The 55,848-nt window shown below is 36.2% G+C and carries 65 protein-coding genes and 1 pseudogene (2 of these 66 running past the window's edge); 36 read left to right on the forward strand and 30 right to left on the reverse strand.

All coding sequences use genetic code 11. The annotated features are described in order from the left end of the window. Both NG809_RS09745 and NG809_RS09750 read right to left on the reverse strand, forming a co-directional pair. Positions 1-799, reverse strand: the 5' end (the start) of a protein-coding gene (locus tag NG809_RS09745) for a bifunctional UDP-N-acetylmuramoyl-tripeptide:D-alanyl-D-alanine ligase/alanine racemase (RefSeq protein ID WP_262150166.1). It extends 1,649 nt beyond the left edge of the window; only the first 799 of its 2,448 coding nucleotides appear in the window; the start codon lies at positions 797-799; its stop codon lies off the left edge, out of view. A gap of 200 nt (positions 800-999) precedes the next feature. Further along, positions 1,000-1,584 carry a thymidine kinase gene (locus tag NG809_RS09750; protein ID WP_262150167.1) on the reverse strand — a complete coding sequence of 195 codons (585 nt, stop codon included), beginning with the start codon at positions 1,582-1,584 and terminating at the stop codon, positions 1,000-1,002. A gap of 60 nt (positions 1,585-1,644) precedes the next feature. Here NG809_RS09750 and NG809_RS09755 point away from each other — a divergent pair, with 60 nt between their 5' ends. The 4 genes from NG809_RS09755 to NG809_RS09770 all read left to right on the forward strand — a co-directional run bounded on the left by NG809_RS09755 (position 1,645) and on the right by NG809_RS09770 (position 4,814). Continuing rightward, on the forward strand, positions 1,645-3,087 hold the full coding sequence (locus tag NG809_RS09755; protein ID WP_262150169.1) for a hypothetical protein: 1,443 nt from the start codon (positions 1,645-1,647) through the stop codon (positions 3,085-3,087). Positions 3,088-3,089: 2 nt separating this feature from the next. Then, positions 3,090-3,767, forward strand: a complete 678-nt coding sequence (gene rsmI, locus NG809_RS09760) for a 16S rRNA (cytidine(1402)-2'-O)-methyltransferase (protein WP_262150171.1) — start codon at positions 3,090-3,092, stop codon at positions 3,765-3,767. A gap of 108 nt (positions 3,768-3,875) precedes the next feature. Beyond that, positions 3,876-4,619, forward strand: a complete 744-nt coding sequence (fabG, locus tag NG809_RS09765) for a 3-oxoacyl-[acyl-carrier-protein] reductase (protein ID WP_262150173.1) — start codon at positions 3,876-3,878, stop codon at positions 4,617-4,619. Between the two features lie 21 nt (positions 4,620-4,640). Beyond that, the gene (locus tag NG809_RS09770; protein WP_262150175.1) at positions 4,641-4,814 is read left to right on the forward strand and encodes a hypothetical protein; all 174 of its coding nucleotides are present in this window, start codon (positions 4,641-4,643) and stop codon (positions 4,812-4,814) included. A 72-nt stretch (positions 4,815-4,886) separates the two neighbouring features. Here NG809_RS09770 and NG809_RS09775 read toward each other — a convergent pair whose 3' ends face one another. Then, positions 4,887-5,927: a GMP reductase gene (locus tag NG809_RS09775; RefSeq protein WP_262150177.1), complete on the reverse strand. Its 1,041-nt coding sequence runs from the start codon at positions 5,925-5,927 to the stop codon at positions 4,887-4,889. Positions 5,928-5,996: 69 nt separating this feature from the next. Between NG809_RS09775 and NG809_RS09780 the strand changes: the two genes are divergently transcribed. Genes NG809_RS09780 through NG809_RS09795 form a run of 4 tightly spaced genes read left to right on the forward strand, consistent with a single transcriptional unit; the run spans position 5,997 to position 8,621 of the window. Continuing rightward, on the forward strand, positions 5,997-6,761 hold the full coding sequence (locus tag NG809_RS09780; protein WP_262150179.1) for a prolipoprotein diacylglyceryl transferase: 765 nt from the start codon (positions 5,997-5,999) through the stop codon (positions 6,759-6,761). Next, positions 6,758-6,991 carry a hypothetical protein gene (locus NG809_RS09785; protein ID WP_262150181.1) on the forward strand — a complete coding sequence of 78 codons (234 nt, stop codon included), beginning with the start codon at positions 6,758-6,760 and terminating at the stop codon, positions 6,989-6,991. Before NG809_RS09780 ends, NG809_RS09785 begins: the two co-directional genes overlap by 4 nt. A gap of 9 nt (positions 6,992-7,000) precedes the next feature. Next, positions 7,001-7,207 carry a hypothetical protein gene (locus NG809_RS09790; protein ID WP_262150183.1) on the forward strand — a complete coding sequence of 69 codons (207 nt, stop codon included), beginning with the start codon at positions 7,001-7,003 and terminating at the stop codon, positions 7,205-7,207. Between the two features lie 10 nt (positions 7,208-7,217). Next, positions 7,218-8,621 carry a radical SAM protein gene (locus NG809_RS09795; RefSeq protein WP_262150186.1) on the forward strand — a complete coding sequence of 468 codons (1,404 nt, stop codon included), beginning with the start codon at positions 7,218-7,220 and terminating at the stop codon, positions 8,619-8,621. A 282-nt stretch (positions 8,622-8,903) separates the two neighbouring features. Here NG809_RS09795 and surE read toward each other — a convergent pair whose 3' ends face one another. The 5 genes from surE to NG809_RS09820 all read right to left on the reverse strand — a co-directional run bounded on the left by surE (position 8,904) and on the right by NG809_RS09820 (position 15,237). Further along, on the reverse strand, positions 8,904-9,674 hold the full coding sequence (surE, locus tag NG809_RS09800) for a 5'/3'-nucleotidase SurE (RefSeq protein WP_262150189.1): 771 nt from the start codon (positions 9,672-9,674) through the stop codon (positions 8,904-8,906). Between the two features lie 235 nt (positions 9,675-9,909). Then, positions 9,910-10,866: a hypothetical protein gene (locus tag NG809_RS09805; protein ID WP_262150190.1), complete on the reverse strand. Its 957-nt coding sequence runs from the start codon at positions 10,864-10,866 to the stop codon at positions 9,910-9,912. After that, entirely contained in the window at positions 10,863-13,697 is a 2,835-nt protein-coding gene (locus tag NG809_RS09810; protein WP_262150192.1) for a hypothetical protein, read from the reverse strand. Before NG809_RS09810 ends, NG809_RS09805 begins: the two co-directional genes overlap by 4 nt. Continuing rightward, on the reverse strand, positions 13,697-14,146 hold the full coding sequence (locus tag NG809_RS09815) for a DUF4280 domain-containing protein (RefSeq protein WP_262150194.1): 450 nt from the start codon (positions 14,144-14,146) through the stop codon (positions 13,697-13,699). Before NG809_RS09815 ends, NG809_RS09810 begins: the two co-directional genes overlap by 1 nt. 101 nt (positions 14,147-14,247) lie before the next feature. Beyond that, positions 14,248-15,237, reverse strand: coding sequence for a hypothetical protein (locus NG809_RS09820; RefSeq protein WP_262150196.1), 990 nt, complete (start codon positions 15,235-15,237; stop codon positions 14,248-14,250). Positions 15,238-15,451: 214 nt separating this feature from the next. Between NG809_RS09820 and NG809_RS09825 the strand changes: the two genes are divergently transcribed. Further along, positions 15,452-17,581, forward strand: a complete 2,130-nt coding sequence (locus tag NG809_RS09825; RefSeq protein ID WP_262150199.1) for a carboxy terminal-processing peptidase — start codon at positions 15,452-15,454, stop codon at positions 17,579-17,581. A gap of 33 nt (positions 17,582-17,614) precedes the next feature. On the opposite strand, the pseudogene NG809_RS09830 reads toward NG809_RS09825, so the two are convergent. From NG809_RS09830 to NG809_RS09850, 5 genes and pseudogenes are all read right to left on the reverse strand, one after another. Next, a pseudogene (locus NG809_RS09830) lies at positions 17,615-17,719 on the reverse strand (Txe/YoeB family addiction module toxin); the annotation flags it as partial. A gap of 20 nt (positions 17,720-17,739) precedes the next feature. Beyond that, a complete protein-coding gene (locus NG809_RS09835) occupies positions 17,740-17,895 on the reverse strand; it encodes a hypothetical protein (RefSeq protein ID WP_262150201.1) in 156 nt (51 codons plus the stop codon). Further along, positions 17,880-18,092, reverse strand: a complete 213-nt coding sequence (locus NG809_RS09840) for a DUF2683 family protein (protein ID WP_262150203.1) — start codon at positions 18,090-18,092, stop codon at positions 17,880-17,882. The genes NG809_RS09835 and NG809_RS09840 overlap by 16 nt, the downstream gene beginning before the upstream one ends. 115 nt (positions 18,093-18,207) lie before the next feature. Beyond that, positions 18,208-19,272, reverse strand: a complete 1,065-nt coding sequence (gene thiL, locus NG809_RS09845; protein ID WP_262150205.1) for a thiamine-phosphate kinase — start codon at positions 19,270-19,272, stop codon at positions 18,208-18,210. A gap of 85 nt (positions 19,273-19,357) precedes the next feature. Continuing rightward, entirely contained in the window at positions 19,358-19,852 is a 495-nt protein-coding gene (locus NG809_RS09850) for an acyl-CoA thioesterase (RefSeq protein ID WP_262150207.1), read from the reverse strand. 280 nt (positions 19,853-20,132) lie between these two features. On the opposite strand from NG809_RS09850, the gene NG809_RS09855 reads away from it, so the two are divergent. The 5 genes from NG809_RS09855 to NG809_RS09875 are packed head-to-tail and all read left to right on the forward strand — an operon-like array spanning position 20,133 to position 23,599. Continuing rightward, positions 20,133-21,338: a BaiN/RdsA family NAD(P)/FAD-dependent oxidoreductase gene (locus NG809_RS09855; RefSeq protein WP_262150208.1), complete on the forward strand. Its 1,206-nt coding sequence runs from the start codon at positions 20,133-20,135 to the stop codon at positions 21,336-21,338. 6 nt (positions 21,339-21,344) lie between these two features. Then, complete coding sequence (locus NG809_RS09860; RefSeq protein WP_262150209.1) at positions 21,345-21,758, forward strand: energy transducer TonB; 414 nt, start codon at positions 21,345-21,347, stop codon at positions 21,756-21,758. Positions 21,759-21,767: 9 nt separating this feature from the next. After that, positions 21,768-22,406 carry a DUF2306 domain-containing protein gene (locus tag NG809_RS09865; protein ID WP_262150210.1) on the forward strand — a complete coding sequence of 213 codons (639 nt, stop codon included), beginning with the start codon at positions 21,768-21,770 and terminating at the stop codon, positions 22,404-22,406. Next, entirely contained in the window at positions 22,403-23,320 is a 918-nt protein-coding gene (locus NG809_RS09870) for a YARHG domain-containing protein (protein ID WP_262150211.1), read from the forward strand. Before NG809_RS09865 ends, NG809_RS09870 begins: the two co-directional genes overlap by 4 nt. A gap of 42 nt (positions 23,321-23,362) precedes the next feature. Next, positions 23,363-23,599 (forward strand): hypothetical protein, encoded by a 237-nt coding sequence (locus NG809_RS09875; protein WP_262150213.1) that lies wholly within the window; start codon positions 23,363-23,365, stop codon positions 23,597-23,599. Here the strand turns inward: NG809_RS09875 and NG809_RS09880 are convergent. Next, positions 23,569-23,955 carry a ribosomal maturation YjgA family protein gene (locus tag NG809_RS09880; protein WP_262150215.1) on the reverse strand — a complete coding sequence of 129 codons (387 nt, stop codon included), beginning with the start codon at positions 23,953-23,955 and terminating at the stop codon, positions 23,569-23,571. The genes NG809_RS09875 and NG809_RS09880 overlap by 31 nt on opposite strands. Positions 23,956-24,102: 147 nt before the next feature. Here NG809_RS09880 and NG809_RS09885 point away from each other — a divergent pair, with 147 nt between their 5' ends. The 3 genes from NG809_RS09885 (at position 24,103) to NG809_RS09895 (ending at position 25,546) form a co-directional block, all read left to right on the forward strand. Further along, positions 24,103-24,570: an energy transducer TonB gene (locus tag NG809_RS09885; RefSeq protein WP_262150217.1), complete on the forward strand. Its 468-nt coding sequence runs from the start codon at positions 24,103-24,105 to the stop codon at positions 24,568-24,570. An 80-nt stretch (positions 24,571-24,650) separates the two neighbouring features. Beyond that, a complete protein-coding gene (locus tag NG809_RS09890; RefSeq protein ID WP_262150219.1) occupies positions 24,651-25,088 on the forward strand; it encodes an energy transducer TonB in 438 nt (145 codons plus the stop codon). A 17-nt stretch (positions 25,089-25,105) separates the two neighbouring features. Further along, entirely contained in the window at positions 25,106-25,546 is a 441-nt protein-coding gene (locus NG809_RS09895; protein ID WP_262150221.1) for an energy transducer TonB, read from the forward strand. A gap of 40 nt (positions 25,547-25,586) precedes the next feature. Here the strand turns inward: NG809_RS09895 and mutS are convergent, their stop codons facing one another. The 3 genes from mutS to NG809_RS09910 all read right to left on the reverse strand — a co-directional run bounded on the left by mutS (position 25,587) and on the right by NG809_RS09910 (position 29,754). Next, on the reverse strand, positions 25,587-28,175 hold the full coding sequence (gene mutS, locus NG809_RS09900; protein WP_262150224.1) for a DNA mismatch repair protein MutS: 2,589 nt from the start codon (positions 28,173-28,175) through the stop codon (positions 25,587-25,589). 196 nt (positions 28,176-28,371) lie between these two features. After that, a complete protein-coding gene (locus NG809_RS09905; protein ID WP_262150226.1) occupies positions 28,372-28,800 on the reverse strand; it encodes a hypothetical protein in 429 nt (142 codons plus the stop codon). Between the two features lie 69 nt (positions 28,801-28,869). Continuing rightward, on the reverse strand, positions 28,870-29,754 hold the full coding sequence (locus NG809_RS09910) for a cupin-like domain-containing protein (protein ID WP_262150228.1): 885 nt from the start codon (positions 29,752-29,754) through the stop codon (positions 28,870-28,872). 526 nt (positions 29,755-30,280) lie between these two features. On the opposite strand from NG809_RS09910, the gene NG809_RS09915 reads away from it, so the two are divergent. From NG809_RS09915 to NG809_RS09965, 11 genes are all read left to right on the forward strand, one after another. Next, positions 30,281-31,162 (forward strand): bestrophin family protein, encoded by an 882-nt coding sequence (locus NG809_RS09915; protein WP_262150230.1) that lies wholly within the window; start codon positions 30,281-30,283, stop codon positions 31,160-31,162. Between the two features lie 201 nt (positions 31,163-31,363). Next, positions 31,364-31,891 (forward strand): RNA methyltransferase, encoded by a 528-nt coding sequence (locus NG809_RS09920; protein WP_262150231.1) that lies wholly within the window; start codon positions 31,364-31,366, stop codon positions 31,889-31,891. Positions 31,892-31,937: 46 nt separating this feature from the next. Then, positions 31,938-32,372 (forward strand): hypothetical protein, encoded by a 435-nt coding sequence (locus NG809_RS09925; RefSeq protein WP_262150232.1) that lies wholly within the window; start codon positions 31,938-31,940, stop codon positions 32,370-32,372. A 251-nt stretch (positions 32,373-32,623) separates the two neighbouring features. Next, a complete protein-coding gene (locus NG809_RS09930; protein ID WP_262150234.1) occupies positions 32,624-33,274 on the forward strand; it encodes a CBS domain-containing protein in 651 nt (216 codons plus the stop codon). Between the two features lies 1 nt (position 33,275). Beyond that, positions 33,276-34,142, forward strand: a complete 867-nt coding sequence (locus NG809_RS09935; protein ID WP_262150236.1) for an NAD kinase — start codon at positions 33,276-33,278, stop codon at positions 34,140-34,142. Between the two features lie 70 nt (positions 34,143-34,212). After that, a complete protein-coding gene (gene fbaA / locus NG809_RS09940; RefSeq protein WP_262150238.1) occupies positions 34,213-35,283 on the forward strand; it encodes a class II fructose-bisphosphate aldolase in 1,071 nt (356 codons plus the stop codon). Positions 35,284-35,386: 103 nt separating this feature from the next. Next, positions 35,387-36,241, forward strand: coding sequence for an acetyl-CoA carboxylase, carboxyltransferase subunit beta (gene accD / locus NG809_RS09945; RefSeq protein WP_262150239.1), 855 nt, complete (start codon positions 35,387-35,389; stop codon positions 36,239-36,241). Positions 36,242-36,385: 144 nt separating this feature from the next. Next, complete coding sequence (locus NG809_RS09950; RefSeq protein WP_262150241.1) at positions 36,386-36,898, forward strand: DUF6973 domain-containing protein; 513 nt, start codon at positions 36,386-36,388, stop codon at positions 36,896-36,898. A gap of 120 nt (positions 36,899-37,018) precedes the next feature. Continuing rightward, complete coding sequence (locus NG809_RS09955; RefSeq protein WP_262150243.1) at positions 37,019-38,422, forward strand: nucleoside recognition domain-containing protein; 1,404 nt, start codon at positions 37,019-37,021, stop codon at positions 38,420-38,422. Between the two features lie 9 nt (positions 38,423-38,431). Continuing rightward, the gene (locus NG809_RS09960) at positions 38,432-39,166 is read left to right on the forward strand and encodes an ATP-grasp domain-containing protein (RefSeq protein ID WP_262150245.1); all 735 of its coding nucleotides are present in this window, start codon (positions 38,432-38,434) and stop codon (positions 39,164-39,166) included. A gap of 19 nt (positions 39,167-39,185) precedes the next feature. Then, entirely contained in the window at positions 39,186-39,572 is a 387-nt protein-coding gene (locus tag NG809_RS09965) for a hypothetical protein (RefSeq protein WP_262150246.1), read from the forward strand. A gap of 89 nt (positions 39,573-39,661) precedes the next feature. Here the strand turns inward: NG809_RS09965 and NG809_RS09970 are convergent, their stop codons facing one another. The 4 genes from NG809_RS09970 to NG809_RS09985 form a co-directional block, all read right to left on the reverse strand. Beyond that, complete coding sequence (locus tag NG809_RS09970) at positions 39,662-40,534, reverse strand: ferric siderophore ABC transporter substrate-binding protein (RefSeq protein ID WP_262150248.1); 873 nt, start codon at positions 40,532-40,534, stop codon at positions 39,662-39,664. Positions 40,535-40,675: 141 nt separating this feature from the next. After that, positions 40,676-41,074 carry an ExbD/TolR family protein gene (locus NG809_RS09975; protein WP_056083282.1) on the reverse strand — a complete coding sequence of 133 codons (399 nt, stop codon included), beginning with the start codon at positions 41,072-41,074 and terminating at the stop codon, positions 40,676-40,678. A gap of 9 nt (positions 41,075-41,083) precedes the next feature. Beyond that, positions 41,084-41,788 carry a MotA/TolQ/ExbB proton channel family protein gene (locus NG809_RS09980; RefSeq protein WP_262150252.1) on the reverse strand — a complete coding sequence of 235 codons (705 nt, stop codon included), beginning with the start codon at positions 41,786-41,788 and terminating at the stop codon, positions 41,084-41,086. Between the two features lie 161 nt (positions 41,789-41,949). Beyond that, a complete protein-coding gene (locus NG809_RS09985) occupies positions 41,950-42,411 on the reverse strand; it encodes a hypothetical protein (RefSeq protein WP_262150254.1) in 462 nt (153 codons plus the stop codon). Positions 42,412-42,575: 164 nt separating this feature from the next. Here NG809_RS09985 and NG809_RS09990 point away from each other — a divergent pair, with 164 nt between their 5' ends. The 3 genes from NG809_RS09990 to NG809_RS10000 all read left to right on the forward strand — a co-directional run bounded on the left by NG809_RS09990 (position 42,576) and on the right by NG809_RS10000 (position 45,510). Then, on the forward strand, positions 42,576-44,372 hold the full coding sequence (locus NG809_RS09990) for a DUF885 domain-containing protein (RefSeq protein WP_262150256.1): 1,797 nt from the start codon (positions 42,576-42,578) through the stop codon (positions 44,370-44,372). Between the two features lie 175 nt (positions 44,373-44,547). Further along, positions 44,548-44,937 carry a DUF1398 domain-containing protein gene (locus NG809_RS09995; RefSeq protein ID WP_262150258.1) on the forward strand — a complete coding sequence of 130 codons (390 nt, stop codon included), beginning with the start codon at positions 44,548-44,550 and terminating at the stop codon, positions 44,935-44,937. A gap of 9 nt (positions 44,938-44,946) precedes the next feature. Continuing rightward, entirely contained in the window at positions 44,947-45,510 is a 564-nt protein-coding gene (locus NG809_RS10000; RefSeq protein ID WP_262150260.1) for a hypothetical protein, read from the forward strand. Between the two features lie 54 nt (positions 45,511-45,564). Here the strand turns inward: NG809_RS10000 and pepT are convergent, their stop codons facing one another. Together pepT and NG809_RS10010 are read right to left on the reverse strand one after the other, a co-directional pair. Next, a complete protein-coding gene (gene pepT, locus NG809_RS10005; protein WP_262150263.1) occupies positions 45,565-46,812 on the reverse strand; it encodes a peptidase T in 1,248 nt (415 codons plus the stop codon). A 133-nt stretch (positions 46,813-46,945) separates the two neighbouring features. Continuing rightward, positions 46,946-47,164, reverse strand: a complete 219-nt coding sequence (locus tag NG809_RS10010; protein WP_056027577.1) for a hypothetical protein — start codon at positions 47,162-47,164, stop codon at positions 46,946-46,948. A gap of 320 nt (positions 47,165-47,484) precedes the next feature. On the opposite strand from NG809_RS10010, the gene NG809_RS10015 reads away from it, so the two are divergent. Together NG809_RS10015 and NG809_RS10020 are read left to right on the forward strand one after the other, a co-directional pair. Next, positions 47,485-48,333, forward strand: coding sequence for a hydroxymethylglutaryl-CoA lyase (locus tag NG809_RS10015; protein ID WP_262150264.1), 849 nt, complete (start codon positions 47,485-47,487; stop codon positions 48,331-48,333). 30 nt (positions 48,334-48,363) lie between these two features. After that, a complete protein-coding gene (locus tag NG809_RS10020) occupies positions 48,364-48,765 on the forward strand; it encodes an OsmC family protein (protein WP_262150265.1) in 402 nt (133 codons plus the stop codon). A 218-nt stretch (positions 48,766-48,983) separates the two neighbouring features. Here the strand turns inward: NG809_RS10020 and bcp are convergent, their stop codons facing one another. Further along, entirely contained in the window at positions 48,984-49,436 is a 453-nt protein-coding gene (bcp, locus tag NG809_RS10025) for a thioredoxin-dependent thiol peroxidase (protein ID WP_262150267.1), read from the reverse strand. Between the two features lie 32 nt (positions 49,437-49,468). On the opposite strand from bcp, the gene NG809_RS10030 reads away from it, so the two are divergent. Together NG809_RS10030 and mnmA are read left to right on the forward strand one after the other, a co-directional pair. Next, positions 49,469-50,089: an endonuclease III domain-containing protein gene (locus NG809_RS10030; RefSeq protein WP_262150269.1), complete on the forward strand. Its 621-nt coding sequence runs from the start codon at positions 49,469-49,471 to the stop codon at positions 50,087-50,089. 220 nt (positions 50,090-50,309) lie between these two features. Further along, complete coding sequence (mnmA, locus tag NG809_RS10035) at positions 50,310-51,497, forward strand: tRNA 2-thiouridine(34) synthase MnmA (protein ID WP_262150271.1); 1,188 nt, start codon at positions 50,310-50,312, stop codon at positions 51,495-51,497. Between the two features lie 271 nt (positions 51,498-51,768). Here mnmA and NG809_RS10040 read toward each other — a convergent pair whose 3' ends face one another. Then, a complete protein-coding gene (locus NG809_RS10040) occupies positions 51,769-52,119 on the reverse strand; it encodes a hypothetical protein (RefSeq protein WP_262150273.1) in 351 nt (116 codons plus the stop codon). Between the two features lie 18 nt (positions 52,120-52,137). Next, positions 52,138-52,890, reverse strand: coding sequence for a glycine-rich domain-containing protein (locus NG809_RS10045; RefSeq protein ID WP_262150275.1), 753 nt, complete (start codon positions 52,888-52,890; stop codon positions 52,138-52,140). Between the two features lie 114 nt (positions 52,891-53,004). Between NG809_RS10045 and NG809_RS10050 the strand changes: the two genes are divergently transcribed. Continuing rightward, on the forward strand, positions 53,005-53,901 hold the full coding sequence (locus NG809_RS10050) for a hypothetical protein (RefSeq protein WP_262150277.1): 897 nt from the start codon (positions 53,005-53,007) through the stop codon (positions 53,899-53,901). 78 nt (positions 53,902-53,979) lie between these two features. Here NG809_RS10050 and NG809_RS10055 read toward each other — a convergent pair whose 3' ends face one another. The 4 genes from NG809_RS10055 to NG809_RS10070 all read right to left on the reverse strand — a co-directional run. Then, positions 53,980-54,723, reverse strand: coding sequence for a LytR/AlgR family response regulator transcription factor (locus NG809_RS10055; protein WP_262150278.1), 744 nt, complete (start codon positions 54,721-54,723; stop codon positions 53,980-53,982). A gap of 54 nt (positions 54,724-54,777) precedes the next feature. Further along, positions 54,778-55,053, reverse strand: a complete 276-nt coding sequence (locus tag NG809_RS10060; protein ID WP_262150280.1) for a 2TM domain-containing protein — start codon at positions 55,051-55,053, stop codon at positions 54,778-54,780. A 33-nt stretch (positions 55,054-55,086) separates the two neighbouring features. Then, positions 55,087-55,383: a 2TM domain-containing protein gene (locus NG809_RS10065; RefSeq protein WP_262150282.1), complete on the reverse strand. Its 297-nt coding sequence runs from the start codon at positions 55,381-55,383 to the stop codon at positions 55,087-55,089. 169 nt (positions 55,384-55,552) lie between these two features. Beyond that, a protein-coding gene (locus NG809_RS10070) for a methyltransferase family protein (RefSeq protein ID WP_262150284.1) crosses the window boundary here: on the reverse strand, positions 55,553-55,848 show its 3' portion. 271 nt of this gene lie beyond the right edge of the window; the window shows 296 of its 567 coding nt (coding positions 272-567); its start codon lies beyond the right edge, outside the window; it ends in the stop codon at positions 55,553-55,555.

Raw genomic sequence — 55,848 nt, forward strand, 5'->3', positions numbered from 1 at the left:
CGAAATATTGTACAACAACATTTTCATCTCTGGAAATATTGCTTTTAAAATAAACCTGATTGCTGTTTTTAAATCCGTAAGAAATTAATTTTTTACTTGAATATAAGTTGTTTATTTTATTTAAAACCAATTCATTATCTCCGTTAAAAATAATGACCTCAGAATTTTTAAAAAGTTTAATTTTTTCAGCAATCAGTTCTTCTTCGGAAGTGAAATTGGCAAGATGCGCAGTTCCAATATGAGTCAATAAACCAATTTGTGGCTGGAAAATCTGCTCCAGTTTCTCCATCTCGTGAGGTTTGGATATTCCGACTTCAAAAATTCCTAATTCGTGAGAATCGTTGATCTGAAGAAGAGAAAGTGGCAAACCAATCTGGGAATTGAAACTTTTCGGACTTTTTACCGTAGGAAATTCATTCCAAAGGCATTGGTACAGCCATTCTTTTAAAATCGTTTTGCCGTTGCTTCCCGTGATTCCGATCGATTTTAAATGCGAATTCTGGAAATGAAACTGAGCTAATTTCTGAAGAAACTCTACTGAGTTTTCAACAATAATCCAATTGATATTGTCAAACTGAGGATATTGATGCTCGGAAATAATCACGTTAATTCCTCTGTCAATCACAGATTCGATAAACTTTTCTCCCGAATTTTTATTGGTATTGATGGCTATGAACGCAGTATTTTTAACAGAATAAATAATTCTGCTGTCAAAAGCTATGTTTTTTATAATTAAATCCTGATCCCCAATAACTTTTGCATTGGTAATATCTGCGATTTGTTTGACGGTGTAATTCATTGGTGCCCTTTCTGCTTATTTTTTGGTGTTATTGTTTAATCGCAAAGGCGCAATTTTTTATTTATTTAATTTATTCATTAAAAACAATTAGTTAAAATCAGTGAGACAAAAGTTTTCAAAAAAAATTAAGGTTTAAATATAATTTCAAACAAATTAAATTTGCCTTAACCTTAACCTTAACCTTAACCTTAACCTTAACCTCACTTCCTGTTCAAAACTTCCTCTACAAAAACCCTTCTGCTCACGGCATCATAAGCTTCTGTTTCACCAAGCTCTACAAGGTCTTTTCCTGAAGATGTTCTCATGGAATAATTGGCTAAATTTCCTGTTCGCCGGCAGATGGCGTGAACTTTTGTCACATATTCCGCCGTTGCCATCAAATTAGGCATTGGTCCGAAAGGTCTTCCGAGAAAATCCATATCCAAACCGGCGATCACCACACGGATTCCGCTGTTTGCCAGCTGATTGGCTACTTCCACAATGCTTTCGTCAAAAAACTGAGCTTCATCAATTCCCACCACGTCGCAATTTGAACCCAACAAGATTATTTCGTCAGGATTCTGTACTGCCGTGCTGCGGATTTTATTTTTGTTGTGCGAAACAACATCTTCATCAGAATATCTCGTATCGGTCTTTGGTTTAAAAATTTCCACATTTTGCCCCGCCATTTCTGCTCTTCTCAGCCTTCGGATCAACTCTTCGGTTTTTCCGGAAAACATTGAGCCACAAATAACTTCCATCCAACCGCTCTGTTTGGAATGATTAATTGTATTTTCTAAAAACATTTGTTAAATTAGCCGTAATATTTTAACATCAAAAGTAAGCAATTTTAATAAGAATCTACGATGCAGAACATTCAAGATTTAAAGGATAAGATTTTTTTTGAGTCCAAAAATATCATCGGTATTTTGGGTAAAACAAACAATGTTGACGAATTGATTTCGAAGCAGGATCAGGTAAATGATTTGGCTGAAAAAATTGCTTTCTTGAAGTTGTTGAATAAAAATCTGGAAGAGTACAGGCAGGAAAATTCAGAGTTTTCTGATAATAAACCAAACGACTTTCTGATGCCTGATCCGGTAACTGAAGAAGAAGCGATTTTTAATAATGAGCTCAATGAAATTGGAAACGAAGCGTACATTGAGCCGGAAACTCAATCCGGAGTTGAGGAAGAGGAAGCAATTTTTAATAATCAGCTGAATGAAATTATCGAAAGCGATTTCCACGAAAATATCGTCAACGCTGCCGAGGAAAATGAGCCTGAAGCAGATGTAAATTTTGTTTCTGACGAAATTTCAGACCATTTACAATTAGAAGAAGAAGCTGTTTTCAACAATCAGCTCAACGAAATTGATGAAGAGGAAGAGCCCGAAAATACAGACCGTGTTTTAAGTTTTGTAGATGAAGAAAGGATTCTGGAAAATTCTGAACCGGATAATGACGACGACATCAGCGAGGAAATTTTCGAAGAAGAAGTAACGGAGGAAGAAGAGGTTTTCAATGATCAGTTAAATGAAATAAATACAGAAGAAAGCGGAATTTCTGAAGCTCGTAAAACGGAAACGCATACCATCCACGATATTTTTGCCACCGAACAGAATGAAGATGATATTTTGATTGAAGAGACTGAAAATGAATATGTTTCAAGCTTCACTCCGTCACAGGATGAAATGATTTCTGAAAGTTCAAATGTGGAATCTATTTTAAGTGAAATTAAAAGAGACAGTAACGTTTCTGAAGAAGTAACTGAAATTAAAAATGAAGATTCTGACCGCAGAAAAATTGTTGAAATCAATAAACCGCAATCTGAAAATCTAAGCGAAAATCCACGCTCTGACGAGAGTTTTGAGAATATCGAAGCGTACCGTCAGGAAAAGAAAATTAAACTGGCCAACATCAGAGGCTTGAAAAATATCCAGACTCTGTTTGATGATGATCCTCTGGAAAGAGAAATTCCGGAGCAGAAAACTGAGCAGGCTGCAGTAAAACCTATCGTTAAAGAAGATACAGGAAGTTTGCTGAAAAACAATATGCCGACAGATTTTATGGAAGCTGAAAAGCCGAGACCGGAGTTTAAACTGGATCTGAATGACCGACTTGCCTTTACAAAAGTACTTTTCGCAGGAAGCCAGACAGATTTGAATAATGCGGTTTCTGAACTGAACAGATGCAGAAATATTGATGAAGCTAAGGAATATCTCAGCGAGCTGTATTACGACAAAAACTGGGAAAAGGTAGATGAGTATGCCCAAAGACTTTGGGTATTGGTAGAAAATAAATTCATATAATTTTGAGCGGAATACTGTATTTTGTTCCCACACCCGTCGGGAATCTTGAAGACATGACTTTCAGAGCGATCAATACGCTGAAAGAAGTCGATTATATCTTATGTGAAGACACCCGAACGTCGGGAATTTTGCTTAAACATTACGAAATTTCAAAACCCTTAAAATCATATCATCTTCACAACGAGCATCAGGCTACTGAAAAAGTGATTTCCGACTTAAAGAACGGTCAGAATATTGCGATCATAACTGATGCAGGAACTCCAGGGATTTCGGATCCTGGATATCTTTTGGCAAAAGCGGGATCAGATCACGACATTGAAATGATTTGCCTTCCTGGTGCCACGGCTTTAATTCCGGCATTGGTGGTTTCTGGTTTACCGAACAATGAGTTTCTTTTCGCAGGTTTTCTTCCGCAAAAAAAGGGAAGACAAACGAAGCTGAAGCAGCTGGCAGAAGAGAAAAAAACGATTGTTCTGTACGAAAGTCCGCATAAAATCAATACGACTTTAGAGCAGATCAAAGAATTTTTCGGGGAAGAAACCAGAGCAAGTTTGAGCAGAGAGATTTCAAAAAAATTTGAAGAAACCAAAAGAGGAACAATCAACGAATTAATTGAGTTCTCTAACAGCAAAACTTTAAAAGGAGAGATTGTGCTGATTGTGAACAATGCTGTGAAATAGAAGAAATTTAAAACCACAATTTAACACACCCAACAAATAATAATATCTTTGCAAACCGGATAATTTATACCCAACGAATTATTAAGGTTCAAAAAAAATTAATCATATATGAAACTATTAGAAGGAAAAGTAGCACTTATCACCGGAGCTACAAGAGGAATCGGGAAGGGAATTGCAGAAATTTTTGCTCAGCAGGGAGCGAAAGTGGCATTTACCTATGCAGGTTCTGTAGAAAAAGCGAAAGAATTGGAAACTGCTTTAAGTTCTGTTACTCAAATTAAAGGTTATCAGTCTGATGCGTCAGATTATGATGCTGCACAAAAACTGGTAGATGATGTAATGGCTGAGTTTGGTAAAATTGATATTTTAGTAAACAACGCCGGAATTACTAAAGATAATCTTTTGATGAGAATGTCTAAAGACGATTGGGACACGATCATTAAAGTAAATTTAGATTCTGTATTCAACCTTACGAAAGCGGTTATTAAGCCAATGATGAAGGCAAAATCAGGCTCTATCATCAATATGACTTCTGTAGTTGGAGTAAAAGGTAACGCCGGACAGGCAAATTACGCTGCTTCAAAGGCTGGAGTAATTGGTTTCACAAAATCTATCGCTTTGGAACTGGGTTCAAGAAATATCCGTTGCAACGCCATCGCACCAGGATTTATTGAAACTGAAATGACGGCAGCTCTTGACGACAAAACAGTTCAGGGATGGAGAGACGGAATTCCTTTGAAAAGAGGCGGACAGCCGGAAGATGTAGCCAATGCGTGCGTTTTCTTCGGTAGCGAAATGTCTTCCTATATTTCCGGTCAGGTTCTGAACGTTGACGGAGGAATGTTGACATAGAAAAAACTAAAACTATATACCATGAAAAACAAAACTGCAGGTTTGATCAGCATCGCTTTTCTCATTTGGAGTGGCTCTGTGGCCGTAAGAAATCTGGAAAAGCCGGAGAGTTTAACTTTTTTAGCAGCGATTTTAGGATGCTTATTCTTCAGCCTGTTATTAATTCTGAATTACACGAAGACTCAAAAAAAATAACAATAAAATCCCGAAATTTTTCGGGATTTTTGCTTTTAAAAATGTGAAAATTGATTCGTGATTTTACATTTTTCAATCATTAAAAACCTGATTTTCCTGCTCCTGAACTCTTATAAAAGTAGTTCTTTTTGACAATTCTTTCAACGTCGAAGCACCCACATAAGTACAGGTTGACCTCACACCGCCCAAAATATCTTTCACCGTTTCAGAGACTGAACCTTTATAAGATACTTTTACCGTTTTACCTTCAGAAGCTCTGTATTCGGCGACACCTCCGGCGTGTTTATCCATTGCGGTTTTAGAACTCATACCGTAGAAAAGTTTATATTTTTTTCCGTTTTCTTCAACCATTTCGCCGCCACTTTCGTCGTGTCCGGCAAACATTCCTCCGAGCATTACAAAATCCGCTCCGCCGCCGAAAGCTTTGGCAACATCACCCGGAACTTTGCAGCCGCCGTCTGCGATGATATGACCTTTTAAACCGTGCGCCGCGTCAGAACATTCAATAATTGCTGAAAGTTGGGGATAGCCGACACCCGTTTTCACTCTCGTCGTACACACCGAGCCAGGACCGATTCCTACTTTGATGATGTCTGCACCTACCAAAAGCAGTTCTTCAACCATTTCGCCGGTTACGACGTTTCCTGCAATGATGATTTTATCAGGGAAATCCTCTCTCGCCTTTTTGACAAACTGCACAAAGTGTTCTGAATAACCGTTCGCCACATCAATACACAGAAATTCGATTTGAGGATGCTTATCAAGAATAAGTTTGATTTTTTCCTCATCCGCTTTTCCCGTTCCGGTACTTAGGGCAATGTATTGATGAATGCTTGTATCTTGATTTTCAAGGAATTCTGACCACTCTTCGACGGTGTAATGTTTGTGTACAGCAGTGATAATTTTATCTTTTGCCAGTTCCGCAGCCATTTCAAAAGTTCCCACGGTATCCATGTTGGCAGCGATGATCGGCGTTCCTTTCCATTTTTTTTGGGTGTGGAGGAAGGTGAATTCTCTTTCGAGGTCAACTTCTGATCGGGATTTTAAGGTTGAACGTTTTGGTCTGAACATAACGTCCTTAAACCCCAGTTTTATATCGTTTTCTATTCGCATTTTGGTGAAATTTATTTTATTTAAATATTAAAATTAATAATTTACCTTAAATATACTACTTTTGAAATCATGGATTTTCCTGTTACTTTTCAGATTTTTGGCAAAACGATTCTTGCACATCCCGTGTTTGAAACGCTGGGAATTTTCCTTGGAATGCGTTTTTATTTTTATCTTAAAAGAAAATCTCCCGAAAAACTGTCTTTCAATACATCAGCTGCGGTTCTGATTGGTGCAACGGCAGGTGCTTTAATTGGTTCAAAACTCATCGGAAATCTTGAAAATCCAGCTGTTTTCTTTAATGATTTTAACTTTAAAAGATTCTGGACCAATAACACCATTGTCGGTGGTTTAGCTTTTGGACTGATTGGAGTTGAACTTGCAAAAAAGATGGTCAGACACAAAGAAAGTACAGGAGATTTGATAGTTTATCCTTTAATTTTAGCGATGATCATTGGCAGAATCGGCTGTTTTCTAACGGGTGTTCATGAAGAAACGTATGGCTTACCCACAACATCAATCTTCGGAATGCATCTCGGTGATGAATATCGGAGGCATCCCGTTGCGTTGTATGAAATTGCTTTTTTACTCTTCATGTGGTTCGAATTAAAAATGATTCAGAGGAAAAACAAATATGTTTCGGGATTTCTGTTTAAACTTTTTATGTTGAGTTACTTTTCATTCAGATTCCTTTTAGATTTTATTAAACCTAAAATTGATATGATCGGAAATCTGGGAACAATTCAACTGGTCTGTCTTTCGATGATTATTTATTATATTTATGTATTAAAGACGGAGAGAAATTTAATAAAACCTAAAAACACAATTAGATTATGAAAATGCTGACACTTTTGGAAGTTGGAGGTTTAGAAGGTTTGGTCGCAATGATCATTCTGATAATTCTTGTGGTGGCCTTCGTTGTATCATTGGTTGTGGCCGTTTTCGCAAAACTTATTTACGAAAGTAAAGACGGACGAAAATTTTCTAAAAGTAAATTTTGGACAACCGTTCTTATTTCAATGTTGATTTGTGGACTGATAAGCGGAGTTGTCTGCGGAGGAATGTAAAAAATTGAAATGGAAATTATAGCAACAATTTTAATACTTCTTTTAGTTGCGGGAGGTATTGTCTTTTTCATATCCTTTGTCATTGCAAAAATTACAGAAGGTATTTTTCATTGGAGAAAGCAGGAATTTTCTTCAAAGCAGTTTTGGCAGACTATTACAATAGCAGCCCTTCTTATTCTGATTATAAGCGGGATGGTCTGCGGTGGAGCACTTTAAATAAAAAATTATGCCGGTTAGAAATTATACTTATTACGATTATACAATAAGCATTTGCCCCGAATGTCTGAAAAGGGTAGGTGCAAAGATCATCATTGAAGATGAAGCGGTTTTTATGACCAAAAGATGTCCGGATCACGGCTTTTTTAAGACGATGATCGCTTCGGATGTTGAGTACTACAAAAATATCAGAAATTACAATAAGGCCTCCGAAATGCCCGTTCATTTCGGAACCGATGTGGAATATGGCTGCCCTTACGATTGCGGATTGTGTGTCGATCATGAGCAGCACAGCTGTCTTTCGATTGTGGAGGTTACCGACCGCTGTAATCTGACGTGTCCGACCTGTTATGCGATGTCTTCGCCGCACTACGGAAGCCACAGAAGTCTGGAGCAAATCGAAGCTATGTTTGACACGATTGTGAGAAACGAGGGCGAACCCGATGTGGTGCAAATCAGTGGAGGTGAGCCCACAATTCATCCGGAATTTTTCAAAATAATGGATATTGCCAAGACCAAACCGATCAAACATTTGATGCTGAATACCAACGGAATCCGTATTGCGAATGATCCAGGTTTTGCTGAGAAACTGGCAACCTATGCTCCGGAATTTGAGATTTATCTTCAGTTTGATTCTTTTAAACCGGAAGTTCTGGAAGATTATAGAGGAAAAGATCTGACGGATATCCGCATGAAAGCTTTGGCGAAATTAAATGAGTTAAATCTTTCCACAACGCTCGTAATTGTTCTGCAAAAAGACAAAAATATCGATGAAATCGGTAAGCTGATTGATTTTGCTTTAAAACAGAAATGCGTCCGCGGAATTACCTTTCAGCCTGTTGAAGTGGCAGGAAGGAACCGTGAAGATTCTGCACATGAAAAAATTACGTTAACAGAAGTTCGTCAGGAAATATTAAATCAATTTCCACTGTTGAATGGAGATGACATTATTCCTGTTCCGTGTAATCCCGATGCTTTGGCGATGGGGTATATTTTAAAACTTGAAGGTGAAACAATTCCTTTAACAAGATACATTAATCCTGCTGATCTGCTGAATAATGAAACCAAAAATACGATTGTTTACGAACAGGATGAAGGTTTAAAAATGCAGCTTTTAGACATTTTCAGTACCGGAATTTCTGTAGATCAGGTTCAGCCTAAAGTAAATCAGTTATTGTGTTGTCTCCCGGAAGTTTCCGCTCCGAATTTAGATTATGATAATCTCTTCAGAATTATCATTATGAATTTTATGGATGCGCATGATTTTGATGTTCGTGCCATCAAAAAATCCTGTGTCCACATTGTGAATAAAGATTTAAAAATGATTCCGTTTGAGACGATGAATTTGTTTTATCGTGATGATAAAATTAAATATCTGGAGGAATTGAGAAAGGAGGATAGGGTTTTGTTTTAAAAATGGTGTCCCACAGATTTCACAGATTTGCACAGATGCCTGAAAAAATAGTCTGTAATTTGGATAATTCAAGTAATGACATAGGAAGCTGAAGCGTTAAGAAAATTTAAATTTAATCCGTTAAAAAATTCCCACTGTTCGAAGCGCGGCAGAAATTTTGAATCGAAGAAACAATATTCGATCGCGCAAGTTTGGGAATTTTAGGATTAAATTTAAATTTTTAGCCTTCAGATTCCAAGTCTTGAATTTTTGGTTCTTTTGTTTCAAGACAAAAGAACTTGATTAATCAAACTTCATCACCTCGTTCAGCGTATTCATATACTCATACGCCGTCATATCAAATTTCACAGGGACAATTGAAATAAATCCGTTTGCCAGGGCAGTTTCGTCAGCATCTTCAGACTCATCCATATTGTTGAAATATCCTGTTAACCAGTAATATTTTTTACCGTGCGGATTGATTCTTTCGTCAAAACTTTCTTCCCATTTTGCGTTGGCCTGTTTGCAGATTTTCACGCCTTTAATTTCTTCTTTCGAAAGTTTTGGGATGTTCACATTCAACACAACACCTTTAGGCATAGGGTTTTCCAAAGTTTTTCTGACAATATTCTGAATGTATTCTTTAGCCTGCGTAAAATCTGCTTCCCAACTGAAATCCAAAAGTGAGAATCCAATCGATGGAAGCCCTTCCACACCACCTTCCACAGCTGCAGACATTGTGCCGGAATAAATTACATTGATTGAAGAATTGGCTCCGTGATTAATTCCCGAAACCACAATATCCGGTCTTCTCGGAAGAATTTTATCCAAAGCCATTTTCACACAGTCAACGGGGGTTCCGCTGCATGAATAATCTTTTTGAGGGCCTTCAAGCTGTACTTCTTCAAAGCTCAAAGTAGAGTTGATGGTAATCGCATGACCTTTTCCGCTTTGGGGAGAATTGGGAGCTACCACGATTACTTCTCCGATTTCGTTCATAAATTCTACAAGATTTCTGATACCGGGAGCCGTAATTCCATCATCATTGGTTACCAGAATAAGTGGTTTTTCCATATTTTATTTTTTAATTTGAACAAATTTACTAAAATGGAAATTGATTTTTGAAAGGGTGGGGTGAAGGTTTTGTTAAAGTTATTGAGATACTTTTTATTGATTGAGGATATAATTGTTAGCTGTTAAACATTAAAAAAAATTTTAATCTAATAATTTGATTATCTTTTTTTACTGCAAATAAACGAATTACAACTTCTGTAAAAATTAGAAAAATTATCAATACCAACAAAAATTTTTATTTTCTGATAATTTCTAAACGGGATACATTTTTAGGTTTATGAAGCAAAATTCCCCATCCACTTACTCTTCCTTTTTCTTCTTTACTCATTAATGCCGACCAATTTTTATATTGTCCTGTGGCAATTTTTAAAGTTGCCAATCTGCCATTACCGTACAAAACAAGTTCATAATTTTCTAAAGGCAACATGTGCCCCTCAGCTCTCAAAATATTATCTTTCCGTTCCTGAGAATTATACCAACTTATATTGCTGTCATAAGTAGCCATTATGATTTCTTTGTCTTTTTCCTTTCCTAATGCAAGATATTCATCGATTTTACCTTCATTTAATAAAGTTCTTTGTTTCTCAAAAAAATCTACAACTTCTTTTTTTAACTCTTCTCTATCCATTTTTGAAAGATCTTCACTGTCACTCCATCCTTTTAAATTGTAGGGAAGTTCTTTAATATCCAAATCCCATGATTGTTCCCAATAAGGAAGTTCTTCGGTAGGGGGATTTATTTTCAACTCATTATTTTTGTAATCTATTTCGTTTGAATATCCCAATGGCTTTTCCTGATCTTTATTAAGTTTAATAAAATAAATGCGCCAACGGGTATCATTATTTAAATTGATATCCTTTGGACTTAAAAGACCATTTTTAGAAAAAATATTATTTTTTGCAGGAAGAAATTTGATTTTTAATTTATGCAATCCATTATGTAACAGATATTGATTCAGCTCAACTGTTTTGCTTTTGTTGTCTCCATAAAAATAATCGACTAAAATGTCATCCAAATAAAGTTCATACGGTGTTAGTGAATTGATGTGAATTGCATATGTTATCTGTTTATTTTTTTCAATTTGGGTTTTATTTTGATTAATCATTTTATTATCAGCTGTTTTAATTTCTTTTTTTTGACAGTTAGTTAATATAAAACTTAAGAATGCTAAGTAAACTAAATAGTTTTTCATAATATTTCTATTTCCCATGGCTTTTTTGGCTCTAATAAGTTCGTTATGTAATCTGGTTCTGTATCATTAGATTGTGAATCTTCTGAATTATCAGATTTTGCTTCTAAATTAATGATTATTTCAGCATCTAAACCATCAAATTTAATAAGGGCAGGAGCTTTATTTGCTCTTTTATCATAAGTAATCCTTGATTCAAACTTTGCTTCTCCTTTGATTTTTGCTTCCGCAGATGCACTACCAATTCCTATAATGCTAACATTAAGGTCTACACCAGCACGTACATATAAACTTGCTGGAATATAGATTTGAATTTCACCTCCATTCCAGCCGTCTACACTATGAAATTCGACAGCTTTGAGTTCAATATTTAATTCAGCTTTAAATCCAACATATATATAATAGTCAATATGAACAGCTCCCAAAGTGAGATAATTTACTTTTTTTACAATCTGTGAAATGCGATACATAGCTTGACCAATTGGACCGATAAACTGCGCATAGAACAATAAGTCAACTTCTCCTTTAAAAGTGAAAAGTGGTTTTGCGGCAATTTCTAAATAATAAAACGAACCAATACTTCCAATTTGTTTTTTACTTTGCGAAAATTTTCCATTTATACCGCCACTAAAAGTGGGCATGCCAAGTTCAATTCTAAAGGGAAACCCTTTTGCTTTCCTTTGTTGCCATCTTTGAGACATTTTGCGTTCAGGAGCTCTACCCTCAGAAGTATTAGCTGTACCATTCGCAATGCTGCTTTCAGACTCAGCAGTTTCGTCAGCAAAAGTTATTGCTTTTACAATTTCGTATGTCTTTAGTAAAAACTTAATAGCGTTGAGAACGGGAAAACCATCGCCTGGTATTAATTCACGTTCTTCATTATTAATTTTGTACAGAGCTTCAAATTCTAACTCATATTTTTTCTCTTTAAATTTCCAATTCTTACTTTGCTCTGATCTTCTTTCACCTGCAAGTTTTTGGTTCTGATTATCTACACTTGTAAAAACTCGATATTTGTAATTTGGATTTTGTTTTACAGATACAGGGGTTTCCGTTTTATATTTAAAATTAATCCACCACTCAAAATCAGGATAGACTTCAATTTTTGCAATTTGGTTAGGATAGCGGCAAGTTGATATTGGAAGAAAGAATATTTGCTTATATCCCTCCTGCATAAAGATATATCTGGCAAGCCATGCCATTGATTGTATTTCAATTTGGGATGTTGAATAAACAGTATCAATAGTATACCCTAATAATTTTGCAAAAGTATTCTCATATGTTTTATTATACAAATACCTCAGCTTCAAAGTAATTTCTTTAGCACTTTCTATTTTGTAATCAATTCCGTCCTGCCACTGTTGTGCCTCAGATGGATTAAATACATTATCGGTTATAATTACATCGGTATCTTTGCTGTTTTCCACTGTAGTTGGAAGACCGGCGTCTTTCTGCTGTTGTTGATGTGTAGAGTCTGGTGTTGTGATTTCACCTCTGAAAAATGCAGAATACACTTTATCTACCTGAAAAACATTTTTATCTTGTGTATGTTTTTGTCCCTCATCCAACAGCAATCCCTGGCAAAATTGGTTTTTGGTCTGTAAGCCATCAAGAGTAATGGTAATTTCTTTTCGTTCATCACCTGCGATAATGGCAAATATTTGTTCAGTTTTATCTATTTCATTAGCTGGTTTTGTCTCGTCAAAGATAACCAGAGAACGATTTGTGTCTTCTTTTTCCTGAATCGTAATTTTTGAATATCCACAAGGATCAAATTCTCGTTTCGTATAGTCAATATCACCGATATACTGAATCATATTTTTTTTGTCTTGTTCTATACGGGTAAGATAATGATCCATCAATTCTTCTGAAACCATAAAACGGCTGGAGATAGAATCTTTTTTATCTACATCCTGAGTTTGTAATAATTCAGCATTATAATTTATAAGATCTTTTGTAGGAGTATCTGCATAGTTTTTAAAAGCCACTCTTTCTTCTTTCGCATTGGTACCGTATATCAGTCCTGGCTCTTGCCAAACCCTATAAACTTCAACTGCTACCGTGAAGTTTTTCTTTCTGTTTTCTCCTTTTTTCCAATCTATATTTATATTAAAATTATGTCTTAAATAATGATTGTAATCACCTTTTTCCCCTTTTGATGTTAAGGTATCAACAATTACTTTGTCCCAAAGATTTTTGTCTTCGAAGTCTTCTGTTTCAGTTAATCCTTTTGCTTCTGTTTCTTCAAGTAAGTAAACTTTTGCTTTGTACTTATTTTTCTTTTCCAGATTATATCCGTGAAACATAATGGTAAGATTTGCAATCTCTCCATAGCGTTTTATATCTTCACTTTTATGAAAGTAGGCATAATCGATTTTTGATGAAGTAATGGGTATAATATAAAAATAAAATCCTGTACCGGGATTCTCACTGAAAAGTTCAACCCTTTGTTTATGTCCAAAATAATATGAGTCTTCAGATGGATTAAATTTTAAATAACGCCCAACTTTATATTTTTTCTCTAATCCATATTTACTAACAGGAATAGTTCCGCCGCTTAGAGGTCCCCAGAGATTTTCTGTAATATCCTCAGGTTTTGCTTTCTCCAAGCTTTGAAAAAAGAGGTCATAAATAAAAGCCCATCTGGCATTATCTGCTGTATATTTAGGGTTGGCCGTTTTTCCACCAACACAACTTTCATCAACGATAAATTCGTTTTTATCTCTTGTATACAAATAATAAGTACCGCCGTTGGTAACGGCTGCAAGTTTTCCGTTCGTGCGCCAATAGCAATGTTGCAATCCAACGGTATTTTCAATATTATCCGACATCATTATTCTGCATTTAAAAATTCATAAGGATCTTTGCTCTCATAATTCTTCACATCCACCAACGGATTTACATGCGACTGCAACTCACTGTCAGCATTCTCAAAATTCCTTTTGGTAGGCTCTCCAATCTGTCCTGTTTTAATGATTTTTATGCAGTCTTTACCGCCAATGGGGCAGGTTGCCTTGCTATCTTCCAATAGTATGTAGCCATCGGGAGGGGAGTATTTTTCTTTTTCATAATAGCCGCTCCATTCTGTGACAATGGCCTGGCAGGGTTTGTAGCCTCCAGGGATGGGCTGCATTTTGCAGGGCCCGAAAGTATTTTTCTCGAAAGTTGATCCAATATCTTTATGCGTTGCTGCCAGTTTTTGTTTTCCTTCGTAATCGTTGAGGTAGTATTTGCTCTGCGTAAGAACTTTTAGTGTGTCGGGACTTGTGCCGAAGTTGCACATACAGATCGCCCCTGTACTACTTTTTCTTTCAGTGACATTGTGTTTATTATTTTGTAATTGTGGTATATAAATATAATAATTATTTCAATACAAAATGACAATTACCAATTATTTTCCAGGTTTTCAAAGTTATCAAAACCCCATTTGTTCGGAGGAAGTTTCACCAAACCGCCGGTAATAAAAGGACTCTCCGCACTTAATGTTTTGTTTTGATACCCATCAGAATCAATCTGATACATCGTAAATATAATTTTTTTGGAAATCAATTTCGAGTCATCCGGATTTTTAGAATAGGTATGGATTGTAGCACGGGTATGCATCGGAAAATGATGGTAAAGATCTGAATCAAACTCTACCCGCAGAGATATATAAAGTATAAAATCATCTGCAATGTTTTTGGGATAGAAATACTTAGGAGCTTTTATTTCATTACTTTCAAACCGGATCACAAAAGAATGATAATCCGTCGGAATCTTTTCAATCGTCTGAACTCCATGAAATCTTACAGGAGCCTGATATGGAATGACAGATAAGAGTAATTCTGTTTCAATCTGTCTGTAATCACCATAATTGATCAGTCTCGGATGGAAAAATAAATTCCAGAACCAATCGTATTGCAAACTTCTTTCAATCATCGATTTTGAATTGATTTTCAGGTCGGCTACAGCAAAAAATTCATCGAGTGCTTTGCTTTGATATTTTTCAGATAACAAGTCTTTATTCTGCTTCCAGCGATTAATTATTTTATCATGATTTAAAATTTCATGGGTAGAATTTCCTCTTTCGTTAATCGTGGTTTCAACTGGATAGACTGATTTTGTAATGCTGTCGGAAATAATTTCGTTAATGAGATCGGGGCTGTGCTGGTTGTAGAAAATATTCTTTTTATCTAAAATAATTGTTCCGATGTGATTAATGGCCTGTAAATCAGCGGTTACTTCGTAATCAATACGTTTTAAAGGTTTGTCTTCGGTTCCGGAAAAATATTTTACAGAAACGCCGTACTTTCGTGGCTTCAGACCTTCAGAATTGATCTTTATGCTGTTGAGACGGCGCTGCAACTCTTTTTTAGACAGAGTAATTTCTTTCATTTCTTTCATTTGTGTTTACACAAAAATAGAAATTATCCCGGTAAACTGAAATATTTTAACAGTAAAATTTAATGAGATTTGCTATTAAAAAATACTTAAAACTGCTTGATATTTCTAAATAAGGTATTACTTTTGATAGTTTGTAACAGCTTAGCGGTTTTACAGACTTATTGGCAAACAATTTTTAAAAAATAATATTATACCTTAAAGATTTATGTGGAAAAATTTTAAACTGAATAAATTTTTACTCCTCATTCCATTAACAAGCTTGATGTTTTGTTTCAATTCACCGAAAAATGATGACGAAAAGATGCAGACGATAATGGTGAGTGTAAAAAACACACTTTCTTATCTTCATTACAGCCCGAAACCCATCAACGATGCCTATTCAAAAGATGTGTACAAACATTATTTTGAAATGGTAGATCCCGGAAAAAGATATTTCCTGCAGTCTGATATGACAGAATTTGCAAAGCACGAAACCAAACTTGACGACTATCTCAATCAGGGAGATTTGCAGTTTTATAAACTTACAATCGACAGATTGTACCAGAGGGTAGACGAAATCGATAAAATCACTCAGGATATTTTCAGCAAACCCATTAATCTTGAAGAAGATGAAGTTTTGATTCTGGAATCTAAAGATAAGGTGGTTCCTGCCAACAAAACCGAGCAGTACAACGAATGGAGAAAGTACATCAAGTACAACATTCTTCAGGAGGTAGAATCTATGAACAGCAAGTATGATGCACAAAAAGAAAAGAAAGATTCTGTACAGAAATACAATCTGAAAGATACCATCAAACTTGAGGTTCTTACGCCACAGCAGAAAATCCAGAAAGCAACTGATGAGGTGAAAGATTTGGTAAAAGAAACCTTTACAAGATTCAAAAAGAGAAAGAAAATGGATTGGTTTTCTGTGTACATGAATTCTTACACAGAAGTTTTTGATCCGCATACAAACTACTATTCGCCAAAAGATAAAGAAGATTTTGATACTCAGTTTACCGGAAAAGTAATCGGTATCGGAGCTATTATTCAGGAGAAAAAAGGCAATCTTTATTTGGGAGCATTGACGATTGGGGCACCTGCGTGGAAGTCTAAACAGCTTTCCGAAGGAGATAAAATTTTAAAAGTAAAATCCAAGCCAAAAGAAGATCACGTCAACGTTGTGGGAATGCTGTCTGATGAAGCTGTAAGATTGATCAGAGGTGAAAAAGGTACGCCTGTGACTTTAACGGTTCAGAAAAAGGACGGTACAGTAAGAGAAGTGACCATGATTCGTGAAGAAGTGGCTATTGAAGATACTTTTGCAAAAAGCATTATCGTCAATTCTCCAAACGGAAAAAAATACGGTTTCATTAATTTGCCAAGCTTTAATGCTGATTTTGAAGATGCCAAAGGAAGAAATGCTTCTGACGACATCAAAAATGAAATCATCAAGTTAAAAGCCCAAAATATCGAAGGAATTGTATTGGATCTTAGAAATAACGGCGGTGGCTCATTGACGGAAGTGGGTGACATTATGGGACTTTTTATGAATGCGGGTCCTTACGTTCAGGTAAAAGACGGAAACGGAAAAATTCAGACGCTTAAAAACAAGCAGGAAACACCAATCTGGACTGGTCCGGTAGTTATTATGCAGAATGAACTTTCGGCGTCAGCATCAGAGATTCTGGCAGGTGCAATGCAGGATTACGGAAGAGCCGTTGTCGTTGGTTCCCCACAATCTTTTGGAAAAGGAACTGTACAGACTTTTGTAGATTTGAACAGATTTTTAAATACTGAAGATGATTTTGGTTCTTTAAAACTGACAATTCAGAAGTTTTACAGAATTACGGGAGAGTCTAACCAGAGAAAAGGTATTGTCTCTGATCTACAGATGAAAGATTTCTTCACTTATGCAGAGATAGGAGAGAGATACGATGATTTCGCTTTGGCCTGGGATAAAATACCTGCTACAAAATACGATAAGCTGAACTATTTTGATGTAAAAGCTCTTGAAGCTGCCAGCAATGCAAGAATGGCAAAAAATACAAATTATCAGCTTCTGTTGGAGTCTGCACAATGGAGAGAGCAGTTGGATAAAGAGAAAACCATTACTTTGAATATGAATAAATTCAACGATTTGATGAAACAGAGAAAAGCTCAAATCGAAAAATTCAAGGTTCTTACTAAATTTGATAACGGATTGAAGTTCACTATGTATCCAGCCGAAATCGAAAGAGAGAAAAAGGATGAAGCCTTCAAAAAGAAGTCTGAAATCTGGGTTAAAAACCTCCGAAAAGACACTTACCTTCAGGAAGCAATGAACATCATTGCAGATATGAGTAAGAAAGTATAAAATATAGAAAGCCAGCTGATTAGCTGGCTTTTTTTATTTGTCATTATAGTGACCTAAAGATTGAATAACAGTGATGGAAATTTCGCTTTCGAATATTTCGTATACAAGCCTGTCTCTTTTATTGATAATCCGACTCCAAACTTCTCCATCAAAATGTTTTAACTGTTCAGGTGATCCGAGTCCGGTTCGAGGATTTCTTCAAGTTCCAGAATTAAAGTTTGAATTTTCTTCATATCTAATTTCCGACCCGATTTCTTTATATCCTTTAAATCATTGATTGCTCTTTTGGAGTATTTTATTAGATATTTTCCCATAGATTTTTAGAATCTATTGATATTAATTTTCCTTCCTTTTTTTCTTTTCTTGCCTCTTCAATTTTGTTTTTCAAATCCGCAGAGATTTCTTCTGATTCAGATTTTTCTGTTCTGAACTGTATTTTCATTTCTTCAAGTAAAGATTTTAGCAGATTCAACTGTTTTTTATTCTTAGGAATAACTAAAAGATTTTCCATAAAACTTTATTTTCTACAAAGTTATGCAAAATTTAGAATTGCCTGCTAACTGAATTTAAAGTATCAAAAAACCACTACAAAAATGCAGTGGCTTCACAATATTTAAAATTAAATTCTAATCATTCTGCTGGTTGCCCAAAAAAGCATCCCAACCCTGCGCCGTTAAAGCCACCAGTTGGTTTGATCCTCTCGCCACCATAAAGTTTCCTTCCTCTTTTTCAACGGCATGACCGATGATGGTAAAGTCAGGATGGTTTTTCATTTTTTCAAAATCATTCGGGGAAATTGTGAATAATAATTCATAATCTTCGCCGCCGCTTAAAGCCGTCATTACAGGATTTAAATTAAATTCATCCGCCGTTGTAATCGTCAGATTATCCATCGGAACCTTCTCTTCATATAATCTAAAACCCACTTTAGACTGGTCAGATAAATGTAAAATTTCAGATGCTAAACCGTCAGAAATATCAATCATTGACGTAGGCTTAATGTCCAGTTGTTCCAAAGTCGCCTTTACGTCAGTTCTTGCTTCAGGCTTCAGCTGTCTTTCCAAAATATAATCAAACCCATCCATTTCAGGCTGCATATTAGGATCAGCAAGGAAAACGGCATGCTCTCTTTCCAAAATCTGAAGTCCCATGTAAGCACCGCCCAAATCTCCGGTTACAACCAATAAATCATTCGGCTTTGCTCCGCTTCTTTTAACAATATTTTCTTCGTTTTCAAGTCCGATGGCTGTTATGCTCATGATTAAACCAGCGTTGGAACTCGTTGTATCTCCGCCGATTAAGTCAACTTTATAGTGTTTACACGCCGCCTGAATTCCCGAATACAATTCTTCCAGAGCTTCCACCGGAAAACGGTTGGAAACTGCCAGAGAAACCAAAATCTGCGTTGGTGTTGCGTTCATTGCAGCGATATCGCTCAGGTTGACAACCACAGCCTTGTAGCCCAAATGCTTCAACGGAACATATCCAAGGTTAAAATGTACGCCTTCCGCCAAAACATCGGTAGTTAAGACCACTTTTTTACCTTCGGGATTGATCACAGCCGCATCATCACCAACGCCGAGTTCCGTAGAATCATTGACGATCGGGAAAAACTGTGTAAGGTGCTTTATCAACCCAAATTCTCCTAATTTGGAAATGGGCGTTAATTCTGGTTCTTTATCTTCAAACATATCTTTTTATATAATTGATGTTTGATTATTGATAAATGATTTTGAAGACGTTGTACAGTATCAATCATCATTTATCAATGATCATTTATTTATTAAAAATTGCTGGGTCAATATTCTCTGGACGGAAAGGCAGTTTCTTAAAATCTTCTCTCGTCATCAAAATGGTGTCCGCGGTTTTGTATTTATTCATCGCTTCAACTACATCGTCCGGTGGAGTGGTCATTTTTCTGAGCATCGTGTCGATCCAGACTCCAGTGGCTTCTGAGGTTGCACAGTGTGAGCCGTCAGGAAGATAAAATTTGTGTACAAAACGGTAAATCGCCGCATCTTCGGCACATCCGTCGATTTCAAGACTTACAATCACTTTCTGATCGGCAAAAATTTCTTTGAAGAAAGAAAATCTCTCGTGCATGATCACCGGACCAATTCCCCAACGGCTCATTTGGGTAACACCCATTTTTTCTTTTTTCATAAAAGCCATTCTCGTCTGTGCACAATACTGTACATAAGAAGAGTTGGCAAGGTGTTTATTGGCATCCAGATCGCTCCAGCGAACTTCAAAAGTATGATAGAAAGTCATTTAAATTTATTTTAAACCACAAAAGTCACAAAGATTAAATAATTATGATGAAGCTAAAATTCAGCTCATAAAAGTTCAAAAAAGGATTGTGCCTGAGCAGTTGATTTATTGTCACAAAATTACTCAAATAAGATGGTTTATAAAAATTGTAGTTTTGCAGAAATAATCCTTTACATAAAGCTTTTGAATTTTTTTGAAAAGATGGAATGATCAGAATCCTTTTTTGATCTTTTGAAAAAAAAAAGATAGCTTTTGTGACTTTTGTGGTTAAATAAAAACTATGAAGCAAATAATCATTATCGGAGGTGGTGCGGCAGGCTTTTTCTGCGCAGCCAATCTTGACGGAAGCAAATATAAAATTACGATTTTAGAGCAGAATTCTGATGTTCTTCAGAAAGTTAAAATTTCGGGCGGAGGTCGCTGCAATGTTACCCATGCCTGTTTTGATCCCAAAGAACTGGTTCAGTTTTATCCTCGTGGAAATAAAGAATTGCTAAGTGTTTTTACCAAATTTCAGACTGGTGATACGATGGATTGGTTTGAAAAACGAAATATTACGTTAAAAATAGAAAATGACAACAGGGTTTTTCCTGAAAGCAATTCTTCGCAGACGATTATCAACACTTTTTTAAATGAAATCCAGAAGAAAAATGTTGAGGTAAAAACAAAATGTTCCGTTAAGGAAATTGAAAAGCTGAATGAAAAATATTTAGTCAAAACCAGTTTAGGTGATTTTGAAGCGGATTTTGTGGTGTATTCCACCGGTAGTTCGCCGAAATCTTTAAAGATGATTGAGAATTTAGGGCATAAAATTATTGATCTTGTTCCGTCACTGTTTACTTTCAATATCAAAGATGATTTACTGAAAGACCTTTTGGGAACAAGTTTCGAAATGGCAGAAACCTCAATTCCAAAACTGAAAACGGAAGAGAGTGGACCACTTTTAATTACGCATTGGGGACTTTCGGGGCCAGCGATTTTGAAGATTTCCGCGTGGGAAGCTATCAATCTGGCAAAAGTGAAATACAATTTCGAAATTGAGGTTAATTTTATTTCAAAATCAAGTGAGGAAGCAGAAGAATTATTTCTTAATTTTAAACAATCCAATCCGAAGAAAACAATCGGCTCATCGAAAATTTTTGAGGTAACAAACCGTTTTTGGCAGAGAATTCTGGGAGTTTCGAATGTAAATGTTAACAAACAGGTTGCACAGATTTCCGGAAAAGAAATGCAGAGCATTATTGAAAATCTTTGCAGAAGAAAATTTCAGGTAACGGGAAAATCGACTTTCAAAGACGAGTTTGTAACCGCCGGAGGTGTTGATTTAAAGGAAATTAACTTTAAAAACATGTCTTCAAAGATTTTGCCTAATTTTTATATCGCCGGAGAAGTTTTAAATATCGACGCCGTGACGGGAGGATTTAATTTTCAGGCTTGCTGGAGTGAAGCATGGCTGATTGCTCAGGATTTGAATAATTTAAACTAAAATATTATGATGAAGAATTTACTGCAAATCTTATTGATTCTCAGTTTTGTAAATGCTTTCGGACAGCAAACGAGTGATTTGAAAATAGGAACACCGTCGTTAAATGACAGCATCTACACAATGACAGAACAGGCAGCTGAATTTCCTGGAGGATTAAATAAATTCAGACAGGGATTAAGCGATAATTTTGATGCGAGCGCTATTAAAGGTAAAGGACAGTTTAGCTGTGAACTTTCCTTTGTGATTTTAGAAAATGGTCAAATAAGTAATTTAGGTGTTACAGGTAATGATATTGTATTTAATAATGAAGCTATACGAGCTTTAGGCTCAATGAAGAATAAAGTATGGAAGCCTGGAAAAATAAATGGGGAACTTGTAAAGTCCAGATACAAAATACCTTTTAAGGTTACTTTTGAATAATAACACAAAGTGCTTTCCCTCAAAAAAAACATCCCAATCTTTATAAAAACCCTTCTCATCATCGGTTTTGGATATTTCTTTTGGCTCATGCTGAAGATCACTTTGGAATATGTTCCGCTTAAAACAGATGTGAGTTTTCTGATGATCAAACAGACCGAAGTGGAAGGAAGACCTGAATATCTTTGGTTTTTCTATACTCACGTTTATACCAGTATTTTTGTTTTGCTGGCAGGGTTTTTAGCCATAATCAGAAAAGATTTCGGCTTAAAAAACTTTCACAGAAACGCCGGAAAAATTTATATTTTTCTGATTCTCTTAGTTGCGGCACCTTCCGGAATTTACATGGGAATTTTTGCCAATGGAGGAATTTTAGCCAAAACATCATTCGTTATTCTGGGTTGTCTGTGGTGGTTTACAACTTTTAAAGCTTATCAGTTAGCCCGACAGAAAAGATTTAAAGAACATAAACAGTGGATGTGGCGAAGTTTTGCCCTTACAGTTTCTGCGCTTACTTTGAGAATCTGGAAGGTAATTATTGTATATTTATTTCATCCAAACCCAATGGATGTTTACGAAATTATCGCGTGGCTCGGTTGGGTTCCAAACTTTATTTTAATTGAATACTTAATCACAAAAAAACAGATATGAAAATTGTAAAATTATCGCTTCTTGCTTTCTCAGTTGCCGCTTTGGTAAGCTGTAAAAAGGAAAAAGGAGCAACAGAAAAACCTAACGAGAGTGTTGCAGAAAAGAAAGATTCTGTAGTAATTCCTGAAATTCACAAAGAATTGTACGGTATTTACACAGGGGAATTTTTTGGTAAAGGAAAAATTTACGACAGAGAATTTAATGAAAGTTATGAGGGAACGGATTACAGAAAACTATCACTCAAAATCAACAGAATTACAAAAGATTCTGTCTACGGACAAAGCATTGTAAACGGAAATCAAAGACCTTTCAGAGGGATTTTTAATGAAACTTCCAATTCATTTATTTTGGATGAACCAGGAAATGATAAAACCGACGGAAGATTTGAAGTGAAAATTTACAAGGATTCAATGTCGGGAAGCTGGGCAGCTTATAAAAAAACAGGCATCAATGTTCCTGTAAAGCAATTGAAGCTGGCTAAAAAAGAGTTTGCCTACAATCCCAATTTTATGCTTAATGAAGATTCTGATCTCATCGACTGGGAAAATCCAAGGGATTTCAAGGAAAAATATACTGATGATGATGGTAAAACCGAATCCTACACCACATCAAAAAACAGATTTGCCTCAGACGCAGTTTTCAAAATAAATGCTTCAAAACAGAAACTTGCTGAGAAAGATTTGAAAAATCTCAGAAAACTCGATATGGAAATCATTAAAAATGCAGTTTTTGCGAGACACGGTTATGCCTTCAAAAAACCTACATACAGATACTTTTTTGAGCAGACAGACTGGTATATTCCGGTTTCAAATAATGTGGATGACCAGCTTTCAAAACTGGAAAAAGACAACGTTGTTCTTTTGAACCGTTTCATAAAATATGCAGAAGATAAATACGACCATTTTGGAAGATAATTTTTTTCAAATCAGATTTTTAAATAAATAAAATCTTTATTCATGGGAAAACTGGGCGACTTTGCAATTTTACTTTTTTTACCGATAGTCATACTTTTTCAGATATTTTTAGGATTTATCATCACATCAGTCTGGAAAATAAAGGTCATAGAAAACGATTCGGTAAAGAAATATTTAACCTTTTGGCTTTATGGTCTTGTAGGCTCCATTGTTGTGGGTGGCGTTGTGATGCTTATGATAACGGTTTTTCAGAAACTCATGGTATTTCTGTTCAGATAAACCGGAATCAAGAGAAGCAGGCATCCTATGGCATAACACAAAATATCAATCCACGAAAATGAATTTCCAATAACGATATGCATGAGGCTTCCTCTTTGGAAGCCTAATTTTTCGGCGATATTAAAATACTGTGCAAACTCAATAAAACATGAAAAAATGAAAATTCCGGCTATCAGTTTAATACTGTTCATTTTTATAAAAGTTCTCACAAAAGTGTAAAGTAAGATTACCACAATCACATCACCGAGATAGGCTCTTACGAAGAAATTGTTTTTTAAAACCGTCGCAATTAAAACTTCGATGCAAAAAAGGAGTAGGGAGAGCAAAAGGTATTTCAGACTGAATTTAATTTTCATTTCATGTTTATTTACTGCAAACATAATTTATTTGTCAAAAAAAAGCCAATTTTATTAATAACAATTTAGATGAAAACGTATCAAAGGCATTTTTTTTGTAACGAAAGCGTTGTTGATAATTATTTTAATTTTGTAAAAAATTATTGAATGAAAAAGTTATTTATAATATTAATGCTTGCTTCATTAGGAGTAAATACAAATGCACAGACCAAACCCAGCTCTGAAACAACTGCAAAACCGCAAGTTGCTAAAACCGTTGAAGAGCTGCCAGACTACGCCGAGCTTCAGAAAAAACTTGACCTGAAAGACGTAGTTACAATGGCCGATGAAGAACCGGAATACCCGGGAGGCAAAAAACTTTATTTATACAAGGTGTCTGAGAATATGCCGATTATCGATATTAAAAATAAAGAGCAGTTCAGCACCACCATATACGTTATTGTAGAGAAAGACGGCTACGTAAGAAAATATGCCGCCATCAGCAAAAACAAAAAACACGCTGCTGCAGGCGAAGAAGCCGTAAAAAAAGTTTTCGAAAGGTGGAAGCCAGCCAAAGTTGGAGGTAAACCTGTACGTTATATTTTCTATATTCCCATAGGTTTGAGAAAATGGTAAAATTTGATACAAAAATCAATCGGCGTCATTTGGTGATGCCGATTTTGTTTTTAAATTTCTAATTTTGATAAAAATCAAGTATGAAAAATATTGCAACAATTATATTATTGGTTTTTAGTCAAATTATATTAGCACAAAGAACCTATTCTCCGGCGCCGCCGCCCGCAGTTGACCGTAATGCTGATCTCCCTTTAAGTATCATTAAAGTGTATGAAAACCCTACAGAAGTGGCAGAATTTCCTCAAGGAATTAATATTTTCAGAGATAAATTCAATAAAATGATTGTCATTTCTTCCTTCGAAAATGCGACAGAGAAAACATTTAAAACAATAGTCAGTTTTGTAGTTGAGCGTAACGGTTCTATTAGTGATGTTCAGGCAAAAGGCACTAATGCAAAATTCAACAATGAAGTCATTAAGGCAGTAAGAAGCTTAAAAGACAAATGGAAACCGGCGAAATATAAAGGTGAAACTGTGAGAAGCAGATTCAGAATTCCTGTGATGATTGCGGTTGACTAGTTTTTTTTCAAATAATTATGAATAAAAAAATTACAATATTTCTGTCCTTACTTTGCTCTGGAATTTTCTTAGCTCAGGATGTACATCCCACGACATCACCTGTCAAAGAAGGGGATTTAAAAGACACCGCAATAATTACAGTTTGCTATGATTATCCCGATCACAAGGCTTTGTTTTTAAATGGCAAAGAAGATTTTGTTGAAAAACTAAAAAATACAATATCTCTTGACGGTTTAAAATTGTTAAAAGATGAAGACAATTTTAAATCAACTCTCGAATTCATTGTGGAAAGAGATGGAACGATCTCAGAAATTCAGGTTTGGGGTTCCAATAAAAAGTTTAATAAAGCTGTTAAACTTGCTGCAAAACAGATCAAAGGAAAATGGACTCCGGCAAAGAAAGATGGCAATTTCGTGAAGAATATAATGCAGATTCCTATTGTAATGAATTCCCATTAAAACTCACAAGCACTCCAACACTCCAACACTCCAACTCCAACTACTTCCCAATCATCTTCTTAATAGAATTCAGCTTCATTAAAGCCTCAATGGGCGTCAATGTATTGATATCAATTTTATTCAGTTCCTCTCTGATATTTTCCAAAACCGGATCATCCAGTTGAAAGAAAGACAACTGCAAATTTTCTTCAGTCACCCTTTTCACACCTTCTGACGAGCCTCCCTGAGAACGGCTTGCTTCCAGAGTTTTTAAAATTTCATTGGCTCTGTTGACCACTTTTGATGGCATTCCGGCCAATTTTGCAACGTGAATACCGAAACTGTGCTCGCTTCCGCCCTGAACCAGTTTTCTCAAAAAGATGATATTTCCCTTATTCTCCTGAATGGAAACGTGGAAATTTTTAACCCGTTCGAAATTCACAGTCATCTCATTCAACTCATGATAATGCGTTGCAAATAAAGTTTTTGCCTGCGTAGGATGCTGATGAAGATATTCCGCAATCGCCCAGGCAATGGAAACTCCGTCGTAAGTTGAGGTTCCACGACCTATTTCATCCAGTAAAATCAAACTTCGGTCGGAAATATTATTTAAAATATAGGCTGCTTCATTCATTTCCACCATAAATGTTGATTCTCCGGCAGAAATATTATCGGAAGCTCCAACTCTTGTAAAAATTTTATCTAAAACTCCGATTTCAGCGTGTTTTGCAGGAACAAAACTTCCGATTTGCGCCATCAGACAAACAATAGCGGTCTGACGGAGAATCGCCGATTTACCCGCCATGTTGGGACCTGTTACCATGATAATCTGCTGGGAATCTTTATCTAAAAAGATGTCATTCGGAATATATTTTTCTCCCAAAGGAAGGGCATTTTCAATGATGGGATGTCTGGCTTCCTTTAAATCGATTTTAAAACCATCGTTCAAAACAGGTTTTGTATAACTTTCAGAAACCGCCAGTTCAGATAAACCCACCGCAACATCAAGCTGAGCAATGATATTTGAATTTTCCTGAATTCTGTCCATGTAAATCATCGTGTCCGAACATACTTTCCGGTACAGTTGGTTCTCCAGAACACTTATTTTTTCTTCAGCTCCAAGAATCTGACTTTCGTATTCTTTTAATTCCTCAGTGATGTATCTTTCTGCGTTAACAAGCGTTTGTTTTCTGATCCAGTCGCTCGGAACTTTATCTTTGTGCGTATTTCTTACTTCAATAAAATATCCGAAAACATTATTAAAATCAATTTTCAGACTTGTAATTCCAGTGCGTTCCACTTCACGTTGGCACATTTCGTCCAGAAAACCACGACCCTTATTTTGTAAACCGCGTAAATGATCAAGTTCTTCAGAAATATTCTGTTTGATGACATTTCCCTTCGCCAGATTGACGGGAAGTTCTTCATTTAAATGATTTTCAAGCAATTGAATCAAATCGTCCAATGAATTTAAAGGTTCCAACCAAGCCAAAACATCAGTGTGAGGATGAAGCAAACCCTTAATTTTCTGAATATTGATCAGACTTTGACGAAGATAACCGAGTTCTTTAGGTGAAATTTTTTCTGCCGCCAGTTTTCCCATCAATCGGTCCAAATCTGAGATTGCTTTCAAAAGTTGGGAAATTTCGTATTTAAGATTATCGTTTTCGTTTAAAAAATCAATCAATGAAAGTCGACGGCCAATTTCTTCAACCGATTTTAAAGGCAGAATAATTCTTCTTCTCAACAATCTTCCACCCATCGGAGTGGAAGTTTTATCGATAATATCTAAAAGAGATTTTCCTTTCGGATGGCTTGGATAAACGATTTCAAGATTTCTCAGCGTAAAATGATCCATCATCAGATAATCTTCCTGAGGAATAATCTGAATTTTGGTGATGTGCGCCAGTAATTTGTGGTGCGTATCTTCAACCAGATAAGCGAAAATGGCTCCTGCAGCTGTGATTGCCAAAGGTAAAGTTTCAACACCAAAACCTTTTAATGAATTGGTTCTGAATTGATTTGTCAGTTTTTCGTAAGCGAAATTGTATTGATACGCCCAGTCTTCGAGTTTAAAGACATTTCTGTTTTTCAGCTGATCAGGAATCTGTACGCTTCGCTGATAAATAATTTCACTCGGATCAAAGGTGTTGATGATGTGTAAAATTTTATCTAAATTACCTTCACTCACCAAAAATTCCCCGGTAGAAACGTCGACCAAAGCAATTCCGTATTTTTCTTTTTCTTTATGAAGTGAAAGCAGGAAATTATTCTTTTTTGAAGTCAAAACCTGATCGTTGAATGTCACACCTGGCGTTACCAATTCTGTGACACCTCGTTTTACAATTCCTTTGACGGTTTTCGGGTCTTCCAACTGGTCGCAAATCGCCACACGAATTCCGGCTCTGACCAATTTAGGCAAATAAGAATCCACCGAATGATGCGGAAATCCCGCCAGTTCAATATGCCCTTCGCCATTGGCTCTTTTGGTCAGAACAATTCCCAAAATCTGCGAGGTTCTCACAGCATCCTGCCCAAAAGTCTCGTAGAAATCGCCCACTCTGAAAAGCAACAGCGCATCAGGATATTTCGCCTTGATGGTGTTGTACTGCGTCATTAACGGGGTCTCTTTCTTCGTCGCCTTTGCCATTGAAATCGTTCTTAAAATTGGGTTGGTAAAAATAGGAAATTTAATTTTTGAGAGAGAAGGGTTTTTGGGAAATTGAAAACAAATGTTTAAGGTTTAGTTTGTCATGCTGAAAGCATCTCGGCATAATAATTTAGTTTTCTGCGGAAAGACAAATACGCTTTTTATAAGATTAAGTAGGGATTTTTAAAATCTTTTTTTATTTAAAATGAAACAAGCCGGATTCCTCAATTATAAAACTTAATTTTTCAACAATTTCATAATTTTTATACCATAAAATATAAGTGTAATCCCAATGTTCCTCTAATACACAGATTAGTTCCGGAATAACATAAATTGAGAACTGAGTGCACGGCTTATTCAAATATTCTTTATAGCTGGATAATGTTTTTTCAATATAATCAATCTTAATCAATTTACTTTTATCCAAATCAGCTACTAGAATTTCGTAATGTTTTGAAATGTTGATAATTAAATGGTTGAATTTTATCCAGTCTTTTTCGAGTATATCATCTAGTATGTGATAATTTTCTTTGCCAAGCCAACCTGTCCAAAGTGAAATAAACTCTTTTTTGAACCCATCTTTGACATCGTAATCTTTAAAATAGTCACTGAAACTAAAATTCATATTTGTTTTTTATAGGGGTTAAATTTTTATCTAACCAATCTGTGTAAATCGGTGCAATCTGTGGGAAAATTATCTCTTCGCAGCTCGCTTCTCGTACTTTTCCAAAGCCTCAGTCGCTTTCTCGTAAGCCCATTTCTGCTTGTAATCAACCCATTCTGATTTAAATAGTTTTCGTAAAATTTTATCGGTGTAGCGCATAATGAAAACATGGTACAGCATATTGGCAAAAACTTTAGGTTTATTCGGCAACGCCCGGAGCGACATTGAAAATCCGGGTTCCAGATATCTGTTGAAATGCCAAAATGCACCGGGGATGAAGAGCGCATCGCCGTGCTCCATGAAAATTTCAAAGCCTTTGGCGTATTTCAGAGCCGGAAATTTTTCGTAGTCCGGATTTTCGTAATCAATATCGTAAACCGTGTGCACTGACAGCGGAACTTTGTATAAAAACTTCGACTGTTTCTGGTCAAATAACAAAATTCTTTTCTTACCTTCAAAATGAAAATGCATAAAATCGCCCAAATCAACATCGTAATGCATTAAAACATGAGCCTCACTTCCTCCAAAAAATAAAGTAGGCAGTCGCTTGAAAAATTTAATTCCCAAATCTGGATATGTAAAGTTTTTCAGCAATTCAGGAAGCCGATCTGTGATAATGTAAAAGAAAATACGGAGATCAGAAGGTTTAGATTTTATCGTGTCGATATAATCCTTCATTTTCATTTTGGCAACCGGAGCATCCGAACTTTTTCTGGCATCAGCAGGTTTGTTGTCGTAGAGTGGGATTTCCTGTTCGCCCGCTTTTTCTTTAATGAAATCAAAATTCCATTTTTCGAAAACTTCCCATCTGCTTGCGTAGTTTTTTATAAGAAGTGGTTTCTGTTTTTTGAAATAATTTTCCTGAAAATCTTCTTTGCTGATGTCGCTGACAACATCTACGTTTTCGAGAATCATCTGTTTTGTATTTAATGAAAAATAAAAATAGTGTTTTTTTGAAATTTGGGAAAATTTCGGAGTGAAAATAGTTCGCACAGATTTCACAGATTTGCACGGATGATTGTGAATAAAATTGTCACGAATGCACGAATATTATTGATTTGTATATTTTTAAATTTTTCTTTCGAATAATAGTGAAACGGCTGTGACTACTTTTATTTAATTATTTACATTAAATTTCTTATTCATACCTGCGGCGATTTATCGCAAGGATATACAAAGTTTTAAATTGAATTACTCTTTTAAGACAAACAATGGCATTTCATTTAGCAAGGAAATACAATTTTAAATACTCATCATTTAATAAATAACGAGTTATTTAGATTACAACTTCAGTAACAAGTGATAAAAAATTCGTGCATTCGTGGCATAATAATAACAAAAAAAATCTGCTTGTCAGCTTCATCCGAATGGAGAGATTTAACTTTAAAATTCCACGAAACAATAAACCGAATATTTTATCTTTGCAGAAAGCACACAAACCATGAGAGTTTACAACACCAAAAATTTCCTGAAGATCCTCATCAGCTTGCACAGAAGTGATACGCTGAAAATTTTGTTTCCGACGATGGTTTTGATGGCAGTATACTCTTACGGAATCCAGTATTTGGAAATTGAATATTTACATTTAACGTCAAAATCGAAGGTCAGCAATGTGGGAATGATTCATTCTTTATTGGGTTTTGTGTTGTCTTTGCTTTTGGTTTTCAGAACAAATACGGCGTATGACCGTTGGTGGGAAGGACGAAAACTGTGGGGAAAACTGATGAACGATACCCGAAATTTTGCCATCAAAATCAATACTGTTCTTAAAGAAGACAGAGAATCTGCTGATCAAATTTCAAAATATCTAAAGTTTTTCCCGCATCTTTTAGCAAAACATCTTTCTCAGGAATCGACGAGGCTCGCTTTGGATGAGGATTATTCGGAAATCAAAAATTCATTAAAAAATCACGCACCCAATGATCTGATGATTCAGCTTACTGAGAAATTATATCAACTCAAGAAAGAAGGAAAAATTTCGGATGTTGAAATGTTGTATTTAGACACACAGGTTTCCGGTTTTCTGGATGTTTGTGGCGGCTGTGAGAGAATTAAAAACACACCGATTCCTTATTCTTATTCATCATTTATAAAGAAATTCATTATTTTATATGTCTTGGCTCTGCCGATTGCGTATGTGATCAATCTTGGATTATTTATGATTCCGCTGACGGTTTTTGTATATTATGTGTTGATGAGTCTGGAACTGATTGCAGAGGAAATTGAAGATCCTTTTAATAATGATGAAAATGATATTCCGATGGAGACGATTGCGCAGAATATTGAGAGAAATGTGCATCAGATAATGGGTGCAAGAGAATAGTTAATATGCGATGCAACTAAAATTGATGGCTTCGACAAGCTCAGCCTGACACTGTGAAACTTTTTTTGTTAGAGATGTCACGCTGAGCCTGTCGAAGCGTTTCGTAAATGTTAGCTTAAATGCTGAAAAATTTGAAATGGAATTTTAAATCCATTCAGAAAGAAGAATTCGTAAATAGTAATAAGAAATAAACAAATTATTTTGGTCAATAAATTAAAACTGGAAGAACTCAACAGAATTGATGTTGAAACTTTTAAAAAGGTTGAGAAGATTCCTTTGGTAGTAGTTTTGGATAATATCAGAAGTATGCACAATGTGGGTGCGACTTTCAGAACGGCAGATGCTTTTCTGGTTCAGAAAATTATTTTATGTGGAATTACTCCTCAGCCGCCACACCGTGAAATTCACAAAGCTGCTCTGGGAGCAACCGAAAGTGTTGATTGGTCACATGAATCAGATATTAATGTCACAATCAATGATTTAAAAAGTCAGGGATTTGAAGTGGTGGGAATCGAACAGACCACCAACAGCACTATGATTACTGATTTTACCATCGATAAAACAAACAAGTACGCCGTCATTTTAGGAAATGAAGTAGAAGGAATCAGCGATGAAGCGCTTCAGAACATTGATTCTTTTATTGAAATTCCACAGTTGGGAACGAAGCATTCTTTAAATGTAAGTGTCTGTGGCGGAATTGTGATGTGGGAGTTTGCAAAAGCACTTTAAAACAGTTTTTAAGTAAATCAATTTAATCAAGAATAATTTTCATTAAATGAAAAACGCAATAGCCACTTTCGTAGTACTTCTATTTTTCGTCAGTTTTAGTTCTGCGCAAAACAGAAAGTCAACTTTATACAAAGGAAGTATTGATGGGAAAATGCCCGTAACGATGTTTATTATCAGTGAGGACAATGAGTGTACGGCAGATTTGCATTATACCGCGATGTATAAATATGATAGTGTGAGCAATTGGTTGCAGCTCGACATTACAGAAAACAAGGCCAATCAATTTGCAATGGTAGAATATCGGTTTACCGGTGTACTGATTTTGAAGAAAGAGGGCAAAAACTTTACAGGATTGTGGGTGAGCCCCGATGGTAAAAAACAGTTTAAAGCCGTATTCAAAGAGGTTAACATGACCAAAACTGAAAAAGAAAATTTTGAAAACAAAATGGATCAGCTCAATTACGAAAATCATGATTGCTGAAAAATTAATGTAAATTCTGTTAGTCACAGATTTTTGAGTCGGGAGTTTACAAATGATCTAAAAATAAAAAAACTGCGTCCGTCAAAAGACAGTGCAGTTTGAAATAAATCTAATAAAAAGTAAAAATGAAAGGCGACAAAGATACTTCAAATTTCTTTACGGGCAAATTTTTATTTCACTTTTTTTATTTTTATGAAAAAAAACTGCAATAAAGCAGGAAGGTTTCGTTTTTAATTTTATAAATTAGCACAATGTTTATCAAGGACTATATCTCAAAAGATTTTCCGTGTTTTCATCTGACTGACTCCATCGAATCGGCTAGGGAAACCCTAGAAGCATTTGGATATACGCATATTTTCATCAAAAAATCACACCACTTTTACGGAGCCATCGCCAAAGACTTTCTTTATGAAGAAGAAGGAACTTTAAAAAACCTCGAACATCAGATCGAGCGCTTCGCCATTTTGGAGGATAATAATATCATGGACAGCATCCGGTTGTTTTACACATTCAATGCCAACGTGATTCCTGTGATCAATAAAAACGAAAAATATCTGGGCTATATCTGTTGTGATGATGTTTTCCAGACTTTTTCAAAATACCCTCTGTTTTCGGAAACCGGTGCTATTTTAACGATAGAAACTCCGGCAAGAAAATATTCAATGACCGAAATTGCCAACATTGTCGAGAGCAACAATTCTAAGTTCTACGGCGGGTTTATCAGTTTTATGTCAGACGAATTTATTCACATCACCATTAAAATCAGCAACGAAAATTTAGCTTCAGTCGATGCTACTTTTGACCGTTATGATTACCGAATTGTAGAAAAATACTATTCTGATGAGAAAACAGACCTCTTCAAAGACCGCTTAGGTTTTTTACAAAAATTTATCGAAATATAATATGAAGGCAGCCATATATTCTCAGAAAAAAGATCTTGATACTTTTTTATATTTAAGCAAATTTATTTCTGAACTGGAAAGCAGAGGCGTAAAATCTGTTTTGTTTGACGAAATGGCTGAGGCGCTTCAATTTTCAAAAATATTTGAGACTTTTGGCAACAAACAGGATCTTATCGAGAAAAAAGTGGATCTTTTCTTCACTTTCGGAGGCGACGGAACGATTGTTAATTCCCTGACTTTCATTGAAGACCTTGAAATTCCCATCGTAGGTGTAAATACCGGAAGACTGGGTTTTTTAGCAAGTTTTACCAAAGAGGAAGCCTTCAAAGAACTCGATTCTATTTTAAAAGGTGATGTAAAAACCAGCCGAAGATCGGTGATCGAAGTGGTTTCACCAAAATCCGACGAATTTTTCCCGTATGCTTTAAATGATGTGACGATTTCCCGAAAAGAAACGACATCCATGGTGACGGTAGATTCTTATATCAATAATGAATTTCTAAATGTTTTCTGGGGCGACGGCGTCATTGTTTCTACGCCAACGGGTTCTACAGCTTATTCTCTAAGTTGTGGCGGACCGATTATTTCTCCAAACAACGAAAATTTTGTGATTACTCCCATTGCTCCGCATAATTTAAATGTAAGACCTTTGGTTGTAAACGATACTGTAGAGATCAAATTTAAAGTGGAAAGTCGTGTACCACAATATTCACTTTCATTGGATTCAAGATTAATTCATATTGAAACCGATAAGGAAATTATCATCAGAAAAGCAGAATTTCAGATTTTACTCGTGCAGCCGAACAATTTAAGTTTCTACGAAACCATCCGCCAGAAGCTACTTTGGGGTCGCGATAAAAGAAACTAGTAATTTCTTAAAAATTATTACCTTTACAAGAATTTTTCAAACATACCCTAATTTTATATAAAAAGTAAACATGAGCAGAATTTTTCCGGCAGGAGTTGCCACAGGTCAGTTAGTTACAGATATTTTTCAGTACGCTAAAGAAAACAAATTTGCATTGCCTGCAGTGAACGTAATCGGTTCGAGCAACGTGAACGCAGTAATGGAAACTGCAGCAAAATTAAACTCACCTGTAATCATTCAGTTTTCTAACGGTGGAGCATCTTTCAACGCTGGAAAAGGACTAAGCAATGACGCTCAGAAATCAGCTATTTTAGGTGGTATCGCTGGAGCAAGACATATTCATACTTTGGCTGAAGCTTACGGAGCTACAGTTATTTTACATACCGATCACGCTGCAAAAAAACTGTTGCCCTGGATCGACGGTTTGATGGATGCTAACGAAGAATTCTTCAAGCAAACCGGTAAATCTCTTTACTCTTCTCACATGTTGGATCTTTCTGAAGAGTCTTTGGAAGAAAACCTTGAGACTTCTGCTCATTATTTCGAAAGAATGGCAAAAATGCAGATGACTCTTGAAGTTGAAATCGGTGTAACAGGAGGTGAAGAAGACGGTGTAGACAACTCTGGTGTTGATAACTCTTTATTATACACTCAACCTGAGGATGTAGCTTATACCTATGAAAAATTAAAAGCTGTTTCTGATAACTTCACGATTGCTGCCGCTTTCGGAAACGTACACGGTGTTTACAAGCCAGGAAACGTAGTTTTAACTCCGAAAATCCTTGATAATTCTCAGAAATTTGTTCAGGAGAAGTTTGGAACTGCTGACAAACCGATTAATTTCGTATTCCACGGTGGTTCAGGTTCTACTTTAGAAGAAATCAGAGAAGCGATTGATTACGGGGTAATTAAGATGAATATCGATACCGATCTTCAGTTTGCGTACACAGAAGGAATCAGAGATTATATGGTAAACAACGTAGAATATCTGAAAACTCAAATCGGTAACCCTGAAGGCGAAGAAAAGCCGAACAAAAAATTCTATGACCCAAGAGTTTGGATCAGAAAAGGAGAAGAAACTTTCTCTAAGAGATTGGTTCAGGCATTTGAAGATTTAAATAACGTAAATACTTTAAAATAAATTAATTTGAGATTTGAGGTTTGAAATTTGAGATTGTCTGAAATGAAAATTTCCCGATAAACCCGAATTTCAAATTTCAAATCAATAATTTCAAATCAACAATATGGCATTCGACTGGTTTAAAAGAAAAGCACAAAATATTACCACTTCCACCGACGAGAAAAAAGATGTTCCGAAAGGGCTTTGGCATCAGACTCCGTCAGGAAAAGTGGTGGAACATGAAGAACTGAAGAAAAACAACTACGTATCTCCTGAAGACGGATTTCACGTAAGAATCGGAAGTGCTGAGTTTTTCAGTATTCTTTTTGACGAAGGAAAATTCACTGAGCTTGACGCGAATGTTGAAAGTATAGACATGCTCAACTTTAAGGACACCAAGTCGTACACCGACCGTCTGAAAGAAGTAAAAGCCAAAACAAAACTTACCGACTCGATCAGAAACGGAGTAGGAACCGTAAACGGAACCGAAATGGTGGTTTCATGTATGGATTTTGCGTTCATCGGAGGATCTTTGGGCTCTGTGATGGGTGAAAAAATCAGAAGAGCGATTGATTACTGTATCGAAAAAAGACTTCCGTACATGATTATCTGTCAGTCTGGAGGTGCGAGAATGCAGGAAGCAACGTATTCTCTGATGCAGTTGGCAAAAGTACAGGCGAAACTGGCTCAGCTTTCAGAAGCAGGACTTTTATACATTGCTTACCTTTGTGATCCAACTTTCGGTGGAATTACCGCATCTTTTGCAATGACCGCAGACATTATCATGGCTGAACCAAAAGCACTGATCGGATTTGCAGGTCCAAGAGTTATCCGTGAAACGATTGGTAGAGACTTACCCGAAGGTTTCCAGACGTCAGAATTTTTGCAGGAAAAAGGTTTCGTAGATTTCATCGTGAAAAGAACCGAGATCAAAGAAATGGTTTCCAAAACAATAAATTTATTAGCCGTAAAAGCTTAAGTTTTAAACTAAACATCATACAATCTCTCTCTATTCGGGAGAGATTTTTGTTTAAATATCGGTGAGATTTATAGATCTCAATTTTTAATCTGAACAGCTTAATTTAAAGCCAAAAGCAATTAGCCATTTGCCCAAAGCCAACCTATGAGGACTTTTAAAGTAATTTTCAACACCATAAAAAGCATGAGTTTTAAGAAGATTCTTAAACTCTCATCGGCCGTTTTGCCGCATCCTCTTTTTTCTGTCATGAGTTTTTACGCGACGGTAAAAGCATTTTCAATTGCACAAAAACTCTATCCTAAAACGGCATCTAAAAACGGGGAAGGAAATGCTTTCAGACACGCATTTTGGTGCTGTTTGATCATGATGTACTGCAGCAAAATTTCCTCGCCCGAAAAAGCATTGAATTTCTGCAAAAAAATTACAGATTTGCACGAAGAATTATTTCCCAACGAACCTTTGGAAACCAAAATGGATCTCCACAACAACAAAATAGGAATGGACTACTTCATGGAACTTTTACCTGGAATTCACCGCCAGTTTTTTGAGAAAAATTTCTTTATTGAAGAACTTCAAAAGAAGACCGCCAACGCCAAGGTTTTGAAAAGTTTGGATGATGATTTTGCAGGCGAGTTGGTTTATTTGGATGAAAAATAACTTTTATGTTCACTATTCACAATCATTCTGGGAATTTCTTCACGTCAACAGAAATTATATTTCATCCCTTTTTGCAATCTGAAGTTTTTTTAACTAAGTTTAAACAATTAATTTAATCAAATGGTTCTCAGCAGAATTTGGTCGGCCTTTATTATTATCGCCATTGCCATTGCAAGTATAAAATACATTTCGTCAAGCCACTACAAAACCATTTTCAACGATATGGTGGTTGGAAAAGGCGGCGACACAGTACAGGTGGCAACTCAAAACATCAGTACACTTTCTCCAATCGTGAGAGACAGCCTGATGAAGAAAAATGATTTCGCTGACAACAGAATTCATTACAAAACCGATTCTTTAAAACAGGACGTAAAAGTTTACCGCGTTCAGGAAGCGGATGGCGTGATCGGAACTTCAGAAACGGCAGTTAAAATCTGCATCGGACTTATTGGAATCATGACACTTTTTATGGGATTCATGAGTATTGCGGAAAAAGCTGGCGGTATTAATTTGTTAAGCAGGTTTATTCAACCATTTTTCTCAAGACTTTTCCCTGAAATTCCAAAAAACCATCCTGCGTTTGGACACATGCTGATGAATTTCAGCGCCAATCTCTTAGGTTTGGATAATGCTGCTACACCTTTCGGACTAAAAGCCATGGAAAGCCTTCAGACTTTAAATCCAAATAAAGACACAGCGAGCAACTCGCAGATTATGTTCCTCTGCCTTCACGCTGGAGGAATGACCTTGATACCCGTTTCCATCATTGCAATCAGGGCCTCGATGGGGTCAAAAACGCCTACCGACATTTTCCTTCCCTGCATGATTGCGACTTTTGCAGCAACTATGGCGGCAATGATTATCGTATCATTATACCAAAAGATCAATCTTTTAAAACCCATCGTTCTTGCCTATGTTGGCGGAATTTCAGTATTAATAGGTCTTCTGGTTGTTTATCTGGTTCAGCTGAGCAAAGATGAACTCGATGATTTCAGCAAAGTTCTGAGCAATGGTTTGATACTTTTCATCTTTTTAGCCATCGTTCTTGGAGCTGTTTACAAAAAAATCAATGTTTTTGACGCCTTTATTGACGGAGCAAAAGAAGGATTTTGGACCTGCGTAAAAATCATTCCTTATTTAGTCGGAATGTTGATTGCAATTTCTCTTCTGAGAACTTCCGGTGTTTTTGATGTAATTATTGATGGAATGAAATGGGTTGCCCATGCCGCAAATCTCGATGCACGATTTGTTGACGGACTTCCGACTGCTTTAATTAAACCTTTATCCGGTTCGGGAGCAAGAGGAATGATGGTCGACACGATGGCAACATTCGGAGCAGACAGCTTTCAGGGGAAACTGGCAGCAGTACTTCAGGGAAGTTCAGATACGACGTTTTACGTGATTGCAGTTTATTTTGGAGCCGTAGCCGTGAAGAATACGAGATACACGGTTGTTGCTATGCTTTTGGCTGATTTGGTGGGTGTGATTACTGCGATTGGATTGGCTTATTTGTTTTTTGCTTAAAGTATTAAGATGAAAGTTTATATTCAAACGGATAAATCAAGAGAATTCTACAATGTCAATGCTTATATCGCTTATGAAGGCTTTAAGAATTTTGGCTTTGAGGTGGAAAAATTTTTCGATGTTGACGAGATTGTGGATAAAAATCCGGAAGATATAATTGTTGGCGGAATCGGAAATGTGAGAAAAAGAATTGAAAACTTAAACATTCTTCGTCCTGATAAAGAAATTGATTATCCTGAAGAATTATTGTCATTTTTGAAGCGTAAAGTTTGGGAATCAACCATCAATGAAGTATACAAAAAAGGCAATTGGAATATTTTTGTAAAACCAAAAACAGAAACAAAATTATTTGCCGGAAAAGTAGTTAACAATGAATTAGATTTTGTTGGATTAATCTTTGAGGATAAAGACATTGAAGTTTTATGTTCAGAACTTGTTGAATTTAAAACAGAATGGAGATGCTTCATTCGTTATAAAGAAATTTTGGACATAAGAAGATATAAAGGAGATTGGGATACGAAAATTGATATTAATACAGTGCGAAACGCAATTGAAGCTTTCACAACTCAACCTGCTGCATACGCTTTAGATTTTGGTGTAAATGAAAACAATGAAACTATTCTGGTTGAAGTCAACGATGGGCACTCTCTTGGAACCTATGGGCTTTCACCTTCAAACTATGCCAAATTTCTCTCTGCAAGATGGAGTGAACTAACCCATACAGAAGATTATCTAAATTTTTAAATCAAAAATAGATCATACAATGATTACCGACAAAGAATTCACCCTAAGACTCATCCGCCAGCTATCTCAAGCCTTAGAAAAACTGATTTTAGACAAACCTGAAGAAAGTTTAATGCAGAAAGAACTCGATTTCGATTCTTTGATGAAAGATATTTTTAAGTTTGATTTTGAAGAGCTTTCGGCAAAACCAAAAGAGGAAGTGATTGAAATCGTAAAAGAAAGACAGGAAAGAGATCATAAAGATTACTACGAAATGCTCGGAAATCTCTTTTATTACAATGGAAAGGTTTTGGCTAATAATGATTTTTTAGACAAAGCAAAAACTTTCTACGAGCTTTATTTACAGACCAGCGGCATTTTTGCACTTCCGGTTATTAACAGAATTAGTGAGATTGCAGGTAAATAATCTCCTGCGAAAGAGGGTAAGGATTACAAACAGAAGATTACAGAAACTTCTGATACATGAAAAAGCACTTGAGCAAGCGCTTTTTATTTTTAGAATGTAATATTGTAAGTTCCGGTAGAAGAAACGCTTGATTTCTCGGCTTTCACATATTTTTTAACCCATGCAACAGATGTCTGAACAACACATGGGTCTGAAATTCCACCAGAACGTCTTGCGGAAATAATATTTCCTGCTTTATCCACAGTGTAGGAAATTCTGATAGAGCCGCTGGCTGTGCACTTGTGGCTTGGCTGAGCACCTCCACGTCCCATTGTTCCGGGAATATAATCGGTAAGGCTTCTGTCAATTCCTATTTTACTGTCGCCATTTCCGTCACCTCCTAATGGATCTCCTGCATTCCCCGGACCTTTTCCATCCCCTTGGTTACCAGATTTGTCGCCTCTACCGGACAAAAATTTACCAAAAATATTCTTTCCCTGACCGTCTCCGTTTCCGGTTTTGCTGTTGGAAGTGACTGCGCCACCTTTGGTTTTACTTTTTACCGGGCTGCTGGCTGGTTTCGTATTCGTTTTTGCATCGTCTTTTCTGGCAACTTTACGGTTGTCGTTTCCGGAAACTGCTTTTTCCTTGACGTCGGCTTTTTTGCTTTCCGCTTTCGGTTCAGTTTTAATAACTGTATTAGTTTCGGTTTTGCTTTCCAGCGGCTCGGCTGTAGTTTCATCAGCTTTGGCGGCCTGACTTCCTTCCTGTGGAGCGGGTTCTTCAAAACCGTCACCGTTTCTGTTGTCACCGAAATTCACCAGCATCGTTGTGATAATCTCCGGTTTCTTCTCTTCTTCGGTAGGCTTAAGTTTATAGATAAAAACAAACAGCAGAATCGCAGACCATATCAAAACCGATAGAATTCCGCTTTTGATCCGGTCTTTGTTGTGTTCGTTATTGTCTAATGTATGACTTCTCATTATCAGTTGTTTAACTTAAAAGATTTCTAAATTATTTAATTTAAATTCAACTCTTTTTTTGATGTCTGAATTGTAATTTAGTTAAATAATATTGATTTAAGTTTAATCAGATTTTTCTTTTTTAAAACTTTATCAGTAAAATTAATTTTCCTTCACCGTCGCAATTGCAATGTTCAGTTTGTGTTTTTCTGCGATTTCCATGGCAAAAATCACATCTTTATGCATCGTATTCTCGTCTGCACGAATGGTAAAAGATTTTCCGTCTCTCGAATTCAGAAGGGTTACAATTGTCTGTTCTACCTGCTCTCTCGGAACTGGTTTGTCATCAACAAAATAACTTCCTTCCGCATTGATCGTCACCGTAAGCGGATTTGGCGTATTGTCTGTTGCAGTATCTGCCTTCGGAAGCTTCACATCAATCGAGCTTTGATTGGCCGCCGATGAGGTAATCATAAAGAATATCAGCATCAGCAGGATAACATCTGTCATCGCTGCTAAACTGAATTCCGGATTGGCTTTATTTCTTCTTTGAATTTTCATCTTTAAAGATTATAAAGGTTTGTTGATAATATCCAAAAATTCTCCAGACATATTCTGAGCATTCAAAACAAATTTATCAATTCTCGTCAAAAGAATGTTATAAGCAAAGTTAGCCGGAATCGCCACAGCCAAACCAACTGCGGTCTGTCCCAAAGCCGTATAAATACCTTCAGATAAAGTTTTAGGAGAGAATGAGCCTTCAGCGTGAGACAGATTAAAGAAAGCAATAATCATCCCGATTACCGTTCCCAAAAGTCCCAGCATCGGTGCAATACTTGGTACTACTGCCAAAAGATTCAGGTTTTTTTCCATGTTGGCAACTTCTACCTGCGCCTGAGATTCCATGGCGCTTACAATGTCAGAAACCGGTCTTCCCAATCTGGAAATTCCTTTTTCTAAAATTCTTGCTTCCGGCGAATTCTGTGTTTTACAGTAGTCTAATGCAGAATCTATCTTTCCGCTTCTTACAAAATCCTCAATATTATTCATAAAATTGGAATCTGTTTTTGAAGTCACTCTTTTGATAAAGAAAAATCTTTCAAAGAAAAGATAGACAGAAAATATACCCAACAAAAGTACGGTTGCCATTACGATTTTGGCAAAAGCACCTCCGTGAAACATGATGTTCCAAAATGAAAACTCGGCACTTTCTGCAGTTACTACAGGTGCTGCGACCTGTGCAAATAAAACATGAGTAAGTTCTGTTACAAGCATTAATCTGTATTTTTTAGTAGTTTAAACGACAAAAATAAAGGAATATTATCAATATTAATCTTAAAAAATGCTTAAAAATGAGCTTTTAATATAACAACAGCAAATTTCCCTTCAAAATGAATGAAGAGAAATGCTGTGGTTTATCTATAAATTATTTGAATTTAATCTTCGTCTATCTCAATCTCATCTTGCTTGAGCAGACATTTTAGCCTGAACGGGAGCGGATTGTCTGAGCCAGTGTAGAAATCATCGATATGACCCTTCCATATCAATTGAAGTTCGCCGTTTTCGTCTTTTTCAAAACAAAGTTCGTTATCATAAAGATAAGCATCTTCGTCATCAAAAAGATCAACTTCTGTGTAGGATTCTTCGTCTGAATCGTTTACAGCAAACGTTTTGTCTTCAATCTCGCCGGAATCTATCGGAAAATCAAAAACTTCCATTGAAATCTGAGGAAAGTTATATTGTAGAGAATCGTCTTCCACATGATCCAAACTGTCATCTGTGGTGATTTCTACTTCCAAAAAATGTTTCTGATTAAGGTAAACGGCTTTGCAATAAGTATGATTGATATTGTATTTAAGCGTTTCGTCCGGGTGGTAAATTTTTAAAATCCCTTTCATTATTTCTTAGAAAAGATCCGTAATGGTATGAATGTTAATTGTTTTAACAAAGATAGAAAATTGACTGAATGTGAAAAATTTTTTTAAATTATTTTTAAAATTTTAGATACCAAATCTTTTCCGATAGAATCAGTACATTTGTTTTCATATAAAAATCTTTAATCATGCGAAAAATTGTATTGGGAAGCCTTTTATGCATTGGCCTTGCAACTGCTTTTAATTCCTGCCGGAAAACAGATTCGCCGCTTACCAAAGTCACCCCGAAAAATATAGATTCTATTGCTGCCAACTATTATGAGCAGTATCTGAAGCTTTATCCTTTGGAAGCAACACAGCAGGGAGATCCAAGGTATAACGACCAGTTGCCCATTAATATTGATAAAGATTTTATTTCCGGAGAAGTTTCTTTTTACACATCGGTACAGAAACAGCTGGAAAATGTAGATTACGAAAGCCTTCCGGATGACAAAAAAGTGGTCTATGATGTTCTTGATTTTACTTTAAAAGATAAGATCGGAGCCTACAATTTCCATCCTGAATATATTCCTTTTACGCAGTTTGGAGGATTGCCGCTTACATTTCCGCTTTTGGGAAGTGGGGAAGGAAGCCAGCCTTTTGAGACAGAAAAAGATTACGAAAACTGGCTGAAGAGAATGGAAAAGTTTCCGGCGTGGGCAGATGCAGCGGTTCATAATTTTAATGAAGGAATCAATGCTAAAATTGTTTTGCCTAAAAAGCTGGTCATCAAAATGATTCCACAGATGAGAGCGGAAGAGATTATCACCTCAGACACAGAAAAAAATATTTTCTATGGCCCGCTGAAAAAGTTTCCTAAAGAGTTTTCTGAAGAAACGAAAGCTAAATTTACCCAACTTTTCCACGAATCGGTGGCGAAGAATATCATTCCTGCCTACACCAAATTAGGGAATTATCTTGAAAAAGAATATTACCCGAAAGCTAGGGATACTGATGGTTACAATAGCCTGCCGAATGGCGGTAAAATCTACACTTTTTATGCAAAAAGCTGGACGACGACCAATCAAAGCCCTGATGAAATCAACAAAACCGGTCTTCAACAGGTCGCCATGCTCCGTTCTGAAATGGAAAAAGTAAAACAGGAAATTGGTTTTACAGGAACGCTTGAAGAATTTATTACGCACGTAAAAAATGATCCCAAAGCAATGCCTTATAAAAGTTCTGATGAGGTTTTGAAGGCCTTCAACGGGATTTTAGCCAAGATCACTCCGAAGCTGAAAACCATGTTCAGCGTCACGCCAAAAACAAAATTTGAAATCAGACAGACCGAAAAATTCAGAGAGGCTAGTGCAAGTGCAGAATATATCCAGGGAACTCCGGACGGCGAAAGACCTGGGATTTTCTATATTCCGCTTCCGGATCCTTCAAAATTTAATGTGACCTCAGGCATGGAATCGCTTTTTCTTCATGAGGCCATTCCGGGGCATCATTATCAGGTTTCTCTTCAGCAGGAAAATACAAATTTGCCTAAATTTATGCGTTTCGGCTGGCTCGGAGCTTACGGCGAAGGCTGGGCTCACTATTGTGAAACTTTAGGTTCCGAATTTGGGCTTTACACTGATCCTTACCAAAAATTGGGCTACCTAAGCGATCAGATGCTGCGTGCAGTAAGATTGGTTGTTGATACCGCACTTCACACGGGAAAAATGAGCAGGGAAGAGGCGATCGCGTATTTTCTGAGCAACATTGCCTATGATGAGGCAGGAGCCACGGCGGAAGTTGAGCGTTACATGGCGATGCCGGGGCAGGCTTTAGGATATAAGATAGGCTCTCTGAGAATCCGTGAGCTGAGAGAAAAATATGAGCAGGAACTTGGTCAAAAATTCAGTCTGGCAAAATTTCATGACGAAGTTTTAAGTCAGGGTTGTCTGCCTTTGGATGTTTTAAACAGAAAAATGGCGCTTTGGGCTAAAAAACAGAAATAGGTATTCATATTCTATGCGAAAAGTAGATGTTTTGAATATAAATCAGACATTTTGAAGATGGCACAATCAGTGACAAGCCTATAAAAAATTCCGGAAATTTTCACAGAAATATTATTTAAAATTACGAGATTTGCCATCCTTTAGAAAAATCTAAATTTAATTTAAATAAATACAAATGTTTACAGTATCACAAATTGAAGAAGCTCACAGCAAAGTTAAATCGGGCGCAGATTTCCCAAAATACATTCAGGAAATCAAAGGTTTAGGGGTGAAAAACTTTTCAACGTGGGTAAAAGACAGTCACACCGAATACTTTGGCGAAAATGATTTTCAAACAAAATCACAACCGAAATATGATGATTTGGAAATCAACGAAACAGTTAATGCTGATCAGTTTAAAAAGCAGTTAAAGATCCACCAGCAGGGCGGAACCGATTATATGCAATTCTGTAAAGACTGCGCAGAAAACGGTGTCGAGAAGTGGATTGTTGATCTAGATCAGTTTACCTGCATTTATTTTGACAAAGCTGGCAATGAGGTTTTGACGGAGGAAATTCCACATTAAAATCAAACAATGATGAAATTATTTTTCCTGATTTTTGTTTCGCTTGCATTTATGGGTTGTAAAAACAAAAAAGAGAAAGTGATTTCATCGTATGAAAAAGTTGTTGTCGATGAAAATTTAGTTCATAATGATACCATTCAATTGCTTTCAAAATTTCCTGAGCTAAGATTATTCAGAAAGGAAAAAATGGAAAGCAAAACCAGAACGGCTTATATAGTTCAGAATTCAGGGCATCGAAATTTTTGGCTTAGGTTTGATAATTACAAATGTAAGGCAACAAAAGAAGATGATACTTTAAGAATTTCTTTAAGTAATTATGACGGAATGATTAGTAATGGAGTTCTGATAAAAATTTTTAATGGACATTTTTACATTAAAGATTATGATCCTAAAACTTTAAAAGGCGGAATTAAATTTTTCAACTCAAAACCTGAATACCAAATAGTGAAACTGAATAAAAGAGAATATCAAAAGAAAGACAGTATTTTCGGTTTCATAGATTACAAATGTGTAATTGGTGGAGGAGAATTGACAAAGATGATGCGGGGCTATTTTAAAACTGCAGCTCAATAATCAAGAAAAAACCCAGCAAAATTTGCTGGGTTTCGTATGTTGTAAGTTAAAAATTTATGCCTTCACAATATTCACGATCACTTCAGTTGCCTTCATCATACTTTCCAACGCCACATATTCATAAGGTCCGTGGAAATTGATTCCGCCGGCAAAAATATTCGGACAAGGCAATCCCATGTAAGATAATTGCGCTCCGTCGGTTCCGCCTCTGATGGCTTTGATTTTTGGTTCAATTCCCGCTTCTTTCATTGCTTTTGCGGCAAGATCTACGATGTGCATTTTCCCTTCAAACTGCTGCTTCATGTTACGGTACTGCTCTTTAATTTCTATTTCAGCCGTTCCTTCGCCATGTTTTTGATTAAATTCTGCAATTTTTTCTTCCATGAATTTTTTTCTTGCCTCATATTTTTCTTCATCATGATCACGGATGATGTATTGAAGTTTAGCCTCAGAAATATCAGCGGTTACATCCATCAAATGATAAAATCCGTCAAAACCTTTCGTTGTAGCCGGAGTTTCATTAGCTGGCAACATTTGAATAAATTCCGCAGCAAGCAAAGCCGCATTCACCATTTTTCCGAAAGCATAACCGGGATGCACACTCAATCCGTGAATTTTTACCACTGCACCTGCAGCATTGAAATTTTCATACTCCAGTTCGCCCACTTCGCCACCATCCATTGTGTAGGCGAATTCTGCCCCGAATTTGGCAACATCAAATTTATGTGCTCCTCTTCCGATTTCTTCGTCAGGCGTGAATCCAACAGCAATTCTTCCGTGCTTGATTTCCGGATGAGTGATCAGATATTCTGCAGCGGTTACAATTTCCGCGCAACCTGCCTTGTCATCAGCTCCAAGAAGGGTATTTCCGTCAGTGGTTATTAAAGTCTGACCGATGTATTTTTTTAAACTTTCAAATTTTGAAGGCGACAAAGTGAAGTTTGAGGTCTGATTTAAAACCAGATCACTTCCGTCATAATTTTCCCAAACCTGAGGTTTCACATTTTCTCCGCTGAAATCCGGCGAAGTGTCGTAATGCGAAATAAAACCGATAGTCGGCTGGTTGTCATTTTCCAAATTTGATGGAACGTAACCCATGATGTAACCGTGATCGTCGATAGAAACATCTTCAAGGCCAATATTTTTCAGTTCCTGAGTGATGTATTTTGCGATGTCCCACTGTCTTTCTGTAGAAGGTGTTGTCTCGCTTTCAGCGTCGCTGGTAGAGTATATTTTTACGTAAGTCAGAAAACGGTTCAGTAATTTGTCTTTCCAAAGTTGATTAAATTCTAGCGTACTCATTATTGATTTTAAATTTTCACAAATATACAACGTAAAATCAGGATGCCCGAAAAATGTGTTCAATTATGCTTGCATGTCAATAAAAAAAGGAAGCAAATTGCCTCCTCTATATTTTAAATCTTATTTAAACTTGTCAGACCGCATAAGCCGCTCTATTCTGAAAAACATTAATGACTGCCAGTTTCTCACTGGAAAGATTGTGCATCACTTCTACGGTGAAGGTTGAAAATTCATACAAAGTATATTTCAGGTCTTTCATCATTCTTTCGTTGACAATTTTTCCGTTGTGCAATACCAAATTGCACTGATCCTGATTTTCTAAGTTCTTGAAATCGTAATAGGAAATGTTCATGGCGCAAAGGTTTTAAACGTTTTTCAGTCTATTGCAATTCTTTTACCAAATCGGTTTGATTTTAAAATTATTTATTAAAATTTAATCATCAATAATCTTGTTTTGATTTGAAATACTTAAACTAAATCTTATTTAAATATTAATTGAAGATTTCAGAAATGATTTTAAGTTTAATTTAAAATGGAAAACAGGCTTTTTAATTAAAATGTGCTGATATAAATATGAATTCTAAATGCTTTTAAATCAATCGATTCTATGATATTTCGAAATAGACAGTTAAATTATTTAGTTTTATTATATTTGAGAAAATCAAAATAGAAATGTTTCTTACAGAATGTCCGCGCGATGCCATGCAAGGCTGGGGAGAATTTATACCAACTTCCAAAAAGATAGATTACATCAACGCTTTGATGGATGTGGGTTTTGATGTGCTCGACTGTCTTAGCTTTGTATCCCCAAAAGCAATTCCTCAAATGGCTGATTCTGCCGAGGTTGCAGGAAATATAGATAAATCCCGCTCCAACACAAAAGTTTCCGCAATTATTGGAAATTTCAGGGGAGCCGAAAAAGCTTTAAAACATCAGTCAGTTGATATTTTAGGCTTTCCGTTTTCGATTTCTGAAACTTTTCAGCACCGGAATACCAATAAAAGTCAGGAAGAAGCTTTCACGGATATTGTGAAAATTCTTGAGCTCACAAAATCTGAAAACCGCAGTCTGAATCTTTATTTTTCAATGGCTTTCGGCAATCCTTACGGCGAAATGTGGAAACTGGAGGATGTGGAATTCTGGGCTAAAAGATTTTCGGAAATAGGAATCGAAAATATTCTTTTGTCTGATACCACGGGTGTTGCAACTATCGAAACCATCAATTTGTTATTTGGCGAAATTCCTCAAAAGTTTGCCGAAATCAACTTTGGAGCTCATTTTCATAACCGGTATGAAGATTCCTACACAAAATTAAAAGCTGCCTACGATCAAGGTTGCAGAAGATTTGATTCTGCAATTAAAGGAATTGGCGGTTGCCCGATGGCAAAAGATGATTTGGTAGGGAATATGCCGACTGAGCAGGTGATTAACTTTATGAGCGTAGAAAAAGCGGCTCACAAACTGAATTTACTAAATTTTGAAAGTGCTTATAATAAAGCGAAAGATGTTTTTCATTTTTGAGATATCATCTCATTTAAAAATATAAAAATTATGACTTCAAAAATAACCTACCTTGGAGATTTAAGATGTTCCGCAGAACACTTACAATCCGGATCAATCATAGAAAGTGACGCTCCGACAGACAATCACGGGAAAGGAGAAAAGTTTTCTCCAACAGACATGTGTGCAACCTCTCTGGCAGAATGTGCTCTTACAACTATTGCAATTTTAGGTAAAGACAAAGGTATCAACATCGATGGAGCATACTGCAATCTTGAAAAAGTGATGGCTCCAAATCCACGAAGAATCAGCGAAATTAAATGCGAGTTTATTTTCAAAGATCAGTATTCTGACGAGCAGAAAAAGACTATTGAAGAAATTGCTTACAACTGTCCGGTTTCGAAAAGTCTGCATCCTGATTTGAAGCAGACGTTAAGTTTTGTTTACCAATAGAACAGTAAGTCTAAGTTTTAAGTCTTTTAGTTGTATAATTTGTCAGTACTTATCGGCAATGCAATTTCACCAACTACTTTTGACTATTAAACCAAATAACATTAAAAGTTTATTTGACATTCCGTAGGAATCCCGACACACTCAAAATTATGCAGTTTAGATTCCTACTGAATGACAAAATTACTGGCTGATTTTATGATTAAATACGGATGATCATATTAGTTTTCCTCTAAAATCTGTTGTGCAGCAGTCTTCGATGTCACTTTTTCAATCACTCTTGTACATATTCCATTTTCATCGAAGATAAAAGTGGTTCTCACAATTCCCATGTACGTTTTTCCGAATGTTTTCTTTTCCTGCCAAACACCGAATTTCTCAATGATGCCACGGCTTTCATCAGCGATCAAATCATAAGGAAAGGCAAATTTAGAATGAAAGTTTTTCTGCTTTTTCACAGAATCTCCACTGATTCCAAGTAATTGAAAACCTGCTTTTTCCAGTTCAGAATAATTGTCGCTTAAGTTACAGGCCTCAACAGTACAGGTCGGCGTGTTCGCTTGTGGATAGAAGAATATCACCAGTTTCTGACCTTTGAATTTTTCAGAATTAATTGTTTCGCCATCCTGATTTACACTTTCAAATTTTGGTAAAGCGTCTCCTGCTTTCAACATATTTTTTAATTTTGCTCAAATTTAAAGTTTAAATGACAAAAAAACAAAGAGCTGCACTCATTCAGCAGGAACTGGAGAAACTTTATCCCGAAGTTCCGATTCCGCTGGATCATACGGATCCTTACACATTGATGGTAGCTGTTGCGCTTTCGGCTCAGACAACAGATAAAAAGGTAAATCAGGTAACGCCGGAACTTTTCGCCGTGGCTGGTACACCGCAGAGAATGGCAAAACTGGAAGAGTTTCAAATTAAAGAACTGATTAAAGAAATCGGATTATCAAATACCAAAGCCAAAAATCTGAAAAGAATGGCTGAACTTCTTCTTGAAAACCACAACGGCATCGTTCCTCAGACCTTTGAAGAGCTTGAGGCACTTCCTGGCGTCGGTCATAAAACCGCGTCGGTAGTGATGAGTCAGGCATTTGGTTTTCCGGCATTTCCTGTCGATACGCATATTCACCGTTTGATGATTCAGTGGAAACTGACTTCAGGAAAAAATGTTGTAGAAACCGAACGGGATGCAAAAATGCTCTGGAAAGAAGATGTCTGGAACAAACTCCACCTTCAGATTATTTACTACGGACGGGAATATTCGCCTGCGAGAGGGAAAGGTGAGAAAGATTTTCTGACTAAAATGTTGTTTGATAAATAAATAAATAAATAATCAGTAAGGTAAAATATTAAAATAATCAAAATTTTGTTTGATTATTTCTTAGCCAAAAGCCGAAAGCCAAAAGCCCGAAGCAGATAGCCAACAGCCAATTTATCGTTTTTATCAATCCTTAAAAATATCATTTTTTTTGCGAATGAGATTGTCGTAATTTTGCGGCTCAACTAAGAACTCCCGTTAAGAGTTTCGTAAAATTGAATAAATGAAAGTAGTAGTAGGCCTCTCCGGAGGTGTAGATTCGAGTGTTACAGCGTATTTGCTGCAACAGCAGGGGCACGAGGTGGTGGCTCTTTTTATGAGAAACTGGAACGATGCTTCCGTGACTTTGGAAGATGAATGTCCGTGGATTGAAGACAGTAACGACGCGCTGATGGTCGCTCAGAAACTTGGAATTCCGTTTCAGGTGATTGATATGAGTGAACTGTACAAAGAAAGAATCGTTGATTATATGTTTGATGAATATCAGAAGGGAAGAACTCCGAATCCTGATGTTTTGTGCAACAGAGAAGTGAAATTTGACGTTTTTATGAAGACTGCAATGTCGCTTGGCGCTGATAAAGTGGCAACAGGACATTATGCCAGAGTAGATTCTACCTTTGATGAAAACGGGAAAGAGATTTTTCATCTTTTAGCCGGAAAAGACAATAACAAAGACCAATCGTATTTTTTATGCCAGCTCAATCAAGATCAGCTTTCTAAAGCTTTGTTCCCGATTGGCGAACTGACAAAGCCTCAGGTTAGAGAAATTGCGCGGGAAATGGAGTTGGTTACCGCTGATAAAAAGGATTCGCAAGGTTTATGTTTTATCGGAAAGGTAAGTTTACCACAGTTTTTACAGCAACAGTTGGTTCCCAAGGAAGGAGAAATTGTTGAGATTTTTAAAGATTCACCTTTATTTTCTGAAGAAACTCCAGCTTTTTCATCTAAAGAGGATGAACTGGAATTTTTAAGCAGAAAAATAAATTATAAAAAAGCCGACGGAAAAGTAATTGGCAAACACCAGGGTGCTCAGTTTTTCACGATCGGACAAAGTAAAGGTCTGGGAATTGGCGGACATAAAGAATCGTGTTTTATCGTTTCCAGAGACATGGAAAATAACATAATTTTTGTAGGTGAAGGTCATAGTTTTCCTGGCTTGCATAAAAAGGCTTTGAAAATTGATAATTCAGAACTGCATTGGGTTCGTGAAGATTTAAGATTGAAAAATGGCGAATCGATGGAGGTGATGGCAAGATTCCGTTACAGACAGGAGCTTCAAAAAGCTACAATCTATCAGTTTGAAAATGCCTTTTTTATGGAATTTGAAAATCCTCAGTCGGCTATTGCTGAAGGTCAGTTTGCAGCGTGGTATCTGGAGGATGAACTGATTGGAAGTGGTGTGATTTCTTAGAATTTTTAGACTCACGCAGATTCAGGTGATTTGGCAGATTTCGATTTAAAATAATTTTAAATTTAATTTGTAATCGTCTTTTTAATAAGATAAAAGGCTTCGACAAGCTCAGCCTGACACCGAAGGAAAAAAGAAGCGTTTAGTATTAGAGTTGTCGCACTGAGCCTGTCGATGTCCATTTTAACTCTCTTAATTATCATTGAAGATAAGACATAAATAATCCCGAAGCATCTTTGTTTCTGGTTTTTGTTTGTTTATAATTGGAGTTTGATTATTTCAACTTATGGTTGAATTGAATTTGAATAAGTGCCATCATTACAATTATTTCTGTAATCAAAATCATTAGTAAATATCCGATAGGTTTATTTAAATATAAACCTCTAAACAATTTTATAATTCCTAAAGCTAAAACCGAAAGCATAAAGTAAAGCAGTATTTTTCGGTTGTTGATTTTCAATCTTTTTCCGATAAAAATCATCAGATAGAAAACCATCAGGAGTAATAAATAAAACTTCAGAAAATCCGGACCTTTGAGTAAAATGGGATTGAAAGTTTGGTGTGAAAGATAAAGCCAGACAAAACTTACAATCAATGAAACTGAGTACATTATTAAACTTTTCATCTTGATTTATTTTAAATTTTAGCTTCCGCATCCGCCACATCCGCCGCCGCCGCAACTGCTTCCACAACTTGAGTCACTGCTGCAAGATGAGCTGTTACTGCAACTTGTGCCGGTGCTTCCACCGTCTGAACTGCCACCGTTGTTTTTGTTCCTGTTTCCTGATTGCGAACTTCCGATGATCATTCCTAAAATATTTATTACTATAAATATTCCTATAATCCATCCAAATACTTTAAAAAAAACTCCGCCGGAGCCTTCTGAGCAGGATATCAGCAGTAGCAAGACTGAAGCTGCAGACAGGAATTTGAATTTCTGAAACCAGTTTTTTCGGACAGTGATTTTTTGGTTTTGATGTTTCCAAATGTCTTCCGGTGCTTCCTGTGAGAAAACTTCACGATAGTTTTCCAGAGTTTCTGAGAACCAGTTCTGATGTTTTGCGTTTTCAGAACTTCCTCCTGTTGAAGGATGGTGATGAAGGTTTCTTTTTAATACATTCGGACAGAAATCTTCCCAGTAACTTTGAGTGTAAATAAGATGCATGTGCCACACTTTGTCTACAGTTTCGCTTGGCGAAGCACCATTTGGGGAAACGCAGCAGAGATAGACAAACTTTTTGTACTCTTCAATTGCTTTTTGGGTAAATTCCATACTCCAGTTTTCCTCTTTTGCGAGTTTTTTCGAGAAAGGAAATGTTGCATTCTCAACATCTAATGAAAAGCTTTGAATTCTTCGCCAAAGATTTTCGTTTCTTAATACCATTTTTGTTTTCATTTTATTTCTTTTAATTTTTCTACTCAAATGTCCCTTGATTAAAAAATATAAAAGTCCCACAAAAATCTTTTTTGGATTTAAAAAAATCTTAAATTAGTCTTATAAAATAACGGGATGAAAAAAGAAGACATTGCACACCTTGAGAAACTGATGAATTTTTTAAGCCATCATTTTTTAAAGAAAAATTCATGGGAAGATGTGTCGAAAACCGAGTGGTCTTACATTGCCGACGAACTTAATGATCTGATCACTGCTGATCATGAAAATAAAACCATTAAAAAGAATCCCGAATTATTAGGTTCGAATTATTTATACGAACACCTGATCATCAACAAACTGAAGAAATTTAAGCAAAATGAAAATTCAGTTTTAAGCAAACCAAATCTGGCAAAATTGAGTACGATCGTCAAAGTTTTGGGCTATTCAAATTACATTGATTTTATTAATTCAAATACAGAATCATTCAATTTTAATGATCTGAGAATTGATATGAACAACGTAAAACAAAACACAGATCTGCTCGACAGACTCGTCGGCTGCTGGTATTCCTACAACAGAAATCTTCCCGAAAATCCTCTGCAGGCGAAGGAAGACAGGATTTGGCGCTCCGCAACAGAAATTTATAAGTCTGAAACTTCCGGCGAATATTATGTGGAAAGAAGCGGCGGCGACCGGCACAAATATTTTGGTAAAATCACGGCGTATTCCGATTATGTTTTTATTATCATGAACAGCAACACATTCATCCGCCAGAGACATTTCATCTCAAGAATTAAAGACATCAAGGAAAAACTCAAAAATCCAGAATATAAGCTCTATGAATTGCATTTCATAAGTACGTGTATTAGTTTTAATCAGGAGCCGATTGCTCTCTTTGAAATATTTCAGAAGGCAGACAGAAAAAATTTTATTCCCGATTCAATAAGTTTCCCGATTGACAGCGATGAAATTCCAGCCTCAATTATCAAACAACTTGAAGATACAGAAGCGAACAGAATTGATTATAAATAGTGGTGGACGTTGGGTGTTGGGTGCGGGATGTTAGGATGTTGGATGTGGGATGATGAATGTTAGACGGTCCTTTTAAAATTAACCCACAAGCCAGTCTTTAAAATCCTTTACACGCTCTCTGCTCACGGTAATTTCCTCGTCGGGCTGAAAGTTTAATTCCACTTTATAGTTGGGCGAAGTATGAATATTTTTAATGTAATCTGAATTGATGATAAACTGTCTGTTCACACGGAAAAACTTCTGCTCATCAAGAACTTCCGTGAGTTCATCTAAAGTAAAATCTGTTGGAAAATTGCGTTCCTGAGTCTGCAGATAAACAATCTTATTTTCACTGTAAAAACAGCTGATTTCTGAGGTCTGAACGATTTTCAGATTGTAACCGATTTTAACGAGAATTCTGGAAAGGGTAGATTTGTCTTTTTTAATTAAATCCTTTATCTCATGAGAATTAACGGCGTTACCTGAAGGAATAAATGACCTGAATTTCTCTAAAGCTGCAGACAGATCTTCCTCCATAATCGGTTTCAGAAGATAATCGATGCTGTTGAGTTTAAAGGCTTTTAAAGTGTATTGGTCAAAAGCTGTTGTGTAAATGATAAAAGCCTTCGTCGGAACTTTTTCAAAAATATCGAACGAAACACCGTCGCCCAAAACAATATCTGAAAAAATAAGCTGGGGATGATCATTTTCAGAAAACCACTGTACACCTTCTTCCACAGATTCTATTTTGCCGACAATTTCGATATCCGGAAATTCATTGAGCATTCTTTCGATCTTTCGTGCTGCCGGCTTTTCGTCTTCGATGATAAGGGTTCTGATCATGGTTTGATTTTAGTTTTAAATCTGAACTTTAAAATTAATTAAATCTTTCTGTTCTTAAAAATTAATCGGCTTTTTGCTTTTATTAATTTCGTTTTGCAGCACTTTTTCTTCCCATTCAGAATTCAGAACAAATAATTTTACAGCTTTTACAGCAATGATAATTCCCCAGATTGTCAGAATCATTGATCCTGTAGAGATGGCTTCAGTAAAATCTCCGTATTTAACAAATCTTCTGGTGAAAATAAATAATGCTACGATTCCGAACCACATGCAGTTTTTGTAGAATGATTTCAGTTCTTTTACTCTTTGTTGTGCAGTTTGATATTCCATGATGTTTATTTTTAAATTGTTATTAAATTTTATTTAAAGTGATTTTGAGCTTCTTTTTTCTCTGTCCATGAGTTCCTGAATCTTTTTTTCTTCCCAGTCTTTTCCGATTCCGAAAGTATTTACAGCATGAGCGATAATTCCGATTCCCCAGCCCAGCATTGGCCAGTAAAACCATAAATGTTGAGGTGATGTGATCATATTGATAATAATTAAAAACGGAATAACGATGCAGTATGAAGCAAGATTTCCGTAGAATCCTTTAAGATCTTTTACTCTTTTTGCTGCTTTTTCGTAAGCTAAGTTTTCTTTGTTGTAAGTAAGATTTTCCATGATGTTTTAATTTAAAAATTAATATTTGTTTGTTTTTTGCTGAGACAAATGTAGAACAGAAAACAGCCTCAATTCAACTTAATGTAACCGAACGGTCATTTTTGGCGACTGAACAGCAAAAATCCCGACTCAGCCGAATCGGGATTATTTTTTTAGAAGTAAACTGACGTTAGTAAATTAACGGAATCAGCATTTTTGTTTTCTTTCTGTAGTTGAGATAATCTTCTCCGAAAGTTTCTATCAAAGCTTTTTCTTCCACAGCAATCCTGTATCTGAACGCTAAACAGACCGGAACAAAAACGATAAACAATGAAACCCAGTTATTAAGATACAAACCCAAACCCAAAAATGTGAGCAGAGCAAAACTGTACGACGGATGCCTCAGAATCTGATAAATGCCATCCTGTTTAATTTTATGATCCTGCCGGATGCTGACATCTACTGTAAAGTATTTTCCGAGGCTGC

It is taken from the genome of Chryseobacterium foetidum, assembly GCF_025457425.1.
Taxonomy (GTDB): Bacteria; Bacteroidota; Bacteroidia; order Flavobacteriales; family Weeksellaceae; genus Chryseobacterium; species Chryseobacterium foetidum.

Excerpts from the sequence above, each read along its gene's own strand:
- NG809_RS09750 (WP_262150167.1), bottom strand. The coding sequence starts at position 1,584 with ATGTTTTTAGAAAATACAATTAATCATTCCAAACAGAGCGGTTGGATG.
- NG809_RS09755 (WP_262150169.1), top strand. The coding sequence starts at position 1,645 with ATGCAGAACATTCAAGATTTAAAGGATAAGATTTTTTTTGAGTCCAAA.
- fabG (WP_262150173.1), top strand. The coding sequence starts at position 3,876 with ATGAAACTATTAGAAGGAAAAGTAGCACTTATCACCGGAGCTACAAGA.
- NG809_RS09770 (WP_262150175.1), top strand. The coding sequence starts at position 4,641 with ATGAAAAACAAAACTGCAGGTTTGATCAGCATCGCTTTTCTCATTTGG.
- NG809_RS09775 (WP_262150177.1), bottom strand. The coding sequence starts at position 5,927 with ATGCGAATAGAAAACGATATAAAACTGGGGTTTAAGGACGTTATGTTC.
- NG809_RS09780 (WP_262150179.1), top strand. The coding sequence starts at position 5,997 with ATGGATTTTCCTGTTACTTTTCAGATTTTTGGCAAAACGATTCTTGCA.
- NG809_RS09785 (WP_262150181.1), top strand. The coding sequence starts at position 6,758 with ATGAAAATGCTGACACTTTTGGAAGTTGGAGGTTTAGAAGGTTTGGTC.
- NG809_RS09790 (WP_262150183.1), top strand. The coding sequence starts at position 7,001 with ATGGAAATTATAGCAACAATTTTAATACTTCTTTTAGTTGCGGGAGGT.
- NG809_RS09795 (WP_262150186.1), top strand. The coding sequence starts at position 7,218 with ATGCCGGTTAGAAATTATACTTATTACGATTATACAATAAGCATTTGC.
- surE (WP_262150189.1), bottom strand. The coding sequence starts at position 9,674 with ATGGAAAAACCACTTATTCTGGTAACCAATGATGATGGAATTACGGCT.
- NG809_RS09805 (WP_262150190.1), bottom strand. The coding sequence starts at position 10,866 with ATGAAAAACTATTTAGTTTACTTAGCATTCTTAAGTTTTATATTAACT.
- NG809_RS09810 (WP_262150192.1), bottom strand. The coding sequence starts at position 13,697 with ATGATGTCGGATAATATTGAAAATACCGTTGGATTGCAACATTGCTAT.
- NG809_RS09815 (WP_262150194.1), bottom strand. The coding sequence starts at position 14,146 with ATGTGCAACTTCGGCACAAGTCCCGACACACTAAAAGTTCTTACGCAG.
- NG809_RS09820 (WP_262150196.1), bottom strand. The coding sequence starts at position 15,237 with ATGAAAGAAATTACTCTGTCTAAAAAAGAGTTGCAGCGCCGTCTCAAC.
- NG809_RS09825 (WP_262150199.1), top strand. The coding sequence starts at position 15,452 with ATGTGGAAAAATTTTAAACTGAATAAATTTTTACTCCTCATTCCATTA.
- NG809_RS09835 (WP_262150201.1), bottom strand. The coding sequence starts at position 17,895 with ATGGGAAAATATCTAATAAAATACTCCAAAAGAGCAATCAATGATTTA.
- NG809_RS09840 (WP_262150203.1), bottom strand. The coding sequence starts at position 18,092 with ATGGAAAATCTTTTAGTTATTCCTAAGAATAAAAAACAGTTGAATCTG.
- thiL (WP_262150205.1), bottom strand. The coding sequence starts at position 19,272 with ATGTTTGAAGATAAAGAACCAGAATTAACGCCCATTTCCAAATTAGGA.
- NG809_RS09850 (WP_262150207.1), bottom strand. The coding sequence starts at position 19,852 with ATGACTTTCTATCATACTTTTGAAGTTCGCTGGAGCGATCTGGATGCC.
- NG809_RS09855 (WP_262150208.1), top strand. The coding sequence starts at position 20,133 with ATGAAGCAAATAATCATTATCGGAGGTGGTGCGGCAGGCTTTTTCTGC.
- NG809_RS09860 (WP_262150209.1), top strand. The coding sequence starts at position 21,345 with ATGATGAAGAATTTACTGCAAATCTTATTGATTCTCAGTTTTGTAAAT.
- NG809_RS09870 (WP_262150211.1), top strand. The coding sequence starts at position 22,403 with ATGAAAATTGTAAAATTATCGCTTCTTGCTTTCTCAGTTGCCGCTTTG.
- NG809_RS09875 (WP_262150213.1), top strand. The coding sequence starts at position 23,363 with ATGGGAAAACTGGGCGACTTTGCAATTTTACTTTTTTTACCGATAGTC.
- NG809_RS09880 (WP_262150215.1), bottom strand. The coding sequence starts at position 23,955 with ATGAAAATTAAATTCAGTCTGAAATACCTTTTGCTCTCCCTACTCCTT.
- NG809_RS09885 (WP_262150217.1), top strand. The coding sequence starts at position 24,103 with ATGAAAAAGTTATTTATAATATTAATGCTTGCTTCATTAGGAGTAAAT.
- NG809_RS09890 (WP_262150219.1), top strand. The coding sequence starts at position 24,651 with ATGAAAAATATTGCAACAATTATATTATTGGTTTTTAGTCAAATTATA.
- NG809_RS09895 (WP_262150221.1), top strand. The coding sequence starts at position 25,106 with ATGAATAAAAAAATTACAATATTTCTGTCCTTACTTTGCTCTGGAATT.
- mutS (WP_262150224.1), bottom strand. The coding sequence starts at position 28,175 with ATGGCAAAGGCGACGAAGAAAGAGACCCCGTTAATGACGCAGTACAAC.
- NG809_RS09905 (WP_262150226.1), bottom strand. The coding sequence starts at position 28,800 with ATGAATTTTAGTTTCAGTGACTATTTTAAAGATTACGATGTCAAAGAT.
- NG809_RS09910 (WP_262150228.1), bottom strand. The coding sequence starts at position 29,754 with ATGATTCTCGAAAACGTAGATGTTGTCAGCGACATCAGCAAAGAAGAT.
- NG809_RS09915 (WP_262150230.1), top strand. The coding sequence starts at position 30,281 with ATGAGAGTTTACAACACCAAAAATTTCCTGAAGATCCTCATCAGCTTG.
- NG809_RS09925 (WP_262150232.1), top strand. The coding sequence starts at position 31,938 with ATGAAAAACGCAATAGCCACTTTCGTAGTACTTCTATTTTTCGTCAGT.
- NG809_RS09930 (WP_262150234.1), top strand. The coding sequence starts at position 32,624 with ATGTTTATCAAGGACTATATCTCAAAAGATTTTCCGTGTTTTCATCTG.
- NG809_RS09935 (WP_262150236.1), top strand. The coding sequence starts at position 33,276 with ATGAAGGCAGCCATATATTCTCAGAAAAAAGATCTTGATACTTTTTTA.
- fbaA (WP_262150238.1), top strand. The coding sequence starts at position 34,213 with ATGAGCAGAATTTTTCCGGCAGGAGTTGCCACAGGTCAGTTAGTTACA.
- accD (WP_262150239.1), top strand. The coding sequence starts at position 35,387 with ATGGCATTCGACTGGTTTAAAAGAAAAGCACAAAATATTACCACTTCC.
- NG809_RS09950 (WP_262150241.1), top strand. The coding sequence starts at position 36,386 with ATGAGGACTTTTAAAGTAATTTTCAACACCATAAAAAGCATGAGTTTT.
- NG809_RS09955 (WP_262150243.1), top strand. The coding sequence starts at position 37,019 with ATGGTTCTCAGCAGAATTTGGTCGGCCTTTATTATTATCGCCATTGCC.
- NG809_RS09960 (WP_262150245.1), top strand. The coding sequence starts at position 38,432 with ATGAAAGTTTATATTCAAACGGATAAATCAAGAGAATTCTACAATGTC.
- NG809_RS09965 (WP_262150246.1), top strand. The coding sequence starts at position 39,186 with ATGATTACCGACAAAGAATTCACCCTAAGACTCATCCGCCAGCTATCT.
- NG809_RS09970 (WP_262150248.1), bottom strand. The coding sequence starts at position 40,534 with ATGAGAAGTCATACATTAGACAATAACGAACACAACAAAGACCGGATC.
- NG809_RS09975 (WP_056083282.1), bottom strand. The coding sequence starts at position 41,074 with ATGAAAATTCAAAGAAGAAATAAAGCCAATCCGGAATTCAGTTTAGCA.
- NG809_RS09980 (WP_262150252.1), bottom strand. The coding sequence starts at position 41,788 with ATGCTTGTAACAGAACTTACTCATGTTTTATTTGCACAGGTCGCAGCA.
- NG809_RS09985 (WP_262150254.1), bottom strand. The coding sequence starts at position 42,411 with ATGAAAGGGATTTTAAAAATTTACCACCCGGACGAAACGCTTAAATAC.
- NG809_RS09990 (WP_262150256.1), top strand. The coding sequence starts at position 42,576 with ATGCGAAAAATTGTATTGGGAAGCCTTTTATGCATTGGCCTTGCAACT.
- NG809_RS09995 (WP_262150258.1), top strand. The coding sequence starts at position 44,548 with ATGTTTACAGTATCACAAATTGAAGAAGCTCACAGCAAAGTTAAATCG.
- NG809_RS10000 (WP_262150260.1), top strand. The coding sequence starts at position 44,947 with ATGATGAAATTATTTTTCCTGATTTTTGTTTCGCTTGCATTTATGGGT.
- pepT (WP_262150263.1), bottom strand. The coding sequence starts at position 46,812 with ATGAGTACGCTAGAATTTAATCAACTTTGGAAAGACAAATTACTGAAC.
- NG809_RS10010 (WP_056027577.1), bottom strand. The coding sequence starts at position 47,164 with ATGAACATTTCCTATTACGATTTCAAGAACTTAGAAAATCAGGATCAG.
- NG809_RS10015 (WP_262150264.1), top strand. The coding sequence starts at position 47,485 with ATGTTTCTTACAGAATGTCCGCGCGATGCCATGCAAGGCTGGGGAGAA.
- NG809_RS10020 (WP_262150265.1), top strand. The coding sequence starts at position 48,364 with ATGACTTCAAAAATAACCTACCTTGGAGATTTAAGATGTTCCGCAGAA.
- bcp (WP_262150267.1), bottom strand. The coding sequence starts at position 49,436 with ATGTTGAAAGCAGGAGACGCTTTACCAAAATTTGAAAGTGTAAATCAG.
- NG809_RS10030 (WP_262150269.1), top strand. The coding sequence starts at position 49,469 with ATGACAAAAAAACAAAGAGCTGCACTCATTCAGCAGGAACTGGAGAAA.
- mnmA (WP_262150271.1), top strand. The coding sequence starts at position 50,310 with ATGAAAGTAGTAGTAGGCCTCTCCGGAGGTGTAGATTCGAGTGTTACA.
- NG809_RS10040 (WP_262150273.1), bottom strand. The coding sequence starts at position 52,119 with ATGAAAAGTTTAATAATGTACTCAGTTTCATTGATTGTAAGTTTTGTC.
- NG809_RS10045 (WP_262150275.1), bottom strand. The coding sequence starts at position 52,890 with ATGAAAACAAAAATGGTATTAAGAAACGAAAATCTTTGGCGAAGAATT.
- NG809_RS10050 (WP_262150277.1), top strand. The coding sequence starts at position 53,005 with ATGAAAAAAGAAGACATTGCACACCTTGAGAAACTGATGAATTTTTTA.
- NG809_RS10055 (WP_262150278.1), bottom strand. The coding sequence starts at position 54,723 with ATGATCAGAACCCTTATCATCGAAGACGAAAAGCCGGCAGCACGAAAG.
- NG809_RS10060 (WP_262150280.1), bottom strand. The coding sequence starts at position 55,053 with ATGGAATATCAAACTGCACAACAAAGAGTAAAAGAACTGAAATCATTC.
- NG809_RS10065 (WP_262150282.1), bottom strand. The coding sequence starts at position 55,383 with ATGGAAAATCTTACTTACAACAAAGAAAACTTAGCTTACGAAAAAGCA.